Here is a 55,928-nt window from a genome sequence, read left to right as displayed (position 1 = left end):
TAGGCGTCCGCGAAGGCCGCCAGGGCGTCCTTGCCCGCCCGCCCCGCCAGGGCGGCCGAGACCCGGTCGGCGAGCTCCTCCAGGGCGAACAGGGCGATCCTGGTCCGGAGGTCCTGGGAGTTCTTCAGGTGCGAGTACAGGCTCGCGACCTTGACGTCGAACCGCCGGGCGAGCGCCGAGACGGTCACCTGCTCGAAACCGACCTCGTCGGCGAGCTCCGCACCCGCCCGGGTCAGGCGTTCCGGGGTGAGACCCACTCGAACCATAACGTGCCTCCTAGGCGACGAGACCAATTATGCATTTGCCTAATACCTTTAGGCAAATTAGCCTGCCGTTCATGAAGCCCCTGACCGAGCAAGAGATCCGTACCGCGTTCGTGAACTGCACCAAGGGAGAGGCCAAGCGCCTGTCCGTCCCCCGCGATCTGGCCGAGCGGCCCTGGGAGGACCTCGACTTCCTGGGCTGGCGGGACCCCCGGGCCCCCGACCGGGCCTACCTCGCCACCGCGCTGGACGGCCGTCCGGTCGCGGTCGCGCTGCGTTCCTCCGGCGCCGCCCCCTCCCAGGCGCGGCGCAGCATGTGCTCCCTGTGCCTGACCACCCACACGGGCGGTGTCTCCCTGATGGTGGCGCCGAAGGCCGGCAAGGCCGGGCAGCAGGGGAACTCCGTGGGCGCGTACATCTGCGACGACCTCGCCTGCTCGCTCTACCTGCGGGACAGGAAGGACGCGGGGCCGGGCGCCCGGCTCCACGAGTCGCTCACCCTGGAGGAGAAGATCCAGCGGACGATCACCAACCTCGCCGCGTTCGTCGCCAACATCACCGGCTGAACACCGCGGACACCCGGCCGCCCGCCCCGGCCTGCGGAAGGTCCGCTGGCCGGAAAGGCCCGCTGGCAGCGGGCGCCGCACCCCGTGAGAATGCTCCCCGGCCGGACGGGCCGGCCGGGGAGGGCGGCGTAGATGAACTATGGGCGCGAGAGGCCGCGGGGCGGCCGGACCGGGGTGCTGGCGCGTACGGCGGTGGCGCTGCTGCTCGCCTGCGCCGGGATCGGGGTGGCGCCCGTGGCGGCGCGGGCGACCGGCCCCACCGTGGCGGCCTGCGCCGCGGATCCGGGCGCGGCGGAACTGGCGGGCGACGCGGTGCCCGGCGGCCCGGTGTCCGGCGGCCCGGTGTCCGTGGACCGCGGTGACGGCCGGATCGGCCAGTTGCGGCTCTTCCGCGACGCCACGGCTACGGGGGGACCGCCCTTCGTCTGGTACCGCCAGCAGGACGCCCCGGACGGCGTGTACGGCCCGTGGCGGCGGGTGAGCGCGACGCCCGTGAGCCCGGGCGGCGGGCCCCTCGGCGCCTCCGAGAACCCGGCGGGCGAGCTGGAGCTGCTGTTCGCCTCCCGGGGCTCGCTGTGCCGTGCGGTGCTCAGCCGTACCAGCGAGGACTGGAGCACCCCGGTCCGTACCGCGCCGGTACGGCTGTCCGGGGGCGGGATCCAGCCGATCTCAGCGGGTCGGCCCTCCTTCACCGGGGCCAGGTTGGACGTCGGGCGGACCACCGGGCTCCTGGACGGGGACATCGTCCGGTTCACGGTCGCGGGCGGCCCGCCCAAGGCGTACGTCTGGGTCAAGCAGTGCGCTCCCCAGACCTCGGGCAGCGCCTGCGACGATGCCACCGGCCGCCAGTACCGCGTGTACCCGGACGGGACCTACCAGCTCTCGCCGAAGAAGCTCTACGCCCGGATCGACACGCCGGCCGGCTCCTTCGACTGCCGGACGGCTCCACCGGCCCGTCCGTGCACCCTGGCGCTCACCGACAACGAGGGGACCGTGCTCACCGGGGTCCCGCTGCGCTTCCGGCCGGACGGCCGCCCGGAAGCCCCGCCGACCCTGCGCGTGGACCCGGACGAGGCGCTCGTGGACGGCCGGACGGTGCGCGTGACGGGCAGGGGGTACGAGCCCCAGTACCACTCCCTGGTCATGGAGTGCGCCGCCGGCTCCGCCGACACCCTCGGCTGCCGGCCCCGCAGCAGGCCTCCGGCGACCACCGACGACGGGCGGCTCGACGAGCAGGTCGTCCTCTCGGCGACGTTCACCGGAATCGACGGCCGCGCCATCGACTGCCGCGTCAGGGGCGCCTGCGAGCTGGTGGCCTTCGGGACCCGGGTGCGCGGTCCCGACGCGGTCCGCCATCCGCTGCACTTCGCGCCGGCGGCCGGCTGAGCGGCCCGCCCAGCGCCGGAGGCGGCGCGGGGGTGCTCGTGTGCTCCGTACGAGTCTTCTTCGGTGCCCATTCGGCCCCACGAACCGAGTTCATGATCATCGGTCTGCCCGGAAATCGTTTTGATGCTGCCATCCGGCCGTAGGCGATCTGGGAGGGCCGCGTGACGACGATGCCATCGACACACCGTGGACGAGTTCGGCGACGGGGCAGGACGTGGAGCGTGGCCGGTGCGGTGGCCGGGGCGCTCTTCGTCGTCGCCGCCGCGCCGCAGTCCGACGACGGGCGGCGTGCCGCGGACGGGCCGGCCGGCTCCGTCGAGCTGCTGGTCGGCCGGGTCCTGGACAACGGGAGCCGGCGCTGTGCGGTGGAGGCGTTCCGCGCCGAGCTGTGCGGCGGGCTGGAACGGCAGCTGGTCCGGGCCACCGACCGCGGAGCCGGTTCCGTGGTGCGCGATCCCTCGTCCCGCGCCGCGGCCCGGGCGGCCGCGCACACGGTCGTGCTGCCCACCGATGCCGCCGGCCCGCTCGACATCACCCTCGCCGGGCCGGGACTGCTCACCTACGTCACCGTCCACGACGGTCACGGGCGTTACGTGGGCGGAGCACTGGGCGCCCGGGGACACCGCTGGGTCAACACCGAGCCGTTGCGGGCCGGTGAGGCCTACACGGTCCGGGTCGGCGCACAGGAGGCGGCGGGGACACCGGTAGGCGTGACGATGATGTTCCGGACCGCGCCCGCGGCGCGGGACGAGCGGCTGACCGCCGAGTTCGGGCCGAAACCGGGCACGTACGGGGCGGGACAGATCGTGACCGCCGCCCTGAGCCGTCCCGTACCCGCCGCGGACCGGGCCGCGCGGGCCCGGGTGGAGCGGGCACTGCAGGTCACCTCGGAGCCCGCGGTCGAAGGGGCCTGGCACTGGGTCGACGACTCGACGCTGCACTACCGGCCCCGTACGTACTGGCCCGCGCACGCCGAAGTACGCGTGCTCAGCGGACTGGACGGGGTCGAGGTCGGGGAACGGGAAGGGGAGCGGGAGTACGGCGGGCCCTCGGAGTCCCTGCGGTTCACCATCGGGGACCGGATCGAGGCGGTCACCGACGCCGCCGCGCACGAGATGACGGTACGGCGCAACGGCACGACCGTGCGGACCATCCCGGTGACCACCGGCAAGGCCGGCTTCCTGACGCGCAGTGGGGTCAAGGTCGTCCTGGGCAAGGAGTACAAGGTCCGGATGCGCGGGGACACCGTGGGCATCAAACGCGGTACGAGCGAGTTCTACGACCTGCCCGTCTTCTACGCGACCCGGGTGACGTGGAGCGGGGAGTACGTGCACGCCGCGCCCTGGTCGGTCGAGTCGCAGGGCGAGGAGAACGTCAGCCACGGCTGTACGGGCATGAGCACGGAGGACGCGGCCTGGTTCTTCGGCACGGTGCGCGAGGGCGACGTGGTGTCGGTGCTGAACAGCGGCGGCGAGCCGATGGCGCCGTTCGACAACGGGTTCGGCGACTGGAACCTGGACTGGCCGGCCTGGCTGGCCGGCAGTGCCCTGGGGGCCGACGCCGACTCCCCGCTCGCACCCGTCTCCTCCCACCCGTCGGCCCACGGACCCTCGAGGCTGCACCCGCTCACCTGAGGGGCGTCGGGGGCGCGGCGCGTGCCGGCCGGCGCGGCCCGCCCGGCGGCCGGTCCGCCCGCTTCGGTAACATCCGGGCCGTGCCCGCATCCTCCCCCGCCGCGACCGGCGTCGACGTCGTCCTCCTGACCATGAACGACCGGCCCGACGAGGAGGCGGCGGCCGTCCGGACGCTCCTGGCGCAGCAGGACGTCGAGATCCGCCTCGTCATCGTCGGCAACGGCTGCCGCCCCTCGCTCTCCGTCCCCGGTGCCACGGTCGTCACCCTCCCGGAGAACCTCGGCATCCCCGAGGGGCGCAACCGCGGCGCACTCGCGCTGCGGGACACGGGCAGCGAGTTCGTCTTCTTCCTCGACAACGACGCGTCCTTCCCCCGCCCCGACGTGCTGTCCCGGCTGGTGACCGAAGCCCGCCGCCACCCCCGGGCCCCGTACATCCAGCCGCGGCTCACCGGCCCCGACGACACCACGACACCACGCCGTTGGGTGCCCCGCCTGCGCGCCGGGGATCCGGCGCGGCCCGGCACCGTCGCCACCATGACCGAGGGCGTGGTCATGGTCCGCCGGGACGCCTTCGACGCGGCCGGCGGCTGGGCCGACTTCTTCCTGTACCACGAGGGCATCGACCTGGCGTACCGGCTGTGGGACCAGGGCCGCACCGGCTGGTACGCGGCTGACGTCCGGATGCATCACCCCGTCACCAGCCCCACCCGCCACGCGCTCTTCCACCGGCTGGCCGCCCGCAACCGCGTCTGGCTGGCCCATCGCAACCTCCCCGGCCCCCTGGTCCCCGTCTACCTCGGCATCTGGGCGGCCGTCACGGCCCTGCGCGGCCTGCGGGGCGGCGGCCGGCAGGAGTCCCTCCAGGGGTTCCGCGAGGGCTGGGCGACCCGTCGCGACCAGGTCCGCCGGCCCCTGCGCTGGCGCACGGTGGCCCGCCTCACCGCAGCCGGCCGGCCCCCGGTCCTCTGAGCCGGTCCCCGGTCGATCCCCTTGCCTTTCCCCTGCCGTTCCCCGGGACGGATGCCGGATCCGGCTACCCCGCGCGTCCGGTTCCCGGTCCCGGTCCCGGTCCGCCGCGGCGGGCCGCGTCGTACGCCGTGAGGGCGGCCGAGAGGCGGCCGGCGGCGGTGGGGTCGGTGGCGTCGTGGCCGGTGAGCAGGCGGATGCGGCCGAGGCGGTAGGTCAGGGTGTTGCGGTGGACGGTGAGCGCCTCGGCGGCCTCGCCCCGCCGGTAGCCGGCCGCGATGAACTCCCGGAGCGTGGCGATCAGATGCGGCTGGCCGTCGAGTGGCGCGAGGACGCGGGCCAGTGCGTCGCGGGCCGGGCCTGGCTGCACCAGCTGGTACTCGACGGCCAGGTCGGCCAGCCGGTAGAGGCCCGGCGCCCGCCCCAAGTCCTCGGCCAGGGACAGGACTTCGGAGGCCTCCGTCTGGGCCTGCGGGATCGATCCGTGGTCCTGCGCGATCGCGGCCGCCGCCGTGCAGCGCAGTTCGGCCGCCGTGTCGAGCCTGGCGAGCAGCTTCCGCGTCGCACCTCCCCCGCCCGGGCCGGGCGGTGCGAGCGGGACGAGCAGGACCCCGCCGTCCCCCTTGAAGGTGGCCAGCACCTCGGGGTCTCCGTCCAGTTCGGAGCGTACGGCGCGCAGGATGCGGGTGGTGGCGCCGCCGGGTGCCTCCGGGAGCCGCAGGACCACCACCTCGTACCGCTCGGCGAGCGTGCGCCCGTACCGCTCGGCCGCGCGCCGCGCCGGGCGGCCGGCGAGCAGGACCCCGGCGAGGTTCCGACCGTGCTCGCGCTGTTCCCAGTCGAGGTCGGCCTGTTCGCGGAGGTAGGCCTCGGCGACCTTGGGCATCACCTCGCCGAGGAACGCGAGCAGGCCCGTGACCAGCGCGTACGGATCGGCGGTGGGCTCGGGGCCGGCCGTGGCCAGCTCCCATGCCTGGCGGGCGCCGAGCGGGTAGACCCGTAGCACCGCTTCCAGCGGGACTCCGTCCCGGGCCCGTTCGGCGCCCCAGGCGACCGGCGTGGCCAGCTCCTGTTCGGTCGGCGGGCGGCCTTCGGCGGCGGTGGTGAGGAACAGCTTCAGCACGGCCTCGGTGTTCGCGACGAGGTCTCCGCCGAGGACGCTGTCGGGCAGCAGCCGGTAGGCGGGGATCTCTGCGGTCAGGCGGGCGGCGGTGGCCGCGGCGATCTCCGGGACCCGCGGCAGCAGGGAGGCGGCGAAGCCCGGCGGCGGACGCTCCGCGATCACGGTAGCGGCGGCGGACGCGGAGACCGCCGCGGCGCCGGCGGCCGACGCGGGGACCGCCACGGCACCCTCCGCACCCACCGGGCCCACCGGGCCCGCCGCGGAACCCTCCGCCGCGCCCTGCGCCACAGCCGCCGCCACACCCGTGTCGTCCATTCCCGCATTGTCACCGCGCACAAACGCGGGAGGAAGCATTCTGCGCGTACTGCCAGGGGACACGGGCGGCGCACCGGAGCATTCTGTGCAGTCCGACCAGGATCTCATCCCCCGTCAGGAGATGTCGTATGGCCCGCAGTTCCCGTGCGTCGCGCACCCGCACCCTGCTCACCAGGGCCGCCCTCCCGCTGGCCCTCGTGCTCGCCGCCGCCTTCCCGGCGCACGCCGCCACCGACGGCGTCGCGGGAGGCGGGATCAACGACTTCTCCTGCCGGCCGAGCGCCGCGCACCCCGAGCCCGTGGTGCTGCTCCACGGCACCTTCGCGACCTGGTACGAGGACCTCAACTTCCTCCAGGCCGACCTCGCCGCCCGCGGCTACTGCACCTTCGCCCTTACCTACGGGGCCTACGACGGCTTCCCGCTGGCCGGCGGTCTGAAGCCGGTGGCCGTCTCCAACGTGGAGATCAAGGAGTACGTGGAGAAGGTGCGCGGCGCGACCGGCGCGGCCCAGGTCTCGGTCGTCGGCCACTCCGAGGGCGGGCTCCAGGCCCTCTACCTCGCCAAGATGCAGGGCATCCAGCCGCACATCAAGGCGGTCGTGGCCATCGCTCCCCCGACCCACGGCACGAACGCCGCCGGCCTCCTCGACCTGGGGGACAAGCTGCTCGGGCGGGAGACCATGGAGAAGATCGTGACCACGGTCGGCATCCCGGTGCTCGCCGACGAGGTCCCCGGCGGTCCCGCCATCAAGGCGCTGAACGACGGTCCCGTGGCTCAGCCCGGGATCTCGTACACCGTCATCACCTCGCGCTACGACGAGCTGGTGACCCCGACGGAGACGGCCTTCGTCCGCGAGCCGGGGGTCAGGAACCAGTACGTGCAGGACCACTGCCCGCTGGACCCGGTGGGCCACATCGGCGAGGCCTACGACCTCAACGTCTGGCACCTGGTGCGCAACGCCCTCGACCCGCGCCGCGCCACCCCGATCCTGGTCTGCGCGGTCGGCTCGCCCGGCTAGGCCGTTCTTTCGATGTCGTCGGCCGAGCCCGCCGTACTACGGCAGCGGCGCGCCCCGGGCCGTCAGCCACAGGGAGTACCACTCCTCGTGGCCGAGGTCGGGGGCGCGCAGCGCGGCGTCGCGACAGGCCCGGATGCGCTCGGGGCGGCCGGTGCCGATGACGGGGGCGATCCGGGCGGGGTGGCGTTGCAGCCACCACAGCAGGATCGTCTCCGGCGTGGTGTCCTTGGCCTTGGCGAGCGTGCGCAGCAGTTCGGCGGTTTCGCGCTCCCCCGCGCTCGACTCCCGCCCGGTGAACCGGCCCTGGGCCAGTGCTCCGTAGGCCTGGAGGCGTACTCCGTTCGCCGTGCAGTACTCGACGGTGCCGGCCGGGAAGCCGACGGCGGCCGCGGCCGGGGTGTTCACGAGGACCCCGTCCTCGAGCCAGTCCCGCCGGTCCAGGCTCATCTCCAGCTGGTTGGCGACGAGCGGGAAGTCGAGGTGCCGCTGCAGGTGCGCGGTCTGCGCGGCGTTCATGTTGGAGACCCCGAACTCCCTCACGAGGCCCTGGCGCCGCAGCGAGGTGAGGGCCTCGGCGGTCTCCCGCGGGTCGGCCAGGGGGTCGGGCCGGTGCAGGAGCAGTACGTCTATGACGTCGGTGCGTAGCCGCGTCAGGCTCTCCTCCACGTGCCGGGTGATGGTGGCGCCCCGCAGGTCGTAGATCCCGGGCCGGTCCCCGTCGGCGAGGCGGATCCCGCACTTGGTCTGCAGCGTGATCCGTTCGCGCAGGCCGGGGGTGCGGGCCAGGACCTCGCCGAAGACGGCTTCCGCCTTTCCGTGCCGGTAGATGTCGGCGTGATCGAACATGGTGATGCCGCTGTCGAGGGCGGCCTCGATCGCCGCCTCGGCCTCGTCGATGTCCTCGGCCCGGTGGGGTCCGGGCTCCCAGCTGCCGCCGAGAGCCATGCAGCCGTAGATCAGCCGGGTGTCGCCTGCCGCTGGTGCCGTGTTCGCCATGCGCTCACCCTATGAGGCGGACGCCTTCCACAGCACCCGGTCGCCCTTCAGGAGCACCAGCTCTCCGGCCGGGCGCAGCAGCAGCCGTGCGCCCGGGTGGCCGGTGGTTCCGCTGGACCAGGCCGGGCGGCCGTCGGCGTTGCGCACGACCAGTTCGCCGTCCTGGGTGAGGACGGCGTCGTGACCGATTCCGCCGGTGGCGCTGTGCCACGTACGGCTGCCCTCGTCGTCGAACAGGACGAGGTCACCGGAGCTGTCCAGGGTCAGCCGGATCTTCCCCGCGTCGAGCACGTCACCGGGGCGCAGTACGGAGCCGGTGTGGAACTCGATGGAATCGTCGAGTTCCCCCTTGGCCAGGGCCTGCAGGACGGGAAGGGAGGGGCTGAAAGCGTAGACGGAGCCCTCGGTCCGCACGAACCGTCCGAAGTACAGGGTGTTGGCCCGGCTGCCGCCGCCTTCCGACGAGGGGGTCTCGAAGGCGATGGGCGAGTCGGGGCCGAGCACCGGGTCGGATCCGGTGCGCGGATTGCGGCCGGCCGGGAAGTCCGGGTCGTTGAGCCATTTGCGCATCACGAGTTCGAACTGCCCCACGAGGTCGGCCTGGTGGGAGACGAAGAGCAGTCCGCGGGAGTCCTCCGGACCGTGGCCCTCGCCCAGGTCGGGCTGGTAGACGGGGCCGTACGGGATTCCGCGCCGCATCAGGCGGCGCGCGTCGAGGTCGGCCTGTGCCACCGGCGGGCGGCCCGGGGCGAGGACGAGGCCGCTGCGGGGGTTCCCCTTGCGGATGTGCGCGAACAGCGGCATCCGCCAGCCCTGCGGGTCGTCGCTGTAGTCGAGCTTGGCGTCGGGGTGCTCGCCCGGATCGGGCAGTCGTTCCGCGGCCGGGCACAGGGCGACCGGCATCCCGCCCGGCCAGCGGCCCATCAGGCGGGCGCCGAGCCACTCCCGGCCGGCGTCGGCGGGTGCGGAGCCCTTGCGCTGGAGTTCGGCGAGGCGCAGGGCGACCTGCGTCCACCAGCCGGGCACGTCCTGCGCGAGGCGGCGGACCACCTGGAAGGCGCCGCCGGTGGCCCAGGCGGGCAGGCCCGTGGGGCGCTGTCCCACGCGTTCGTGCCCGACGACGAACTCCCCGGCGGGGATCAGCCGGGTCCCGGGTTTGCCGAGCACGCTGGTTCCGGTGGCCGCATCGGGCTCGTCGAAGCCCCGTACGCCGGGCTGGCTGATGCAGTCGAGGAAGCCGAAGTGCTCGTGCCCGCGCAGCTCGCCGGGGAGGGTGGCCCCGTCCTGCCGGAAGAGGACCGTCGCGCCGGCCGCGCCCGCGCCCTCGCGGTGTTCGGCGACGGCGGCGGCGAGGCGTTCGGGCTGGTCGGCGGCGAGGGTGAGGACCGCGTGGACGGCACGTCCGGGCTCCTCGGCACCGAACAGCCAGGACTGCGGGGCGCTGGTGCCGGTGTCTCCGAGCTGCTGCGCGCGGGCGGCGCCGCCCTGGGTGAAGGCCTCGGCGTTGGAGCCGGGCGGGGCGGTGGGGAAGGGCTCCTTGCCCGCGAACAGGCGGAGCCCCGGATGGGTCAGGCTGAGCCCGGTCCACAGGGTGGCCATGGACTCGGGGTCGATGCCGCCGCTGCGTCGGCGGGCCTTGCTGAAGGCCCGGTTGAAGCGGGCCACTTCCTCGGTGGTGGAGATCGAGGGCAGCAGCCGGCTCAGCCAGTGGCGGGCCTTGTCCGCGTCGCCGAAGTGGAGGAAGAGCAGGCAGGCGTGGTCCTTGCGGAATCCGGCGAGGATGTCGCCCTGGGACTGGCGGTCGGTGCGCAGCGGCAGGGCATCAGGTGTGGCGCCCGCCCGCGCGGGCTCCGCTGCCGCCGCCGGGGCCGGGGCGGCCCAGGCCGTCGGGGCGAGGCCCGCGGTCATGCCGGCGGCGGCGAGGGCCGCCGCCTGGACCACGGTCCTGCGGGCGGGTCCGGCGTGGGGGCAGCCAGGGGGCGGCGACGCGGCGAGGGCCATCGGCTTGCTCCAAGGGGGAAGAGGTGTACGGGAGACGGGAACTCGGGAGCGGGACGGGTTCAGCGCAGCGACGGCGCGGTGGGTGCTCCCGCGTCGAGCTTGATCCACTTGGCGACGCTGGGCACCCCCTTGGCGTCCAGGAGGAAGAGCATGTAGTAACCGGGCGGTGCGGAGGCGGCGTTCGGCGGGGCCTGCAGGGTGAGGGTGTCCCCGGCGCGCCCCTTGATCCGCAGATCCAGGTGGCGCTGACTGGTGTTGACCGCGTGCGTGGCCGTGGTGGGCGCCAGCAGTACGGCCCGTTTGACCTGGGCGGGGGTGCTCGTGGTGACCTGGAAGCGGCTGTCGTGGGCGAGCCCCTCGGTGGGCGCCTTGTCGAGCGCGGGGCGGGCGCCCTGGTGGAGGTAGGCGGGCTCGTAGATCTCGATGGTGCCGTTCATCCCGTCCTGGATGTCGGCGTCGTTGGCGAGCTGCTGGAGCTCGTCCCCGGTGACCATGACGCGGCCGTCGGGCAGGACGAGCGCATTGGAGTGGTAGCCGCGGGGCAGCCGCTGGGCGGGGCCGAGCTTCCAGTTCCCCTGTGCGTCGCGCATTTCGAACTGCCGGTACTTCAGGTCGGCGTTGGGGTTGAGGACGCCGTTGCCGTAGTCGCGGATGTCGTATCCGCCGCTCGCCGTGAGCAGGGTTCCGTTCGGCATCAGCAGGGTGTTGTCCTGGGTCCGGCCGAAGGCCCGGGGCTTGTCGATGCTCCAGCGGCCCTCGGACAGCTTGTACGTGTTCGGGTCGGTGCGGTCCCCGCCGATGATCAGGGCCGCGTTGGGTCCCTCGTAGCCGCCGGGCAGCGGCACGGCTCCCCCGTACAGCCGGGAGCTGCCGTCGGGGCGGGGCGGCAGATCGGTGCGGGACTCGTCGACGGGGTCGAAGGCCCACTGTTCGTCGTGGACCCGGCCGAGGCCGTAGACCAGGCCGTCGCGGAGCGAGAAGAGCTGCGGGTAGTCGCGGGTGAAGGGGGCCTTCGCCTTGAACAGTCCGGCCGGGACGTCCCGCGGGACGTCCTTCTTCTCCCGCGGCACGGGGTGCCCCAGGGCGGGGAAGCGCTCCACCAGCGGGGTGGGGGTGCCCCAGCCCAGCTCTGACTGGCCGGACATGATGAGCTGGCGGCCGTCGGCGGCGGTCACCACGGAGGGGTACCAGCGCCCGCTGGCCATGTCCTGGTTGCGGCTCCAGGTCTCGGTCCACGGGTCGAAGACGAGGGAGAGCTTGGCGCCGCTGCCGCCGTTGGCCCCGAGGTTCCCGCCGAAGACGCCGAGCATGCCGTTGGGCAGGAAGGCGTGACCGGAGCAGAAGAACGGCGCGGGGCGCGGCGCATGGGTGCCGTCGGGCATGTCGACCACCGGCGGGGTGACCTTGGTGAAGGCGCTCGCCCCGGTCCCCTTGGCCGGGTCCCAGAGGAAGGCGCGGCCGGCGTTCGTGGGGACGATGGTGTTGGTGGGGGCGGGTTCCTTCGTGGGGTTGGTCTCGATCCGCTCGAAGGAGAAGAGCAGCACCTTCCCGGTGGGCAGCAGCGCGATGTGCGCGGCGAAGTCCGGGGAGTCGAAGTACTCCTTGAATGCGCCGTACACCTCCGGGGCGAACTCCGCGTTCGCCTCGGCCTGGGACTCGGTCAGGGCCTTCAGCCGGGCGCGGCGCGTGGTGTCGGGGTAGTCGGCGGCGTCCCGCAGCGCGAGGCGGGTACGGGCGTGCTCCTCGGCGTGCTCCTCACCGAGGTTGCGGCGCTCGTCCGGGCTGATCTCGCGCCGCACCCGGTCCGGGGCGATGTGCGGTGCGCGCAGTGCGGCACCCGGATCGTACGGTGCTTCGTGCGCGGCGGCGGGGCACGCGGGGAGCAGGCTGAGGAGGGTGCCTGCGACCAGGGCGCGGGCGGCTCCGGGACGGGACATGGGAACCCTTACGTGAGGGGAAGGGGGGACGGACCGCGGGGGGGGGACGCCGAAGCGCGGGACGACGGTCCGGCCGGAGGGCAGTGCGCGGGGTACGGCCCTACGGGGTGCGGCGGTGCGGCGGTGCGGTACGGGGTGCGGTACGGGGGTGCGGCAGTTCGGGGGTGCTCAGATCCCGTGCGCGTTCACGAACGCCATCCGGCGCAGCGCCTCGTGGAAGGCGTCGGGATCGACGTGCACGCCCGACGCGTAGGCGTGGTTGAGCTGGAGGACCAGCCAGACGCCGTAACCGCAGATGCCGCCGAGGGCGGCGATGCCGAGGATCCCGCGCACGCCCCTGGGCCAGCCGATCAGGACGAGGAAGCCCACCGAGAGCACGGCCGCGCCGATCAGGGTGACCACCATGATCCTGGGCAGCCCGCCCTGGATGTCGGCCACCCGGACCCTGCGCTGCATCAGCAGCCGGGTGACCGCGTCCCGGGCGTCGTCCACGGCCTTCGGAGGGGTGTCCGCCGGAATCTTGGCGACCAGTTCGTAGAGCCCGTAGGCCATGGCCCAGGTCTCGTCGTCCGTCTCGCCGTCCACCATCTTCGGCCACTCGCGCTCGATGACCATGTGCGCGTACTTCGAGGAGTGTTCGCGCACCTCGCCCTTCGTCTGCACGGGCATCCGGTCGGCGGCGAGGTAGAGGTCTATCAGGGCGCCGGCTTCCGCGTAGTTGCCCTTGCGGGCGACCGCCAGGTCCTGGGCCGAGCTCACCATCAGGAACGCCAGGGTGAGGATGAAGAAGGAGAAGACCACTCCCGCGGCGGTGCCGACGGCCGGGCCCACGTCCGGCATGCCTCGGTTGCGTGCCACGTAGTGGCCCAGTTTCGCGGCGCCCATGGCGATGAGGGCGGCGCACAAGACGGAGAGAACGGCGGCGACAGCCATGGGGCCGGGGACTCCTCAGTGCGGGGGCCGACGGGCAGCACGCGCTGCCAGTGATCAACACACTCGGTGATCAACGCCGTGCGCGCGCGCCGGGGCAACCGATGGAGTGACGCGCCGCCGGCGGGCAGTCACCCGTACGCCACCCGCCCGGTCCTGCCGTCCCGTGCGCGCGGGCCCGCTCAGGGCGTACCGACGAGCTCCCGCCGGTAGCCGAGCCCGGGGCGGCCGTCCAGGACGACCTCCCCCACCACCGTGAAACCGGTCCGCCGGAGCACCGCCGCCGATGCCGCGTTGTCGAGCGTGGTGACCGCCCTGAGCGCGCGGAGCCCGTACTGCGCGGCGGCGAGCCGGCAGACCTCCCGCACGGCGGCCGTGGCCGTGCCGCGGCCCGCCGCGCGTTCGCCGATCCGGTAGCCGAGCTCGGCGGTGCCGTCCTCCACGTCCACCAGGTTGACGCGTCCGGCGAGCTCTCCGGCCTCGTCGAGCACCAGGTGGAAGTGGCAGGCGCCCTCGTCCTGTTCCGCGAGCAGCGCACGGTGCCGGTCGGCGAAGTACGCGAAGTACGCGTCCCCGCGGTCCCGTACGGACCGCGCGAAGTAGGCTCTGTTCTCCCGCTCGAAGGCCAGCAGGGCGTCTTCGTGATCGGCCCTGAGGCGCTCGAGCCGCAGCATCTCGGGTCGCGGCATGCCGGGCAGGATATCCGGGCTGTTCGGGCCGCTCCAAGGGGATTTTCGCGGCCCCCGGCGGGGAACATCGTGGCGGGGACGACACGTCCGCGAAGGCTCCCTGAAAGTTGCGGAGTTGTGCGAGCGTGGGAGGACGGGATCCCGTCCGGGGGGACGGGGCCGAAGATCCAAGGGGTGGGAATGAAGACAGGAACGGTGACCGCGGCCATCGCGGCGGCGCTGATCGTGACGGCGGGCGTGAGCGGATGTACGAGCGGCGCGTCAGCGGGCGGTTCCGTGGGCGATTCGGTGGGCGATTCGGTGGGCAAGAAGGCCGTCGACTCCGCTGAGACACTGGTCGCGGCGCTCACGAAGGCCTCGGACGAGGCCTCCAAGGCGGGCTCGGCCGACATCAGGATGAGCGTCACGATGCCCGGCACGGGCGGCAAGCCGACGCAGGTGAGCGGCGTCTACTCGTGGGGCAACGGCCTCGCCATGGAGGGCGAGATGTCGGCCAAGGACCTCCAGATGGAGGAGCTGGTCGCGGACGGCACGATCACCTACCGGATGGTCGGCGGGGCGTACTACTACGGCATCGATCCGGCGCCGAGCGGCCCCTTCAAGGGCAAGAGCTGGCTCAAGGTCGAAGCCTCGGCCATCCTCGGCGAGAAGGGCGCCGCCGGTCTGAACGCGGGCAACAACGACCCGACGGCCGGGCTGAAGTCGCTCAAGTGGGCCAGTAACGTCACCAAGGTCGGCACGGAGGACGTCAACGGCAAGAGCGCCGTGCACTACCGCGCCAACATTCCCCTGGACAAGCTGGGCGAAGCCAAGTCGGCGTTCGGCGCGATGGGCGGGGGCAGCGCCACCGAGCTCGTCTCGGACATCTGGGTGGACGACAAGGGCATGCCCGCGCGGCTGAACCAGACCTTCGGCGAGGTCGCCGTCAACGTGGACTTCGTCTCCTTCGGCGTCGCGAAGGAGATCTCCGCTCCGCCGGCCGCCGACACGGCCGACATGACCGAGCTCATCAAGAACGGCGGCGCGGGCCAGGGCTGACCGGCACGACGCCCGGCCCCGGGAGGGTCTGCCCCGCTCCGTACGACCGCCGCCACGGCCGTACGGAGCGGGGCGCGGCCGTCAGCGGTCCTGCGAGAGCCCGTACAGCTCGGCGAAGGTGCCGCCCAGGGCGGTCAGTTCGGCGAAGGTGCCGGTCTCGATGACCCGGCCCTTGCCCAGGACGACGATGCGGTCGGCCAGTCGGCAGTTCTCCATGCGGTGGGTGACGATCAGGGTGATCCGCTCGTCCTTCGTCTCCCGCAGGCCGGTGAAGATCTGGTGCTCGCCGCGCGCGTCCATGGCCGAGGTCGGCTCGTCCATGATCAGGAGGCGTGGCCGCCGGTGGAAGGCGCGGGCGCACGCCAGGCGCTGCCACTGGCCGCCCGAGGGTTCGTGACCGCCCCACAGGGAGCGGGCCAGCAGCGTGTCCAGGGCCTTCGGGTAACCCCGTACGGCCTCGCTCATGCCGACCGCGTCGAGCGCTTCCCACACCGCGTCCTCACCGCGCGCGTCGGGCCGGCCGAGGGTGATGTTCTCGCGCGCCGTGAAGGGCCAGTGCGCGAAGGACTGGGCGACCAGGCCGACGTGGTTCCACAGGGTCCACTGGTCGTGCGCGCGCGTCGGGACTCCGTCCCAGTACGCCTCCCCCTCACCCGGGACCGTGAGGCCGGTCAGCAGCCGGATGAGGGTGGACTTCCCGGCGCCGTTCTCGCCGACGACGGCGATGATCTCGCCGCGCGACAGCGTCAGGCTGACCGGGCCCAGTGCCGGGGTGTCCTTGCCCGGGTAGGTGTACGAGACGTCCTCCAGGCTGATCCGCTCCGGCGGCCGGGCCGCCACGGTGCCCCGGGTGACGGCCAGTTCGCGGGCCTGGTCCAGGAAGAGGCGGTAGTCCTCCAGGTAGAGGGAGTGCTGGAACATGGCGGCGCCGTAGACCACCAGGCTGGACAGGGCGGAGGCGGAGGTCCGCATGGCGACGATCGCGGTGCCCGCCGCCGCCAGGGCCATGGAGCCGCCGAGGACGAGCACGGCGAGCGCGGCCCACGTGCCGAGCTGGAAGAGGCCGCCGAGGGCCGCGGCGAGCAGTGAGATCCGCAGGTGGCGGGGGGCCGAGCCGACGAGGTTGGCGTCGATGCGGGCGCAGACGGCGGCGTACCAGGCCTGCGCGTAGGGGCGCATGGAGTTGCAGCGCAGCTCGTCGCCGAGCTTGTGCGTGGTGAGGTACCAGCGCATCATGCCGCGGATGTTGCGGGAGGCGATCGTCTCGTTGTGCAGGGCGTGGTCGAGCCGGGCGGCGATGACCGCGCCCATGCCGCGCGGCACCACGGACAGCAGGAGCAGCGGCATCAGGACGGGGTGGACGACGGCCAGCACGCCGGCCACGGCGACGAGGTTGACCAGGCCGTTGATGAAGGCCATCGCGTCCTTGACGAGCATGGAGGAGCGGGCCGCGCCGATCTCGGCCGCCTCCGAGCGGTCGGAGAAGCCGGGCTGGTCGTAGGCGGAGACGTCTACCGCCATGTGGGCGTCGACCATCTCCAGGTCGGCCGTCGTGGCCAGCCGCGGGGTGAGCCGGCGCGCGGCGTTCCCGGCGGCGATCTGGGCCGTGGTGCCGGCTCCGGCCGCGATCGCCGCGACGGCCAGCGGCCAGGCGGCGGCGCCGATGCGTTCGTCCGCCGCGCCACCGGCCAGGAGCGGGCCCATCGCGTCGGCGACCGCGGCGAGGGTGGCCGCCGTGCAGGCCCCGGCGAGGATCTGGCCGGTCAGCAGCCAGGTCGCGCAGGCCGGGTCGATCCGCCAGGCCATCCGGGCGGTCTGGGCGAGCGCGGCGGGCAGGCGCGCGGCCATCCCGCGCAGCGAGAGGTGTTCCATCGCCTCGTTGTGCGCGCCCCAGGCGAACGAGAACTCGGGCGGGTCCGCGGGAGCGGTACCGCCCGGTGCGCCCGGCACCGCCGGTCCGCCCGGTCCGCCCGGTGCGCCCGGTGCGCCTGGTTCCGCTGGTTTCGTCCGCGCCCTCTGTGCCGTCTTCTCCGTCATGTGCGGCTCCTTCGCCTCGTCGTCGGACAGCAGCGGTTCCCGCCGGACGGACCCGCTCCGCGGCATGGCGGAGCGGGGCCGCGATGCGTCCCGGGGAACCGTTGGAGGTGGGAGTACATCCGAGCGCGGAGAGCGGAGTAACGAGAACCGGCCTTCGTGGCCGACCGGTGGGAACGGGCGGGCGGGGCACCCGGGTCGGGCTTCCGGTGCCCGCCCGGGGGAGAGAACGGCCGGATACCGACGGGGCGCTGGGGAAATGCCTTGCACGCTCCCCGCTCACGCCGGAACGCTGGCTATCGGGTGAAGTTCCCCGGAGTTTCGCCCTTCCGTCCCACGACGCGGACCGGACGCCGCCCGCACACGTACAGACTGCTCGCGGACGAGCGGGAGCCCGGCTCCCACCAGCGGAAACAGGAGCCCTGATGGAAGAGTTCGGCCGGCGCCGGTTCCTGGCCCGGGCCGCGGGAGCCGCCGGGGCGGTCGGCGTCAAGACGCTCACCGGCACCGCGGCGGCGGCCACCGGGGCGGCGGGCGACGCCGCGAGCGCCGCGGGGTACGTCGACGTTCAGCTGCTGCACATCACCGATCTGCACGGCTACCTCGCCGCTCCCCCGGCCCGGGACTCCCGCATCACCGGCGCGGGCGGCCGCACGTACGCCGTCGGCGGGGTCGCCTACATGGCCACCCATCTGGCGCGGTTGCGGGCCGGGCGGGCCAACTCGTTCTTCTTCGCGCCGGGGGACCTCTTCTCCGGCTGGGAGTTCCCCGCGTTCACCCTCGCCGACGAGCCGACCATCGAGGCCCTGAACCGGCTCGGGCTGGACTTCGCGACCGCCGGCAACCACGAGTTCGACCGCACGCCCGGATTCCTGCGCCGGCACATGGAAGAGGGGCTCTCCTACGAGGGTGCGGGGCTGACCAACACGTTCCCGGATTCGAGCGGCGCGCCCTTCCACGGGGCCGGTTTCCGGTACTACAGCGCCAACGCCGTGTCCGGGACGGGCGGGGAGACGGTGCTCCCCCCGTACAACATCGAGTGGGTGGACGCGCCGGACGGGCGCCGGCTGCCGATCGGCTTCATCCATCTCACGGCCGTGGGGACCGAGTTCCTCGGGAACTCCTTCCAGCCCGGCCTCACCACCCTCGACGGGCTGACCGCCGCCAACCTCTGCGCCGCACGCCTCAAGGCGCTGGGAGTGGGCGCCATCGTGCTCAGCATGCACGACGGAGCGGTGGCGGGCGAGGACTTCGACTCCGGGAGCGAGCCCAGCGGTCCGGCGTACGAGCTGGCGCTGCGCGCGTCCCCCGACATCGACGCGATCGTGACCGGGCACTGGCACCGCGCCTTCAACATGATGCTCCCGGACCCCGCCGGCCGGCCGAGGCCCTTCGTCGAGGCGGGCTGCCACGGGCAGATCATCGGCGAGATCACCCTGCGGCTCGACCCCGGCACCGGCACGGTCGTCCGCGCGCTCACCAGCTCCGTCAACCACCCCAACACCCGGGACGTGGACCCCGATCCGGTGCTCGCGGAAGCAGTGGGCTACTGGACGGGGTACGCGCAGCGGCGCGGGGCGACCGTCATCGCACGCCAGCGGGCCTCCTTCAGCCGCCGCCTGACCCCGGCCGGGGAGTCCACCATGGGCAACCTCGTCGCCGACTGGGCGCTGTGGGCCGCGGGTCAGGCACCCGATTCCTTCGACACCAGCACCCGCCCCGCCCACCCGGGCGCGGACCTGGCGCTCATCGCCCTCGCCCCGCGCGCCGGGCGCAGCGTCATCAACACCGACTTGCTCGCAGGCGCCGTCCCGGACGGCCCGGTCACCTTCCAGCGGGCCTGGACCGCCGTCGGCTACGGGTGCCCGCTGATCAGCGCCGAGGTGAGCGGAAGCCGGCTCCACGACGCCCTGGAACAGCAGTGGGCGCTGGACGGCTCCGGGGTGCTGACGTACGCGCCGCTCGCCGTGTCGGACAACGTCCGCTACTCCTTCGACGCGGCGGGCGCCGTCGGGGACCGGGTCGCGCCGGGCGACGTCCTCATCGGCGGGGTACCGCTGCGGCCGGAGGCCACGTACCGGGTGGTGACCACCTCGTACACGCTCACCGGGCAGGACGGCTACCCGGCCCTGGGCCAGTACCGGGAGCCGGCCCGCCACCGGCGGGACTCGGACAGCTTCCCGGCGTACGTCTCGGCCCTCGGCACCCTGACGGCCGTTTCCACGGGCCGGGTGCGCGCGAAGGCGGCGCCGCTCCTCGCTCCGGGCCGGGAGGGCCTGCTCCTGACTCCGGCCGATCCGGTGCCGGGGCTGCCGGCGCCCGTCGCGGCGGAGGAGGCGGCGGCGCGGGACGCGGGGCGCCGGCCGGTCTGCTGACCCGGCGGCGCCGGGGAACGGGCGTCAGGGGCCCAGCGGGAGCGTGGCGACCAGGCGGGCGCCCTTCGGGGAGTCCCGGACGGTGAGCGTGCCGCCGAGTCGCAGGGCGATGTCGCGGGCGATGGCCAGGCCCAGGCCGGTGCCGCCCTCGTCGCGGGCCCGGGCGTCGTCGAGCCGGGTGAAGCGCTCGAAGACCCGTTCCCGGTCGGCGGGGGCGATGCCCGCTCCGTCGTCGGTGACCTCCAGTACGGCCTCGTCGCGGGCCGCGTCCACGCGCAGGACGACCGATACCCGCCCCTCGGCGTGCCGCCCGGCGTTGTCGAGCAGGTTGGTGACGAGCCGCGACAGCCAGATGGTGCTGCCGCGCACCGCCACCCCGGGCGCGATGTCCGCCCGCACGGGAACCCGGGCGCCCGGGCGCGCCCGGGCCGCCTCCCGGACCACCTCCGTGAGGTCGACGACCACGGCGGGCGGCGGCTCCGAGGTGTCGAGCCGGGCGAGGAGGAGCAGGTCGGCCGCCAGGTCCTGGAGCCGTACGGTGTCCTCCAGCGCGCCGCTGACCAGTTCGCCCCACAGGGCGGGATCGGGGTGGGCCTGCGCGACCTCCAGCTGGGTGCGCAGCACGGTGATGGGGCTGCGCAGTTCGTGGGAGGCGTCCGCGATGAAGCGGCGCTGCCGGATGCCGGCGGCCTCCAGCCGGTCCAGCGTGGCGTTCATCGTGACGGCGAGGCGGGCCACCTCGTCCCGGGTCTGCGGGACGGGCACCCGGCGGTGCAGTTCGCGGTCCCCGATCTCGGCGACCTCGGCCCTGATCGCCTCGACGGGGCGCAGCGCCCAGCCCGTGACCCGCCAGGTGATCACCGCCACGACCAGGACGAGCAGCGGGACCACCACGGCCAGGACCGCCATCATGGTCTCGTCGGCGGCGTCGGCGTCCCGGAGCGAGGTCCCGGCGTAGACGGTGACCAGCCCCTTCGGGGTGAGGGTGGTGACCTGGACCACGCGCTGGCGGTGTTCCTGGCGGACCCGGCCGCCCTTCCAGGTGTCCCGTACGGTGCCGGGCGCGACGGGGGGTTCGGGGACGAGGGCGGGCCGGCCGGTGAGGTCGGGGCTGGCCGCCAGCACGCGGCCCTGCGCGTCGACGACCTGGAAGAAGTCCGTCCCCCGGCCGGGAAGGGGCACGGGGTCCAGCCGGCCGGTGGCCGCCAGTGCGGCGACCTTGACGGCCTGCCGTTCGGCATCGGCCTGGGCGCTCCTCGTCAGGTTGCTCTCCAGCGCCCCGAGCAGGGCGAAGGAGGCCAGGCCGAGAGCGAGCGCCACCACGGCGGAGGCACCGAGGGTGGCCTGGGCACGGACGGACCTCGGGCGCAGCCGGGCCGCGGCCGCGCGCAGCCGAGGCGCGGCCGCGCGCCACCGGGCCGCGGCCCCGATCGGCCGGTACGCCGGCTCGCGCGGCCCGGTGGGGGCGCGGCCCGGGGCCGGGGGCCGGGCGGAGCTGGCCGGGACTTCGCGGGGGCGGTCCCGGTCCCCGTGGGGCTCAGCCACCGTCGGCCGCCAGCCGGTAGCCGGCGCCCCGGACGGTCTCCACGGCGGCCCGCCCGAACGGCGCGTCTATCTTCCGGCGCAGGGCGCTGACGTGGACCTCGACGACGTTGAGGTCGCCCTCGTAAGCGGCGTCCCAGACGTTTTCGAGGATCTCCCGCTTGGGCACCACCTCGCCGGCCCGGCGCGCCAGGTGGACCAGGACGGCGAACTCGCGCGAGGTCAGCCGGGCTTCGACGCCGCCGCGCGTACAGCGCCGGCGGGCCGGGTCGACGACGAGGTCGCCGAACTCCATGACCTGCGGGCTGCGGCGGCCGGTGCGCCGGATCAGGGCGCGCAGGCGGGCGACGAGGACCACGTAGGAGAAGGGCTTGGAGAGGAAGTCGTCGGCCCCGGTGTCCAGGGCCTCGGCCTCGTCGTACTCGCCGTCCTTGGCGGTGAGCATGAGGATGCCGGACTCGCAGCCGGCCGCGCGCAGCCGGGCGCAGACCCGGTAACCGTTGAGGCCGGGCAGCATGATGTCGAGCACGATGGCGTCGTAGTCGTGCTCTCCGGCCATCCACAGGCCTTGCGGGCCATCGTGGGCCGTGTCCACAGTGAAGCCTTCGGCCCGCAGACCTCGTTGCAGGGCGGCGGCCAGCCGCCGCTCGTCCTCGACCACCAGTACGCGCATGGGGCAAGGTTCTCAGGTCTCGCCGCCGGCTTGCTGAAGGGTTCTTCAGCTCGCTTCAGCGAAGCTTCAGCATCCTGCTCGCAGGATCGGCCGAGCCGGGCGCGTCGCCCGGAGAACGCGAGGAGCATCCAGATGACTGAGTCCACTCCCCAGCCTCCCGAGCACCCCCCGGTGATCCCGGGCGAGGGCGGTTCCGGCCCGGCCGGCAAGGCGTCCGGGCGCGGCGCCCGGTTCGTCCGGTTCACCCGTGCGGGCCGGGCCCGCTGGGTGGCCCTCGGGCTGGTCGTGGTGGCGGTCGGCGGCGCGGGGGTCGCCGCCGTGGCGGTGGCGGAGCACGACCACGGGCGCGTGCGGGCGGAGCGGGTCTGGGACCGGTTCGACGGCGAGCGCCGGGCGGGCGGCCCCGGGCAGGACGGCCCGATGGCGGCGCCGGCGCGGCCCGGCCTGAAGGGGGAGAAGGGGCACCCGGGCGCTGTGCCGAAGCCCGGCAGACCCGGGAAGCCCGAACTGGAGGAGGGGACGGTCGTGGACCGGCCCGACCGGGCGCCCGTACCGCTTCCGGCGCTGCCCGCCGCGCAGGCCCTGGAGAAGGCGGAGGCCGCCGTGCCCGGGGGCAAGGCCGAGGCCCTGCGGGTGGTCGCCCAGGACGGCGGCGGGAGCGCTTGGCGGGTGGTGGTCCTCGGCACCGACGGTGTCCGTCACGTGGTGACCCTGGCCGGCGGCGACGGCGCGGTCACGAGCAACACGGTCGCGGGGAAGGGCGCCGGGGCGGAGCACTGACCGTGCGCCGGGCGGGTGCGACGGCCCGGCCCGTCGTGGGGGCGGCCCGGCCCGTCGTGGGGGCGGGCCGGGCCGTCGCGTCGGTACGGGCCCGGGCGCTCGGCGGGCGCGGCGGGCCCGGGCACTCGCGGCCGTACGACCCCGGGCGCTCGCCGCGGTACGGGCCCGGGCGCTCGCCGCGGCGGTCAGGAGGGGAGGTCCAGCAGCCGGGCCGCCATCTCCCGCATCTCGATCTTGCGGATCTTGCCGGTCACCGTCATGGGGAACTCCTCCACGACGTGGACGTAGCGCGGGATCTTGAAGTGGGCCAGCCGCCCCTCGCAGTACGCCCGCACGGCCGCCGCCGTCAGCGGCTCCGCGCCCTCGCGCATCCGTACCCAGGCCATGAGCTCCTCCCCGTACTTCGGGTCGGGCACGCCGATCACCTGCACGTCCAGGACGTCGGGGTGTGCGTGCAGGAACTCCTCGATCTCACGCGGGTAGAGGTTCTCGCCGCCCCGGATCACCATGTCCTTGATGCGGCCGGTGATGCTCAGGTATCCGTCGTCGTCCATGACGGCGAGGTCTCCGGTGTGCATCCAGCGGGCCGCGTCGACTGCCTCGGCGGTGCGCTCGGGCTGGTCCCAGTAGCCGAGCATCACCGAGTAGCCCCGGGTGCACAGCTCGCCCGGCTCGCCGCGCGGTACGGTCCGGCCGGTGGCCGGGTCCACCACCTTGACCTCCAGGTGCGGTCCGACGCGGCCCACGGTCGAGACGCGGCGCTCGACGGAGTCGTCCGCGCGGGTCTGGGTGGAGACCGGCGAGGTCTCCGTCATTCCGTAGCAGATGGACACCTCGCGCATCCCCATCCGGTCGATGACCTCCTTCATCACCTCGACCGGGCAGGGCGAGCCCGCCATGATGCCCGTGCGCAGGCTGGAGAGGTCGTAGCGCTCGAAGTCCGGGTGGGCCAGCTCGGCGATGAACATGGTGGGGACGCCGTAGAGCGAGGTGCAGGACTCCGCCTCGACGGCGGCCAGGGTGGCGGCCGGTTCGAAGGCGGGGGCTGGGATGACCATGGCCGCGCCGTGACTGGTACAGGCGAGGTTTCCCATGACCATGCCGAAGCAGTGGTAGAAGGGCACCGGGATGCAGACCCGGTCGAGCTCGGTGTACCGGCACAACTCGCCCACGAAGAAGGCGTTGTTGAGGATGTTGTGGTGCGAGAGCGTCGCGCCCTTGGGGAAGCCGGTGGTCCCCGAGGTGTACTGGATGTTCACCGGGTCGTCCGGGCTCAGCGCGGCCTGGGCGCGCAGGAGTTCGGCCCGGTCCCCGTGCCGCCCGCGCTCCAGCAGGGAGTTCCAGAGCTCTCCGTCCAGCAGGGCCACGAACTCCAGCGCCGCGCAGCGCGGCCCGACCTCCTCGATCATGGCCGCGTAGTCGGAGGTCCTGAACCGGTCCGCGGCGACCAGCAGCCGGATCCCGGACTGCCGCAGGACGTACTCCAGCTCGTGGGAGCGGTACGCCGGGTTCACGGTGACCAGGATCGCCCCGATCCTGGCGGTGGCGTACTGCACCAGGGTCCACTCGGCGCGGTTGGGAGCCCAGATGCCGACCCGGTCCCCCCTGACGATCCCGAGGTCCAGCAGCCCCAGCGCGAGGGCGTCGACGTCGGCGGCGAACTCCCTGTACGTCCACCGGCGCCCCGAGGCCATGTCGACGAGGGCGTCCCGGCCGGGGAACCTGCGCACGGTGCGGTCCAGGTTCTCCCCGATGGTGTCGCCCAGCAGCGGCACCCCGCTCGCTCCGGACGCGTAGCTCGGCTCGACGGACGGCACATGGACCCCCAGGGCTCGGATGCGGGCGCCGGGGCTCCTTCGCACCGGCGCCTCCTCATGATCCTCCGGCCGGGGGCCCGGGACCAGACCCCGCCCGGCCCCGATCACGCCCGACACCGATCACGCCCGGCCCCGGTCGCGCCCGACACCTATCGCGCCCGGCCACCCGCCCCGCCCCGGCGGGCCGTTCCCGCCCTACGCGGGGAGGGCGAGCAGCACCAGCGGGCTGGTGGTCGGCTGGGCCGATCCCCCGGCGGGCTCCAGGGTCAGGCCCACCGCCGTGGCCCTGTGCAGGTCGCCCTCCAGTACCGCCGCCCCGTCCCCGGTGAGGAAGCCGGCCGGGCGCATCGTGCCGTGGTCGGCCAGCCACAGCTGGTACGTCCTTCCCGCGCCCGGGGCCGGAAGCCGGTCGGTGAGGAACACGGCCCGGTCGCGGGCCGTGGAGGTGATCACGGTCGCGGCGGCCCCGCCGGTGGTGCGGCCGTGGACGCTGCGGGCGTCCGGAGCGGTGACCACGGCCCGCAGTTCCTGGCTCCGTGCCTCGGCCTGCCGGGCCTCCTGGCGGGCCCGGTCGGCCTGCCCGCTCTGGTGGAGCGCGGCGCCGCCGAAGAGGGCCGCCCCCGCGAGGGAGGCGGCGACCACGAAGGCGCCGGCCTTGCGCGGGAGCCGGTCCAGGAAACCGGCCGCGCGGCGGACGCCGACCCTCGGGGGCAGCTGGCGGACGGTCTCGATCCGGGCGAGGACGGCGTCCTTCATCTGCGGCGGGGGCACGAGGGCGACGGCGGCGGCCAGTCGGCCGGCCGTGGCGGAGAACTCCGCGACGTCCCCGGAGCACGGCCGGCAGCCGGCCAAGTGCCTGGAGAAGGCCTCGTGTTCGGCCGGGCCGAGCGCGTCCATGACGTAGGCCGCGGTGAGGGTGTGCAGTTCGTCGTCGTGCTTCACGTGGTCACCCCCATGCAGTCGCGCAGGCGGATCAGTCCGTCGCGCATCCGGGTCTTGATCGTGGGAAGAGGGGTCTGGAGGGTCTCGGCGACCTCCCGGTAGGTCAGCCCCCGGTAGTAGGCGAGGGTGACGGCCTGGCGCTGGAGTTCCGTCAGCCCGCGCAGGCAGCGTTTGACCTGGTCTCGTTCCAGCCGGCTCTCCACCTGCTCGCTCACCTCGTCGAAGGGCCGGTCCTGTCCGCGTACCCCCGCGTCGTACTCACGGGTGGCCGAGGCCTGGGCGGAGCGGACCCGGTCGACCGCCCGGCGGTGGGCGATCGTGGCCACCCAGGCCATGACGCTCCCCTGGTCGGGGCGGAAGCGGGCGGCCTGGCGCCACACGTCGATCATCACCTCCTGTGCCACCTCCTCCGACTGCGCACGGTCGCGCACCACCTTGACCGCGATGCCGAAGACGGTTCCCGCCACGGCGTCGTACAACGCGGAGAAGGCGTTCTGGTCCCCCTGTGCGACGCGCGCCATCAGCTCCGCCAGTTCTGCCCCGACCGCTCCGGCACCGCTGCCGGGGCCCGGGCCCGTTCCGGGGAAGCGCAGTTCCTCAGGGCTCACCTGAGCGGCCCCCGTGCGGCGTCGGGCCCGGGCGGGCGCGCCGGGGCCGAGAGCGGTCCTTCTCGCCGGTCCATCCATCGCATGAACGATCCTTCGTGGCAGGCGTACCCGGCCCCCGTCCGCCGAGGTCCGGTCCGCGCCGGGTCATTGCTGTCTCACCTTCTCTTCGGAGCCGGGGCCCGTACGGATTGCCCCGCGCACACACGAAAAGACATCCGTTCGGGGGAACCGGGCCCCGGGACCAAACCGCACCGGGGGGCCGGGGCGAATGAGGGCTGCGGATCCGCTCCAGGGCCCGTACGGCAGGCACCGGAGGCGATCCCCCGGAGCCCGTCGCCGCACATGCAGCAAGGAGACCTGTCGTGTCGCGTGTTCTCAAGAGTGCCGTACTCGCCCTCGCCTCGGGCGCCCTCCTCGTCGGCGGGGCCTCCATGGCCGCGGCCGACGCCGGCGCCCAGGGTGTCGCCGCCCACTCCCCCGGAGTCGGCTCGGGCAACGTGATCCAGATCCCGATCCACATCCCGGTCAACGCGTGCGGCAACTCGCTCGGCGCCATCGGCCTGCTGAACCCGGCGTACGGCAACACCTGCGTCAACGCCTGACCGGCTGCCGGGCGTCAGACTCCGGCCCGCCGCCGGCAACGGGGCGGCGCGGGCCGGCAGGTCCTCCGGGCGGGCGGGGAGTGCGTCGCCACTCCTGAGCGCCGCCCGGGCCCGGAGGACCCGCACGGGCGGCGGCTGTCGGCGCCGCCGCCCGTGCGCGCGGGGGCCGTACGGGCCGAAGCCGTAGGGGCCGAAGCCGTACGGACCCTGCCCCGGGGGTGCGGGGCCCGTCCGGGGGGGGGCAACCCGCTGACGGAACTTCACGTGATCGGACGACCGGCCCATCCGACGGGGGTCCCGCACCGAATGAGGTTCGTGAGCATCAACCGAAGGACAGTCGAACGCGGCGCCCTCGCCGCGGCGAGCGGCCTGCTGGCCGGGTACGCCGCACTGGCCACCGCCGAGCTGACCGCCTCACTGGTCCGGCCGCAGGCGGGGCCGGTCACGGTCATCGGCGAGTCGGCCATCGACCGCACTCCGCCGGCGCTCAAGGACTTCGCCATCCGCACCTTCGGCCAGAACGACAAGCTGGTCCTCCAGCTCGGCATCCTCGCCACGGTCGGCCTCCTGGCGGCCCTGCTCGGGGTGCTGGCCCTGCGCCGGCGCCGCACGGGTGCGGCGGGCGTACTGGCCTTCGGCGCCCTCGGTGCCGCGGCGGCGCTCAGCCGTCCCGACACGGCGGGCGCTGGCGACGTACTGCCCTCGCTGGTCGGGGCCGTGACCGGCGCGCTGGTGCTGTACCTGCTGGTGGGGAAGGTGAACGGGCCCGCAGCCCAGCCCTCCGGCGCGGACCGGACCGGCAACGCCGCAGCGGACAGCGGTGCGGACAGCGGTGCGGACACCGGCAGGGACGGCGATCGGGACTTCACCGGCAGCAGCGGCGGGAGCGCCGCCTGGAACCGGCGCGGCTTCCTCTTCGCGGCCGGGGCCACCGCCCTCCTCTCCACCGGGGCCGGCGCCCTCGGCCGGGCCCTGACCGGCCGCCGCGGCCGGGGTGCCGCCGCCTCCCGTGCCGCCGTACGGCTGCCGTCCCCCGCCTCGGCGGCCGCGCCCATCCCGGCCGGGGCGGGCCTGCGGATCCCCGGCATCAGCGGCTTCACCACTCCGAACGAGGACTTCTACCGTGTCGACACCGCTCTCGTGGTCCCCAAGGTGGACGCGGACACCTGGCGTCTGCGCATCCACGGCAAGGGCGTCTCCCGCCCGCGCTCCTACTCCTTCGCCGAGCTCCTCCAACGCCCCCTGATCGAGCGGGACATCACCCTGACCTGCGTATCGAACGAGGTGGGCGGACCGTACGCGGGCTCCGCGCGCTGGCTCGGCGTCCGCCTGGCGGACCTCCTGCGGGAGGCGGGCGTCAGAGCTCCCTCGCGCGGCGGGCCGGCCGATCAGCTGATCGCCCGCTCGGTGGACGCGATGACCCTGGGCACCCCCGTCGAGGAGGTCATGGACGGCCGGGACGCGATGCTCGCGGTCGCCATGAACGGGGAGCCGCTCCCCTTCGAGCACGGCTTTCCCGTCCGGATGGTCGTCCCCGGCCTCTACGGCTACGTATCCGCCTGCAAGTGGATCCGGGACATTGAACTCACCACCTTCGACGCCTACGACCCGTACTGGGTGAAGCGCGGCTGGGCCCGCCGGGCGCCCATCAAGACCCAGGCCCGCATCGACACTCCGAAGCCGTTCGCCCGGACCCCGGCCGGGACCGTGATGGTGGCCGGGGTGGCATGGGCCCAGCACCGCGGCATCGAGCGGGTCGAGGTCCGCGTCGACGACGGGGCGTGGCAGGAGGCCTCCCTCGCCGCGCAGGCCACCACCGACACCTGGCGCCAGTGGTCCTTCCCCTGGAAACCCACGCCCGGCGGCCACCACCTGACCGTCCGCGCCACGGACGGCACCGGCGAGGTCCAGACCGAGCGGCGCACCCGCACCATCCCGGACGGCGCGAGCGGCCGGCACAGCGTCTTCGTCACCGCGGGCTGAGCGAACCGGCGCCGGAATCGGCGCCGGAACCGGAACCGGAACCGGACCAGTTCGCCCCCTCCTCTTTCCACCTTTCCGCTTTGCACCCAACCCGTTCCCTGGAGAACACCATGAGCACCCTTCGTTTCCGCCGTACCGCCCTCGCCGCCGCCGCGGCCGCCGTACTGCCCTTCGCACTGACCGCATGTTCCGACTCCGGCAAGGACGCGGCCGCCGGTCCGGCCGCGGAAGCGAGCGCGGACGCCTCGTCCCCGGCCGTGGGCGCCGCGGCGCCGATGACGATGGACGGCCCCTTCGGCCCGGCGTGCGCCGGTGTCCCGAAGGAGGGCGCCGGCAGCTTCGACGGCATGGCCAAGGACCCGGTCGCGACCGCCGCGTCCAACAACCCCGCGCTGTCCACCCTGGTGACCGCCGTCAAGAAGGCCGGGCTCGTCGACACCCTGAACAACGCCAAGGACATCACGGTGTTCGCGCCGACCAACGAGGCCTTCGCCAAGATCCCGAAGGCCGACCTCGACAAGGTCCTCGCCGACAAGGCCACGCTGACCAAGATCCTCACCTACCACGTGGTCGGCCAGAAGCTGACGCCGATGCAGCTCCAGAACGGCTCGTTCGCCACGCTGGAGACCGGGAAGGTGACCACCTCCGGCTCGGGCGATTCGTACGAGGTCAACGGCACCTCCAAGGTGGTCTGCGGCAACGTCCCGACCGCCAACGCGACCGTGTACATCGTGGACACCGTCCTGATGCCGAAGTAGCGGTGGCTCGCGGGCGGTGACCCGCCGGTTCACCGCTCGTTGTAGAGACGGTCAGCGAAGTGGCCCCGGAAGTCCCGGACCCGTTCTCAGGGTCCGGGACTTCATGCTGTCGCCCTGCTCGTCAATTGTTCGGCTCATGTGACAGCGGATTGGACAAGTGGCCGATGTTGCGAACACGATGGCCCCGCAAGTCCGCGGCTGCGCAGGGGGGGCAAACCGCTCGTGTTGTGACGTCCCTCCTCTGCGGACCGTCGTCCCCGTCACACCCCTGGAGAGACTCCGCCATGAGCTTCGGCGACCCGAACAACCCCTACGGCCAGCAGCAGCCCCCGCAGGGTCAGCCCGGCTACCCGCAGCAGGCGCCGCAGGGCGTCCCCCCGCAGTACGGCTACCCGCAGCAGCCCATGGGCGTCCCCCCGCAGCAGCCGTACGGTGCCTACCCGCCGGCCGGGATGCCGGGCGCAATGCCGGGCATGCCGCCGCTGGCGCACTGGGGCCTGCGCGCTGCCGCGTACCTCCTCGACATCCTGATCATCGCGGGCCCGCTGTTCCTCCTGAACATCGTGGCCGCCGGAGAGAGCGAGCCCTCCATGGGCGTCGCGATCTTCAGCCTGATCACCGTCCTCTACGCCATCGGCATGGGCTTCTTCCAGCTGTACAAGGAGGGCTCGACCGGTCAGACGATCGGCAAGAAGGTCCTCGGGATCAGCCTGCGCCGCGAGGCCGACGGCAACGTCCTCGGCTTCGGCATGGCCTTCGTCCGCAAGCTGGCGCACTTCCTCGACGGCATCGCCTGCTACATCGGCTGGCTGTGGCCGCTGTGGGACGCGAAGAAGCAGACCTTCGCCGACAAGGTGTGCAGCACCGTCGTCATCGTCGTCCCCAAGGGCTGATCTGCCCTGACACAGGGGCCCGTCCGGATTCCGGGCGGGCCCCTGCGCGTTCGCTACTGCTTCGGGAGGGTGCAGCCGGCGCGGGTGAGGTCGATCGCGTTACCGGGGCCCACGCAGGGGACGATGATGTAGGTCTGCTCGGCGTAGTTGATGCCCTGGCGGACCGTCACCGCGCCGTTCTGGTCCACCTCGCACGGGTTGTTCAGCGTGCACCTCCCGCCGTCCTCGTTGCCCGTGTTGTTCACGGCCACGACCTTGCCCGTCGCCGTGTCGATCACCGGGGAGCCGGAGGTGCCGCCGATGGTGTTGCACGCCGAGGTGTAGCGCAGGGAGTCCTTCCAGGTCCACTCGCCCTCCTTGAGGCGGTAGGCGAACCCGTCGACGTTGCAGCTGTACGTGCGCTTCCAGTACCCGGACACCACCTTGATGGCCGTGCCCTGCACCGGGTGGGCGTCGTTCAGGGTGAGGGCGTTGATGCCGTACTGGCTGCTGATCTGGGCGTAGGTCTTGGTCAGCTGGTAGATCGAGATGTCGGTGTCGGTCATCGTGGCGTACGAGATCTTGCTCGCGCGCAGCGTCGCGACCTTGGAGCCCGACGCGTTGAGCAGCGAGAAGGAGCGGCTGGACGCCTTGTCCTTGATGACCTGCCCGGCCGCCGGCATGCCGGACTCCAGACAGTGGCCGTTGGACAGGACGAGCGCGGGGTCGGACGGCAGCGAGTTCGGCACGCGGACCACGGAGCCCGAGCAGTTGCTCAGCGCGACCGTGCCGGCGAAGTTGACCGCGACGGCCCGGGTGGCCGTGTCCCGGGGTGCCTGGGCCACGGCCGGTGCGGCCACCGCTCCGGTGAGGAGCAGGGCGAACGCGGCGCCGGCGAGAGGCTTGTTCATGTGGGGGTTCCCCTCTGGTGACAACGCAACCGAAGATCCTCCGGTTGTCATGCGCATTGTTAGGACCACAAGCCCAACTCACAAGAGGGTCAGTGCAGTTGCCCGCCGATGACGGAACGGCCTTAATCAGGCTTGCGAGCGCGGCCCGCCGGCCGGTAGCCGGTGCGGAGTCCGGCGCCATTCCCGCCCGATCCCTTGACGGCCCCGGGGGCGGGGAGCACAGTGACCACCGGTACGGCTTGAGAGCGCTCTCAAGCGCTGCTCCGAAGAAGGGACCGGACCACCTACCCCCGCATCGCCCATCCCCATCCCCATCCCCATCCCCATCCGCACACCCACCCCCATCCCCCACATCCCCCCACACCCCCGAGAGGGCATCCATGCGTCCGACATCAGGCAGAGGACGGCAGTCGGTCAGACGGGCCGTCATCGCCGCGCTGAGCAGCGTGGCGGTGGCCGCCGCGACCGCCGCCGTCGTCACCCTTCCCGCCAACGCCGCCGCGCCGCCGGTCCCGTCGGGCTGGTCCCAGGTCTTCCTGGACGAGTTCAACGGGGCCGCCGGCTCCGGGGTGAACACCGCCGACTGGCAGTACACCACCGGCACGAGCTACCCCGGCGGCCCGGCGGGCTTCGGCACCGGCGAGGTCGAGACCATGACCGCCGACACCGCCAACGTCTCCCTCGACGGCGCGGGCAACCTGCGCATCACCCCGCGCCGCGACGCCGCGGGCAACTGGACCTCCGGCCGCGTCGAGACCAAGCGCTCCGACTTCCAGCCCCCGCCGGGCGGAAAGCTGCGCACGGAAGCCCGCATCCAGATGCCCGAGGTGACGGGCGCCGCGGCCAAGGGCTACTGGCCGGCGTTCTGGATGCTGGGGGCGCCCTACCGCGGCAACTGGTGGAACTGGCCCGGCATCGGCGAGCTCGACATCATGGAGAACGTCCAGGGCATCAACAACGAGTGGGCCACGATGCACTGCGGCACGAGCCCCGGCGGCCCGTGCAACGAGACGACCGGCATCGGCGGCCAGCGCGTCTGCACCGGCACCACCTGCCAGGGCGGCTTCCACACCTACGCGGTGGAGTGGGACCGGTCCACCGCCGTGGAGGAGATGCGCTTCTCCCTCGACGGGGTCAACTTCCACACGGTACGGGCCGATCAGGTGGACGCCACGACCTGGGCCAACGCGACGAACCACGGCTACTTCATCATCCTGAACGTGGCCATGGGCGGGGCGTTCCCGGACGCCTTCGGCGGCGGACCCGACGCGGGGACCCAGCCGGGCCACCCGATGGTGGTCGACTACGTCTCCGTACTGCGGTCCACGGGCGGCACGAGCTCCCCGCCGACCACTCCCCCGAGCACACCGCCGACCACTCCGCCCACGACCCCGCCCACCACCCCTCCGACGACGCCTCCCACCACCCCGCCGCCCGGCAACCGCGACGCGTACTCCGCCATCCAGGCCGAGTCCTACGACAGCCAGTCCGGGACGTCCAGGGAGACCACCACCGACACCGGCGGCGGCCAGGACCTCACCACCATCGGCAACGGCGACTGGGCCCAGTACAAGGGCGTCGACTTCGGCACCGGCGCCGCGACCCAGTTCTACGGCCGCGTCGCCGGCGGCGCGGCAGGCGGCGTGAGCGGGCTCGTGGAAGTCCGGCTCGACAGCCGGACGAACGCGCCGGTCGGCAGCTTCGCGGTGGCGGGTACCGGCGGCTGGCAGAGCTGGAGGACCGTACCGGCCAACATCACCGGCGTCACGGGCAGGCACGACGTGTACCTGACCTTCACCAGTGGCCAGCCGGCCGACTACGTGAACCTCAACTGGTTCGACTTCGGACACTGAGCACCGCATCGGCGCGGGCGCAGGACCCGGAGGTTCCGCGGGGTCTCCCACCGGGACCGGACCGGTACTACCTGCGTCCGCGCCCGGCGTGGCGGATAGAGTCGGGCCAACCGGTATGAGGGGAGCAGGAATGATCGATGAGGGACCGGAACCGCCCGGAAGCGAGGCCGGAGAGGTCGCGTCCGACCCGGAAGCGGACCTGCTCGGCCGGCGGATCGAGTACCTCTTCAGCTACGTGCAGCCACTGGGAAGGCGGTTCACGCTCCAGGAGGTGGTCGACGGGATCAAGAAGGCCGCCGGTCCCAACGACGGGAAGCTGTCGGTCGGTCGTCTGTGGGCCCTCGCCAAGGGCAAGGCACCCAACCCGACCGTGGGAACGCTCCGCGTGCTGGGCGAGTTCTTCGGCGTACCGCTCGCGTACTTCATCGACGACGAGGTCGAGGCCCGGGTGTCGGCCCAGCTCGCGCTGATCGCGGCGATGCGCGCGAACGACGTGCGCTCGGTGGCGCTGCGGGCGGCGGCGGTGGCAACGATGTCCACGCAGGGGATCGAGGCGGTCCGTTCCCTCATCGAGCAGGGGGACGCCGCCGACGCGGGCCGGCCGTAACGTTCCACCAGTCCGCCGGTGGGCCTGTCCGTCCCCATCCTGAGCTGCGGGTTCCCGCGAATTCCCGATGGGTTCGCTGTGTAGAGTCGGACGGGGAAGATCGAACGGCCGTGCGGATCCGCACGGCCGGATGCGCGGCGAGAGGGCGTTGGGGGAGCATGAACCGCCATGACTGGCGCGCGCTGAAGGCGAAGTACCGGACTCTGATCGGGCGCTTCTCCCTCTCCCACCCCTTCGAAGTCGAAGAGCTCTGCGCGGCGATCGCCGCGGAGCGGGGCCGGCCGCTGCGACTCCTTCCGATGCCCGCCGTCATGCCCGCGGGAGCGGGAGTCTGCGGCATGTGGGTGTCGTTCGCCGCCGCCGACCACGTCTACTACAACGTGGTGACGAGCCGTCCCCACCAGACGCACATCATCCTGCACGAGCTCGCCCACATCCTGCTCGACCACCGCGAATCCACCGCCCCCGAGCCCGCGATGCTCGAGCAGCTCTTCCCGGACCTGGACCCGGCCATGGCCGCCCGGCTGCTGGGGCGCACCCGGACGCAGGCGACGACGCGGCAGGAGCAGGAGGCCGAACTGCTCGCCTCGGTGATGTGGCAGCACTTCAGCGTGGCACCCGCCGCCCTGGCAACGGCTCCCCCCGATACGGCCGACACCCTCAACCGGGTGATCGGCGCCTTGTCCCGCCGTACCGCACCGAGGTCGCTTTGAGGCTCTTCGATTTCGTCGTCGTACCGCCCCTGTGGCTGTTCGTCTGCTTCAAGGCCCCGGGGCTCCGCTCGGCGCCCCGGCAGGACCGCGTCATGTGGACGATGTGGATGATCTGGGCCGTCGCGTTCGGCATCGGCGTTCCGGCCGTGCGCCGGGTCATCGACGCGGCGGTGGGACTGCCGAGCTTCACGAACCTGCCGGTCCACATGCTGTCGCTGTGCGCGATGGGAGCGCTCTTCGAGTTCATCCGCGAGGCGACCGGGACCCGCGGTCACCGCAGGGCGGCCCTGCGCTGGATCCTGCTGGGCCTCGCGCAGGCGGGGCTGGTCGTCGCCTTCTTCGCGAGCCCGCTTCCGGACGGGGAGACCGATCTCGTGACGGTGACCCGGTCGCCGACCATCACGGTCTACTGGCTGATCTTCCTCGGCTACATCCTGTACGGGGTGACGAGCGCGATCCGCCTGTGCTGGAGGTACGGACGGCACGCCTCCCCCGGACCGTCCCGGACCTCGATGCAGTTGCTGGGGCTGGCCTGCTGCTCCGGGCTGCTGTACGTCGTCCACCGGCTGGTCAACCTCGTGGCCGCGTTCGGCGGCCGGGAGCTTCCCGGCGGCACTGGGGTGGTCGCATCACGCAGACCCTGCTGGCCTGCACCTTGCTGCTGCTCGTCGCGAGCGTCTGCTGGCCGTTCCTCGCCGAGGGCGCGAAGCGCGTCCGGCTGCGCAGGCAGGTGCGGGCCATCCGCCCCCTCTGGCAGCTGCTCACGCAGTCCACGCCCGAGGTCGTCCTCCCGCTCCCCGGGGGCCTGCGCAAGGACGCCGAACTGGTCCGGTACCGCTACGTGATCGAAATCCGGGACAGCGCCCTCGCGTTGTCCGGTCACGTCTCGGAACACCAGCGCGAGGCCGTCCGGTCCGCCCTGGCCGACGCGGGACCGGGCGGCACCGAGCGCGAGGCGACGGCCGAGGCGGCCGTACTGCTCCACGCCGCACGGGCCGAACGCGCCGGTGAGCCGCCCCGGTTCCCCGAACGGGCCGTGGTGCGGGAGGGCGGCGACCTGGACGCCGAGGCCGAGTGGCTGCGGAAGGTCGCCGTGGCGCTCCGGTCGCCGGCGACCCGGGCGGCCGCCGAGGCGCTGCGGGTGGATGCGGAGCCTGTTGGGGCTGTTGGGGCTGCCGGACCTACTGGGCTTGCCGGACCTGCTGGTGCCCCCAGGCCTGCTGATGCTCCCCGCCCTGTTGGGCCTGTTGGGTCTGCCGGGATTCACGGGCCTGTTGGGCCTGCCCGGCCTGTTGGGCCTGCCCGGCCTGTTGGACCTCCCGGACCTCACGACCCTGCCGCGCCTGTGGCGCCGACCGCTCCCGACTCCGGGGGCTGACCCCGGCACCGGGAGGGCCGGGTGCCGTCCTCGGCGTCGGCCGGACGCGTGCTCCCGTATCTCCGGGAGCGCTCTCCGCCCTCCCGGCGCCCCGGGTTACGCTGCTGGTCCGGCAGGGCCCGCAAAAACCGGGCCCGGACCGTCCCCGGACCCGCACAGAGGAGCGCCCCGTGGCCGAACAGCTTCCCGCCGACCGGCCCACGCTGGAGGCCGTGGCGGCGCACGCCGGGGTGTCCCGGGCCACCGCGTCCCGGGTCGTCAACGGCGGTGACGGGGTCCGGCCGCATCTGGTCGACAAGGTCCGCGCGGCCATCGTGGAGCTCGGCTACGTGCCCAACCACGCGGCGCGCACCCTGGTGACCCGGCGCACCGGCGCGGTCGCCGTGATCATCGCCGAGCCGGAGATCCGGATCTTCTCCGACCCGTTCTTCTCCCGCCAGGTCCGCGGCATCAGCAAGGAACTGACCGCGCACGACACACAGCTGGTGCTGCTGCTGGTCGAGGACCGCGGGGACTACGACCGGATCGAGCGCTATCTGGCGGGCGGCCACGTCGACGGCGCGCTCGCCTTCTCGCTGCACACGGACGACCCGCTGCCCGCGATCACCCGGCGCATCGGCATGCCGACCGTCTACGGCGGCCGGCCCGGCTGGACGGGGCAGGGCGGTGGAGCCGGGGAGTCCGGTCCGGTGGCGTACGTGGACGCCGACAACCGCGGGGGCGCGCGCGAGGCCGTACGGTACCTGCTGTCCCGGGGGCGACGGCAGATCGCGCACATCGCCGGTCCGCTGGACCAGACTTCGGCGATGGACCGGCTCGACGGGTACCGCGACGTACTGCTCGACGCCGATCCCGCGCTCATCGCCGAGGGGGACTTCACCGCGGCCGGCGGGGCCCGGGCGATGGGCGAGCTGCTGGAGCGCTGCCCCGATCTCGACGCGGTGTTCGCCGCGAACGACCTGATGGCGACGGGCGCGCTGGGCGTACTGCGCGAGCGGGGCCGGTCCGTGCCCGGGGACGTGGCGCTGGTCGGCTTCGACGACGCCGAGCTCGTGGCGGAGAGCACCGATCCGCCGCTGACCACCGTGCGCCAGGACATCGAAGGCATGGGCCGCCTGATGGCCCGGCTGCTGCTGCGCTCCCTGGACAAGACGCATGCCGCGCTCGGAGTACCGGCCTCGGTGATCACCCCGACCTCACTGGTACGCCGCGGCTCGGCCTAGGCGGCATAGGCGGCCTGGGTCGTCCAGGCCCCAACTCGCCGTCTCCTCCCGGTGAACGGGGAGATTCCCGGCTGTCCGGCGCACGGCTCTTGACGGGGTGCCGCTGTGGGGTGCACGCTCCAGTCGCGTTCTGAGAGCGCTCTCAAATCCCTCTCGGAACCCATGCATCCGCCAAACCGAGGAGGCCGCACCATGTCCAACCCCCGAGCCGCCCGGAGAACCACGCTCCGCCTCGGTGCCGTGGCCCTGACCGGGGCCCTCCTGACCGCCTGCGGATCCGGGTCCGACGCCAACTCCCCGGAGGGCTCGGGTGGGCAGGTCACGCTCACCGTCGACCTGTTCGGCGCCTTCGGCTACCAGGAGGCCGGGCTCTACGCCGAGTACGAGCGGCTCCACCCGAACGTCAAGATCAAGCAGACGGACACCGAGGACGAGCAGGATTACTGGAAGTCCCTCCAGACCCGGCTCGCCGGCGGCGGCGGGCTGGCCGACGTCCAGGCCCTCGAGATGGGGCGGATAGCCTCGGTGACGCAGAAGCAGGCCGACAAGTTCGCGGACCTCAAGGAGTACGGAGCGGCCGCCCTCCAGGGCGAGTTCGCCGAGGCCAAGTGGGCGGCCGCGACGACCGGGGACGGCAAGGTGCTCGGTCTGGGCACCGATGTCGGTCCCGAGGCCATGTGCTACCGCACCGACCTCTTCAAAGCGGCGGGTCTGCCCACCGACCGCACGGAACTGGCCACCGCGTGGGCGACCTGGGACGGCTATCTGGAGCTCGGCCGGCAGTACAAGACCAAGGCGCCGGCCGGCAGCTCCTGGCTGGACAGCGTCAACAGCCTGAACGCCGTCATGGTCGGCCAGGCGAAGGAGCGCTACTACGACGCCTCGGGCGCCCTGATCTACGAGAACAGCCCCGCGGTGAAGTCCGCCTGGGACGCCTCGGTCAAGGCCTCCGCGGACGGGCTCAGCGCCAAGCTGGACCAGTGGTCCCCACCGTGGAACCAGGCCTTCTCCTCCGGCTCCTTCGCCACCATGCCCTGCCCCGCCTGGATGCTCGGCTACATCAAGGGGCAGGCCGGGGACGCGGGCAAGGGCAAATGGGACGTGGCGAAGCTGCCCGGCGGCGCGGGCAACTGGGGCGGCTCCTACCTCGCGGTCCCCCGGGCCGCCCGGCACAAGAAGGAGGCCTACGAGCTGGTGAAGTGGCTGACCGCGCCCGAACAGCAGACCGTGCTCTTCCGCAAGCAGGGCAACTTCCCCTCCGCCGTCAAGGCCATCGAGCAGATCGCGGACGCCAGGGACCCCTACTTCTCGGACGCCCCGATCGGGCAGATCTTCGGCGACGCCGCCGAAAAGTCCCCGGTCCAGGTGCTGGGGGTGCACGACAAGGACGTCGCCGACCAGATCACCAACGCGCTGAGCGAGGTGGAGCGCAAGGGCACGCCGCCGGAGACGGCATGGTCGAACGCGAAGAAGGCCGTCAAGAACGCCCTGGGCTGAGCCACCGTGACCCGTACCGGCCGCAGGGCCATCGCCCCGTACGCCTTCGTCGCCCCCTTCTTCACCCTCTTCGCCGCCTTCGGGCTGTTCCCGCTCCTCTATACGGCGTACGTCTCCGTCTACCGCGTCGAGCTCCAGAGTCCCGGCGAAATGGAGTGGCGCGGGCCGGACAACTACACCGCCCTGTTCACCGATCCGTTCTTCTGGACGGCCCTGCGCAACACCTTCACCATCGGCGTGCTCTCCACGCTGCCGCAGCTGCTGATCGCCCTGGGACTGGCCCACGTCCTCAACTACCGTCTGCGGGCCAGGACCTTCTTCCGCACCGCGCTGCTGCTGCCGTACGCGACCTCCGTGGCCGCGGCGTCGCTGATCTTCGCGCAGCTCTTCGGCCGGGACTTCGGTCTCGTCAACACCCTGCTGGGGCTGGTCGGTTTCGACCCGGTGGACTGGCAAACCGGGACGGCGGCCTCGCAGATCGCCGTGTCGTCCATCGTGGTGTGGCGCTGGACCGGCTACAACACGCTGATCTATCTGGCGGGCATGCAGTCCATCCCCGGCGAGCTGTACGAGGCGGCCGAGGTAGACGGGGCTTCCAGATGGCGGCAGTTCCTCCACGTGACGCTGCCCGGCCTGCGTCCCACCATCGTGTTCACGGTGGTGGTCTCCACCATCGGCGCCACCCAGCTCTTCGGGGAGCCGCTGCTCTTCGAGGGCTCCGTTTCCGGGGGCATCTCCCACCAGTACCAGACGCTCGGCCTGTACATGTACGAGCAGGGCTGGGGCTTCTTCCACCTGGGCCGGGCGGCGGCCATCGCCTGGGTGATGTTCCTGCTGATCGTGGCGCTGGTCGGGGTCAACGCCCTCTTCGCGCGCCGCCGTTCCCCCAAGGAGGCCGGCCGATGAGTTCCTCCCCCGCAGCCCGGCGCGGTGGCCGGCTGACCTACGCGGTGCTGGTCTGCGCGGTGGCGCTGTCGGCGTTCCCGCTGTACTGGACCCTGGTCGCGGCCAGCCGCTCCAATGCCGATCTGGCGCGGCCGGTGCCCGCGCTGCTCCCCGGACCCAGGCTCCTGGTCAACCTCCAGGCGGTCCTGGAGGAGGCGGACATCGGCAAGGCCCTCCTCAACTCCCTGATCGTGTCCGGTGCGATCACCGTCGGCACGGTGCTGTGCTCCACGCTCGCCGGTTTCGCCTTCGCCAAGCTGCGATTCCGGGGGCGCGGCGCACTGCTGAGCACCGTCGTCGCGTCGATGATGATCCCGCCGCAGCTGGGGGTGATCCCGCTGTTCATGCTGATCGTGAAGCTGCACTGGGTGAACCAGCTCCAGGCCGTCGTACTGCCCGGGCTGGTCTCCGCCTTCGGCGTGTTCTTCATGCGGCAGTTCCTCGCGCAGTCGCTGCCGGACGAGCTGATCGAGGCGGCCCGGGTCGACGGGGCCTCGTACGCCCGCGTCTTCTGGTCGATCGTGGTGCCGGTGGCCCGGCCGGCCATGGCCGTGCTCGGTCTGCTGACCTTCATGACGGCCTGGAACGACTTCTTCTGGCCGGTGGTCGCGCTGTCCTCACAGGAGCCGACCGTGCAGGTGGCGCTGCGGCAGCTGGGCGGCGGATACGTCCACGACCAGTCCGTGATCATGGCGGGCACCCTGCTCGGCACCCTGCCGGTGCTGCTGGTCTTCGGTCTGCTGGGCCGTCAGATCGTGGGCGGCATCATGCAGGGCGCGGTCAAGGGCTGAGACCCCTCGCGCCTCCGCACCGTTTCTCCTCCCACCTCTTCCTCCTACCTCCTCCTCCCCCGACGCCTTCCCCCCAGGAGTCCCTCCATGACCACTGTCGACGCGCCCCCCGCTCCGGGGGCCGCGCTCCGCTTTCCCCCCGGGTTCCGGTGGGGCACGGCAACGGCCGCCTATCAGATCGAGGGCGCCGCCGCGCTGGACGGACGGACGCCCTCGATCTGGGACACCTTCAGCCGGATCCCGGGCAAGGTCCTGGGCGGCGACACCGGTGACACGGCCGCCGACCACTACCACCGGATGGCCGAGGACGTGGGCCTGATGCGGCGGCTCGGCATGAGCGACTACCGATTCTCGGTGGCCTGGCCGCGGGTGCAGCCCACCGGGCGGGGCCCCGCCGAGCGGCGCGGGCTCGACTTCTACCGGCGGCTGGTGGACACGCTGCTGGAGGCGGGGATCCGGCCGGTGGCCACGCTCTACCACTGGGACCTGCCCCAGGAACTGGAGGACGCCGGCGGCTGGCCGCACCGTGACACCGCCGAGCGGTTCGCCGAGTACGCGGGCCACGTCGCGGGGGCGCTCGGAGACCGGGTGGCGAGCTGGACCACGCTCAACGAACCGTGGTGCGCGGCCTTCCTCGGCTACGCCTCGGGTGTGCACGCGCCCGGCCGCACGGAGCCCGAGGCCGCGTTGCGGGCCGCTCACCATCTCAACCTGGCCCACGGGCTGGGCGTACGGGCGCTGCGCGCGGCCCTGCCCCGGTCGGCGGAGGTCTCGCTGACGCTCAACGCGCACGTGGTGCGGCCGCTGACGGACGCGGCCGCCGATGTGGACGCGGCGCGGCGGATCGACGCGGTAGGCAACCGGATCTTCCTCGATCCGGTGTTCCACGGGCGGCTTCCGGCCGATCTCGTCCGCGATACCGCCGCGCTCACGGACTGGTCCTTCGTCCGGGACGGCGATCTGGCCGTGACGGCCGAGCCGATCGACTGGCTGGGCCTGAACTACTACTCCCCCACGGTGGTCGCGGCCGCCGGCCCGGGCACCCCGGACGGGGAGCCGGAGCCGTCCCCCTGGCCGGGGGCCGGGGGCCGCGTACGGTTCCTGCCCGCGCCGGGGCCCCGTACGGCGATGGACTGGCCCGTGGATCCGGGCGGGCTGTACGAGCTGCTGACGCGGCTGCGCGACGAGCTGCCCGGGGTGCCGCTGCTGATCACGGAGAACGGCGCGGCGTACGGGGACCACGCCGATCCGGAGGGGGCGGTGCACGATCCGGAGCGGATCGCCTATCTGCGGGGGCATCTGGCGGCCGTGCACCGGGCGATCGCCGACGGGGCGGACGTGCGCGGATACTTCGTGTGGTCGCTCCTGGACAACTTCGAGTGGGCGTACGGCTACAGCAAGCGGTTCGGTATCGTCCACGTCGACTTCGCGACGCAGCGGCGCACACCGAAGGACAGTGCGCGCTGGTACGCGGAGGTCATCGCCCGGGGCGGACTCGCGCCGTGAGGTTCAGGGCAGCAGGTCCAGGTACCGGGCGTCGACGCGGCCGGAGCCGACGCCGAGGTCCAGGGTGCGCGCGGCGCCGGGGTCGGAGAGTGCGGGTGCGAGGTCGATGCGGCCCGAGCCGGTCCGGGTGGTGACCCGGAAGGCGGTGGCCTCGGGCACGGTGAGGGCGAGGCGGCCGTCTCCGATGTCGGCGGTCACCTCCCCGGGCGGGGCGAGGAAGTCGACGGCGGCCCGGCCCGATCCGACGGCGAGCCCGAACTCGGGCGAGGTGAGGGCCGTGGCAACCAGCCTGCCGGAGCCCACGCGGGCCCGGACCGCACCGCGTATCGCGCTGAGGCGGACCTGCCCGGAGTCGACCCTGACGTCCACTGCGCCGCCGAGGCCGCTGATGTCGACGCGGCCGGAGTCCGCGGTGACCGTGACCGGGAGACCGGCGGGAACGGTGACCCCGAGCTGGACGGAACAGGAGAGCGCGGCGCCCAGGACGGAGTCGTCATCGGGACAGTGCGGGGTGAGGGTGAGGGTGCCGTCCTGCCAGCTCTCCACGATGACGGGCTTCCTGCGCGACCAGGCGATCTCGGCGCGGTAGCCGACCTGCTGGTCCCCGCGCGGGCGGACCGTGATGTTCGTGTCGGCTCCCGTGATGTGCAGGGCGGTCACCGGGTGTCCCGCGCTGCCGCCGCGCAGGGTGCCCGTGCGGGTGGCCCCGTACGCTCCGGCCTGCAAGGCGGCGGGCAGGACCACGAAGACCGCGCCGAGGAGGGCGGCGAGGATCCAGGCGAGCCGGTGCCGGGGGCGGCCGGGCGTCCCGGCCGCGGGCGGTGTCACGGGGTGCCGTCCAGGAAGCGCAGGACCGCGAGGACCCGGCGGTGGTCGCCGTCGGCGACGGGCAGGTCGAGTTTGGCGAAGATGTTGTTGATGTGTTTGGCCACGGCGCTCTCGCTCACGACGAGTTCTGTGGCGATCCCGGTGTTGGAGCGGCCTTCCGCCATCAGGGCCAGCACCTCGCGCTCGCGCGGGGTGAGGCGTTCGAGCGGGTCGGGGCCGCCACCGCGGCGCAGCAGGAGCTGCGCCACGACCTGCGGGTCCAGCGCGGTGCCGCCGGCGGCGACCCGGCGCAGGGCCTCGATGAACTCCTCCACGTCGGCGACGCGTTGTTTGAGGAGGTAGCCGATGCCGGAGCTGCTCGGGGCGGCCAGCAGGTCCGCGGCGTAGCGCTCCTCGACGAACTGGGAGAGGAGCAGGACGGCGGTGTCGGGGCTCTGCTGCCGGATCATGAGGGCGGCGCGGACGCCTTCGTCGGTGAATCCGGGTGGCATCCGGACGTCGACGAGGGCGAGTTGGGGCCGGTGCTCGTCGACGGCGGCCAGGAGGGTTTCGGCGTCGCCGGTTTCGGCGGCCACCTCGAATCCCGCCATTTCGAGGACTTTGACCAGTCCGATGCGCAGCAGGACGGAGTCCTCGGCGATCACGGCCCGCACGGCAGCTCCACAGTCACGGTGGTCGGACCCCCGAGGGGGCTGTTGATCATGATGTTTCCGTCGACTGACCCTACTCGTTTGCGCAGGCCGGTCAGTCCGGTGCCGCCGGCCGGGTCGGCTCCGCCCACTCCGTCGTCGTTGACGGTGAGGCGCAGTACGTCGGCGGCGGTGCGGGTCACGAGGACCGAACAGCGGCTGGCGCGGGCGTGTTTGGCGACGTTGGCGAGGGCTTCGGAGACGACGAAGTAGGCGACGGCCTCCACCGTGGGGCCCGGGCGGACGGGGAGGTCCACGGTCAGCTCGACGGGCAGCGGGGCGCGGGCGGCGATGCCGGAGAGCGCGGCGTCGAGCCCCCGGTCCTCCAGGACGGCCGGGTGCAGGCCCCGCACGAGGCTGCTCAGTTCCTCTATCGCCTCCTTCGCCTCCCGGTGGGCCTCGTCGATGACGGCCTTGGCCTCGGACGGCAGTCCGGGGAGGGTGGCGCGGGCTATGCCCAGGTTCATGGCGAGGGCGACCAGCCGCTGCTGGGCTCCGTCGTGCAGGTCCCGCTCGATCCGGCGGCGTTCGAGATCGGCGGCGTCCAGGACGCCGGCCCGGCTCTCGGCGAGGTCCTCGACGCGTCGTTCCAGTTCGCGGGCCCGGTTGGGGCCCAGGAGCGCGAGGGCCGCGCCGGAGTCGAGCCGGCCCAGGAGGGCCGCGAACCAGGGTGCGGCCAGCAGGAGGAGGCCCCCGACCGTGGTCAGCAGGTCGTACTGCCGGGTCCAGCCGGGTCCGCTGGCCTCGGGCAGGGCCCAGGACCACGCGTAGACGGTGGCGCAGACGGCGCCGGCGGTCCAGGTGAGGACGAGCACGCCGCCGCCGAGGGCGGCTAGCGGGCTGACCAGGAAGTGGTAGCCGTACTGGCGCCACGTCGCTTCGGAGCGCAGCCGCTCGGTCAGTCCGCGGACGCTGCGCGGGGAGTGCTCACGGACCACGGGCGGTATGTCGATGCCGAGCAGCGACCAGCAGCGGCTGCGCTGCAGGGCGGTGAGGAGCGGGGAGAGGGCCACGACGAGGAGCAGGGGCACAGGGCTGTGCCCGGGGGCCGTGAGGAGGATGAGGAAGCCGAGCGCGAGCGGCAGGGCGGGCGGGATCGCCGCCGCCGTGAAGGCGGTGTTGCGCCAGGCCCATGCGGACCAGGGCGCGTGCGCCATGGCCCAGCCGAATGCACGCCTCAGCGCGCCGGAACTTTCCATGTGAGTACGGTAATCGCCCTGGCCAGGGCGTTGCACTCCCCCTGGTATCCGCTTCGAGGTGTAGCTGGCACCACCCCCGATTCGGACAGTGGGGCTACTGATTCCGGCGGCCCGGCGGCCGAGTCTTGTGGTGTGCCCGGCGGACGGACCGCGGGGCGGAAGGAGATCCGCAGCCATGGCCCTCGTCGCACCGCAGTTTCGTCCCCGTTCCGCTGCCCGCACCGCCACGCGGCTGCCGACGGTGCTCACCGGCGCGGGTCTGGCGCTGGTGCCGTGGGTGCTCGTGCTGGCCAGGACACTGCCGCAGAGCACCGAAGTGTCGAACTGGGCGACGGCATGGATAGGCCTGGACCTGATACTGGCGGCGGGGCTGACGGGGACGGGGCTGATGCTGCGCCGGCAGGACCCTCGGGTGGTTCCGCTGGCCGCGGCGACGGCGGCGCTGCTGGTGATGGACGCCTGGTTCGACGTCACGACCTCGGCGGGGAGCGAGCAGGCGCTGGCTCTGCTCCTGGCGGCCGGGGCCGAGCTGCCGCTTGCGGTGGCCTGCGCGGCGGTGGCGGTGCGCCATGCGTGATGCGGGGTGGGTGGGGGTGCGGGGCGCCGGACACGGTGGCGGGCCCCGTACCAGGTGGGTACGGGGCCCGAGGCCTGCCGGTCGCGCGGCGATCCTCGTACGGTCAGCCAGTACGGGAACCGCTCGGACGCTCCCAGCGGTAGAACTCCTGGGCCATGGCGTCCTTGGGGCTTCGCCAGGTCTCCGGGTTGTGCGGGCTGACGAAGGCGGTGAGCCGGTCACTGAGGTCCCGGAACTCCGGGTGGCCGGTCACCTCGGCGATGGCCGGGCCCGGGGGCCGGTCCGACTCGATGAAGTGCATGTACACGTCGCCGAACTGGAAGAGGCTGCGACGGGTCACCCCGACGAGGTGCGGCAGCTCGCCCGCGTCCGAGGCCGCGAAGAGCTCGGCGATGTCGGGGGCGGACTGGGGCGCCATACGGGCGACGATGAGAGCGCGGTGCATCCGGTGTGCTGCCTTTCGTCTCAGACGCGGCTGACCGCGGGCGTGCGGCTCTCGCGTTCGCGCTGTTCGATCTTGTCCCGGATCAGTTCCAGCTGGATCTTGGAGTTGCGGTTGATGTTCGCGGTCATCCAGGCGTCGTCGACGGGTGCCTGCGGCTTCATCGCGAAGTCCTGGGTCCACACCATCCTGGTGCCGCCGGGCACTTCGAAGTACTGCCAGTGGATGTCCATGTGCTCGAACGGGCCGGTCTCGACGCGCCGGGCGCGCACGGTACGGGTGACGGGGTCGGGGGTGCGCTCGGAGACCCAGCTCCACACCGTGCCGTTCTCGTCGGGGTGCATCGTCAGGCGGAAGCGGGTGGTGGGCCCGTCCTCCTCCAGGATCTCCAGCGAGGCGTACTCGCTGAACAGCCCGGGCCAGCTCGGGAGATGGTTGGTCATCTCCCAGACCGTGTCCATGGGCGCCTTGACGGTGATTTCGTTCTCCGTGTGTCCTGCCATGTCAAGCTCCGGTCATGAGGCTGGTGTTGACGAGTTCGAGGAACTCTTTGGGCGTCTTGCAGCGGTCCGCGTCGGTGGGCAGGGCCCGGCCGCGCTGGTTCTCCAGCAGCCCGACGATGCCGAGCAGGCCCAGCGAGTCGAGGCCGTAGTCGTCGAACAGGGACTCCGGTCGGTTCTTCATGTCGGCCGGGTCGACGGTGATGCCGGCCCCGGACTTCATCAGGGCTGCCAGCTCCTCGACGGTCAGTCGTTCGGACATGAGCGGCTCCTTCTGTCTCTAGGAGGGGGTACGGATGACGAGCGCGGCGTTGGAGCCCATGAGGCCCCGGCTCAGCACGAGCGCGGTGCGCAGCTCCGCCGGGCGGGCGCTGCCGGTCACCACGTCGAGGTCGTGGCACACGTCGAAGACGTTCGGCGTGGGCGGGACGATGCCGTGCTCCAGGGCGAGGACCGCGGCGGCGGTGTCCAGGGCGGGGGCGGCACAATAGGCCCGGCCCGTCCCGGTCTTGGGTGCCGTGACCGGTACCGTGCGCCCGTGGGATCCGAGGGCGGAGACGATCGCGGCCGCCTCGGCCCGGTCGGCCTCCGGGGTTCCGAGCGCGTCGGCGAAGACCACGTCGACCTCTTCGGGGGCGCAGCCCGCGTCCCGCAGGGCTCCCCGGATCGCGTGGGCCAGGCCCTCGCCGGTCTCGCCCGCCGTCTCGGCGTGGTGCGGGCCGGTGAAGGTGGCCGCGTGCCCGGCCAGGACGGCCCGGATGGACGCGCCGCGGTGCCGGGCCGCTTCCTCGTCCTCCACCAGGAACATCGCGCCGCCCTCGGCGGGTACGTAGCCGCAGGCCTTGTCGGTGAACGGCCGGTAGGCGCGCTCCGGGTCCTCGTGCGTGCTCAGCGCCTCGTAGCCGAGCTGGCAGACGATGGAGTAGGGGGCCAGCGGTGCCTCGGTGGCTCCCACGAGCATGGCCCGGCTGCCCTGGCGGATCGCCCGGGCGGCGTGCGCGAAGGCGTCGAGTCCGCCGGCCTCGTCTGCGGCCACCACTCCGCAGGGGCCCTTGAGGCCCCGGCGGATGGAGATCTGACCGGTGCTGGCGGCGTAGAACCAGGCGATCGACTGGTACGGGCCGACATAGCGCGGTCCCTGTCCCCAGAGGTGTTGCAGCTCGCGCTGCCCGAACTCACCGCCGCCGGAGCCGGCCGCGGTGACCACACCGACCGAGAAGGGGTCGTCCTCGTAGTCGGCCCGGCCGAGCCGGCCGTCCTCCAGGGCGAGGTCGGCCGCTGCGAGGGCGTGGTGGGTGTAGCGGTCGGTCTGTACGAGATAGCGCTCCTCGATCATCGAGGCCGCGTCGAAGCCCCGTACCTCACCGGCGACGCGCAGCGGGAGGTGTTCGCAGCCCTCCCGGGTGACCCGGCCGAGGACGGTGGTGCCCGACTGGGTCGCCTTCCAGAAGGCGCCGGCTCCGATGCCATTGGGGGCGACGACTCCGATGCCCGTGATGACGGTACGGCCGCTCATGAGGCCACCTCCTCCTTGGGCCGGGTCATCACGACCGCGGACTGGAAGCCGCCGAAGCCGCTGCCCACGGAGAGCACGCTGTGCAGCTTGCGCTCGCGGGCGACGCGCGGGACGTAGTCCAGGTCGCATTCCGGGTCGGGGGTCTCGTAGTTGGCCGTCGGCGGTACGACCTGGTGGGTCATCGCCAGGACGCAGGCGGCCAGTTCGATCGCCCCGATGGCGCCGAGGGAGTGCCCCACCATGGATTTGATGGAGGTCATCGGCGTCTTGTAGGCGTGGTCTCCCAGGACCCGCTTCACCGCCGCGGTCTCGTGACGGTCGTTCTGCTTGGTCCCGGAGCCGTGCGCGTTGACGTAGTCGATCTCGTCGGCGCCGATCCGGGCCTGGGCGAGGGCGGTCTCTATGGCGCGGGCCATTTCCAGGCCCTCGGCGGTCAGCCCGGTCATGTGGTGGGCGTTGCCGAAGGTGGCGTAGCCGCCGATCTCGCAGTAGACGGTCGCACCGCGGGCGCGGGCGTGTTCCAGCTCTTCCAGGATCAGGACGGCGCCGCCCTCACCGAGGACGAAGCCGTCACGGTCGGCGTCGAAGGGCCGGGACGCGTGGGCGGGGTCGTCGTTGTTCGGCGAGGTGGCCTTGATGGCGTCGAAGCAGGCCACGGTGATCGGTGAGACGGGTGAGTCGGAGGCGCCGGCGATGCAGACGTCCATCCGGCCCTCCGCGATGGAGTGGACGGCGTATCCGATGGCGTCGAGTCCGGAGGTGCAGCCGGTGGAGACGGTCTGGACCGGGCCGCGTGCTCCCGTCTTCTCCGCCACGGCGGAGGCCAGGGTGGCCGGGGTGAACGCCCGGTGCAGGTGGCGCCCGGAGAGCCGGTGGTCCACGTCCCACCAGGCGCCGGACTGGCTGACGGCCACGTAGTCGTGCTCCAGGCGGGTGGTGCCGCCCACGGCCGTGCCGAGGGAGACTCCGGTGCGCCAGGCTTCGTCGGTGGTGAGGTCGAGACCCGCGTCGCGCAGCGCCTCGGCGGCGGCGACCAGGGCGAACTGGATGTACCGGTCCGCCCGGGCCGCTTCCTCGGCGCCGAGTCCGTGCTCGGCGGGATCGAAGTCGACCTCCGCGGCTATCCGGGAGCGGAAGCCGGTCGGGTCGAAGAGGGTGATCCCGCGCGTGGCCGTACGGCCGTTGGAGAGCAGGTCCCAGAAGGCGGAGGCTCCGATGCCGCCGGGGGCGACGACGCCGACCCCGGTCACGGCCACCCGTCGGCTGGTCACGAGACCACTCCCGCGCGGTCCGGCGGCCGCTCCCAGGCGGAGCCCTCCGGGTGGACGGCTTCCTCGGTGTCCACGTGTCCCAGTTTCGGGTCCGGGGCCAGCGGTCCGAGGTGGAAGACCATCCGGGCCTCGGTGTCCCCGACGTTGCGGAACCGGTGGCGCACGTTGAGGGGAACGAGGAGTCCCTGGTCGGTGCGGAGCGGGTGGGCCTCGCCGTCGAGGTCGACCTCCAGCGTCCCGCTGACCACGTACACGAACTCCTCGGAGTACGGGTGGTAGTGCTCCGCGATGTGCTCGCCCGGCGCCATGACGGCCAGGCCCATGAAGCCGCTGGTGCAGCCCACCGAGGTCGGTGTGAGGACGGCCCTCAGGTCGCCGCCGCGCCTGGTGTTGGGCTGCGTCTCACTGAGGTCCACGATGTGCGGTGGGCTTTGTCTGGTCATGACGGGGGTTCCTCCTGGCGGTGCGGAGCCTGGACGGGGCTGTTGGGTGGGGGGTCCTGGGGGGGCCTGGGCCCGGCGGGCCCGGGGCCCGGGGCCCGGGGGCGGTGCCGCGGGTCAGCTCTCGGCGGGGGCCCGGCGGTCGGTGATCAGGCTCATGGTGTGGCGGACGGCGGACTCGGCGGTCCCGTCCGCGGACGGGACCATCAGCCGGGCGAGGACGGCCGCCTTGCGCGGTCCGCGGACGCCGAAGGCTGTCTCCAGTCCGGCGTCGTGCGGGCTGCGCACGTCGATGAGGCGTACGACGATGTCGTCGCGCTGGAAGATGCTGCTGCTCACGGTCGCGGGGTCCCAACGGTGGGCCGCTTCCTCGTCCTGCCGGGCCAGGAACCGGGCCAGTGCCGGTCCGCACCCCGGCTTGGCCGGGTAGAACAGCGCGTGACGCCGTACGTCGGAGCGGTCCGCGCCGTCGGGCTCGCGCGCGGCGACGTGGTGGACGGCGGGGAGCGCGGCCCGCATGAAGAACATCCGGGCGGACTCGGGGTCGCCGAGGTCGCGGTCCTGCTCCAGGTAGGGGTTGATGGCTTCTTCGACGGCTCGTACCTCGGGCTGTTCGGAGACGTGCCGCAGGGCGGCCATCAGGTCGCCGCGGACCTCCACCGTACGCACGACCCGGTTGCCGTGCATGAACAGCGTGGTCCGGCAGAGCCGGGTGTGGCCGTCCACGTTCGCGGCCGGGGAGGCGTAGCTGGAGAGGAGCGCCGCGACGTCCTTCTCGCTGCCGGGCTTGACGGTGAAGGTCAGGGCGTGGCGCACGATGCCGGCGCCGAGCCGGGGGGATTCCTGCAGTCGCGCGCCGACGGAGCGCCGGTCGTCCTGGTAGCCGCGGCCGGTCTCGCGCAGGACGGTGTACTTGAGCGGGCGCATCGCGCGGGCGCAGGCGCCGAGCGGGCGCACCTGCTCGGCGTGGTGCTCGCTGTTGACCCATGCGAGGTACTGCGGGGCGCTCTCCCACTCGCTGGTGATGAGCCACTGCGAGGGGTTCTCGAAGGACTGGCAGAGCTGGTCGCTGATGTGGCCGGGTTCCGACGCGATGTCGTGGCGCAGCTGCTCGTAGGCCTCGAAGAATCGCTGCTGGGCCCCTTCGTGGAGGTCCATCAGCAGGACGACGCGGAGCATGGAGCCGTCGAAGGCGGACTGTGACACCCGTTCGGACAGGGTGGTCGTCATCTGCTCACTCCTTCGTGAGGGCCCTTCGTGAGGGCTGGGAGTTCCATCGCGTACGGACCCTCGTCCGTCGTGGCCGTGGCCGCCCCGGACCGGCGGCCGCCACGGGGGACGGCAGGCCGGCGCGTCTTCGGGGGACCGCTGTCGCTCATCGTCATCCGGGTGGGGACGTACCGCTACATCTCCGGATCAAGCGGGTGACAAGCGGCGAATCTCCTGGGCTTGGCTGCCGATCGGGGGCATAGAGAGACCACTCCCCCACACAGAAATCTGGAGCTCGCAGCTGATGGAAGACACCGCAGATGTTCGCGTACCGGTTCTCGTCGTGGGCGGCTCCCTCGTGGGCTTGTCCACCTCGCTGTTCCTGAGCCGCCACGGCATCAGGCACCTGGTCGTCGAGAAGCACGCCGGCACCTCCGACCACCCGCGCGGGCGGGGCATCAATGCCCGGACCATGGAGCTGTTCCGGGTGGCCGGGGCGGAGGGCGCCATCCGGCAGGCGGCGTCCGCGCTGGAGAACAACATGGGCATCCTGCAGACGCAGTCGCTGCTCGGTGACGACCACAAGTGGCTGGTCAAAGCCATCGACCCGGCCGGCGCGCTGAGCAAGTTCAGCCCGAGCAGCTGGTGCGTGTGCAGTCAGAACAACATCGAGCCGATCCTCGCCGCGCAGAGCCGCGCCCAGGGCGCCGACGTGCGGTTCTCCACCGAGCTGATGAGCTTCGACCAGGACGCGACCGGGGTGAACGCCCTGGTCAAGGACCGGGAGACGGGCGAGCACATCACCGTGCGCGCCGACTTCCTGATCGCGGCGGACGGTCCGCGCAGCCCCGTGCGCGAGCAGCTGCGCATCCCCCAGACGGGCAGCGGCGAGCTGTTCCACAACGTCAGCGTCACCTTCCGCTCGCGGCGGCTCGTCGAGGTGCTGGGCGACCTGCGGTTCATCGTCTGCTATCTGATGAAGCCGGGGGCCGACGGGGCGCTGCTGCCGGTGGACAACGACACCCAGTGGGTGTTCCACCTGCCGTGGCACCCGGACCGGGGCGAGACCCTGGAGGACTTCACCGAGGAGCGGTGCGTCGAGCAGATCCGGGCCGCGGTCGGCGTACCGGACCTGGACGTGGAGGTCGGCGGCAAGGCTCCCTGGCACGCGGCCGAGCGGGTCGCCGAGCGGTACTCGTCCGGGCGGGTGTTCCTGGCCGGCGACGCGGCCCACGAGATGTCCCCCACCGGCGCGTTCGGCTCCAACACCGGCATCCAGGACGCGCACAACCTGGCCTGGAAGATCGCGGCGGTCCTCGACGGGTCGGCGGGCATCGGGCTGCTGGAGACCTACGAGGCCGAGCGGCTGCCGGTGGCCCTGGCGACGGCCGAGCGCGCCTCGGCCCGTTCGGCGGAGCACAGCCACCCGGGGTACGCGCCGCCGCCGACCATGGGCGGCGGACCGGGCAGCGGGGTCCTGACGACGGCGATGGCGTACGCGTACCCGCGCGGGGCGTTCGTCGGCGGCTCACCGGACCGCCCGGTCATCCCGGAGGGGATGCGCATGAAGGGCGACGTGGGCACGCGGGCCCCGCACATGTGGCTGACGCGGGCCGACGGCGAGCGGGTCTCCACGCTGGACCTGTACGAGCGCTCGTTCGTGCTGCTCTGCGGCGCGGGCTCGCCCTGGCAGGAGGCGGGGCGGCGGGTGGCCGAGCGGCTGTCGGTGAAGCTCGACACGTATGCGATCGGGTCCGCTTCCGGGGTCGACCTGATCCAGGAGCCGGGCGCCGACTGGGCCGCGGTGCACGAGCTGCCGGAGACGGGTGCGCTGCTGGTGCGTCCGGACGGGTTCGTGGCGTGGCGCTCCGAGGGCGCGGCCGCCGATCCCGGGGCCGCGCTGTCCGAAGCGGTGTCGGCGGTGCTGCGCCGGGCCTGACCGGCCGGCGCACCGGATGGTCCCCCTGCCGCCGGCCCGTAAGCGGGCCGGGGGCAGGGGCGTTCGTGGGCGGCGGACCGCCTCAGGCGCAGGCCCAGCAGCCCGCCCAGCAACCGGAGCCGTGGTGCGCGGAGCGCGGGCGGCGCGCGGTCCTGGGGGGAGCCTGCCCTCCTCCGGCACCGCTGCGGCGTGCGAAGCAGGCGACGACCACCGCGATGGCGGCGAGTTCCTCGGGGGCGGCCACGCCCTTCTCCACTCGGAGCAGGCTGGCTATCGGGGCTATCGGAGCGTCCTTCAGCATCGGCTCGGCCTCTCGCACAGGCGGATAGCAGGACCCCCCACGCGGAATCACCAGGGACTCCGGACGCACCCGACGCTAGTGGCGCGCAACACGCCCGGCATGCCGGGGAAATGGACGACGGCCCAGGTCAGGGACGCGCAGCCCGGGCGGTGACGGGGCTGCCGAGGCGAGCGGCCGTTGAGCCGTCCGGGTGGTGGGCCGCCGGAAATCCCGGTGCGGCGGGACTGCGGGGCGGCCTAGGCTGGCGGGATGAGCACCCGTACCTTCCGCATCACCGTCCGGGGGTCCTTCGACGGCCTCACCGACGAGCAGCGCGCCGCGCTCCTCGTGGACGCCGCGCAGCACGACATGCTGAGCGCGAGGTTCACTCCCGAGGGGAACCTCACGTACGACCTGGCCGCCCGGCCCTTCTTCACCTTCCGCTTCCTGGCGGAGGGGGAGGCCGAGGAGGACATCCTGGACGCGACGGCCCACGCGGAGTTGGCGGCGGAGAGCTGGCTGACGGAGCGCGGGTACGGGTTCAAGCGGATCACCTCGCAGGCCCAGGACCTCACGCTGGCACCCCTGAGCAAGCGCCAGCGGCAGGCGGCCGCGCGCGGGGACTCCTGACGGGATCCCGAGCAGGTTCCCGGGCGGGGACTGCTGAGGGGATTCCCGGGGAGCAGCGACGCGGCGGGCCGCCTGTCCGTGGGGTGTCCGAGCCGGTTCAGCGGGCCGGGCACTTCTTCCAGGAGAAGTGGTAGATGCTGTTGATGCTGCCGTCCGTGGAGTCGAGCGCCATGTAGCTGGTCTTCGTCGTGTCCGAGGTGCCGACCTCGGCACGTAGCTCGGTGTTGATGTTGAAGTTCCGCTGTTCGCCGCAGGGGGCGAAGACCAGGGCCTCGATGCCCGTGGTGTCGGAGGCCTGCCAGTTGTCGTCGAGCTTGCCGCGGAACGTGTGGGTGCGGTAGTCGGTCTGCTTCATGCCCTGGAAGTAGTAGCTGGCCTTCTGGGTCCCGACCGCGCCCGGCTGAAGGCTGCCGAAGCCCCGGTAGTCGACCTGGGCCACCGCGTAGGTGAATCCCTGCGGGACGTGCACGAGCAGGGAGAGCAGACAGTTCTTGCGGCCGTCGGTCGGGGCACTGTTGCCGCCCGCCATGGCCAGGTACTCGCTGTAGGTGACGGTGAAGGCCGAGTTGTCCTCGGCCACGGCGACGGCGGCGCTGCCCGGCCGGCAGCCCGATCCGTTGACCGTGGCCACGTCGACGGTCACCTTGTCCGAGGGGGCGGCGAGGGTGCCGGGGCCGGCGGCGGCTCCGGCGGCGGAGGCGGGCAGGAGCGCCAGGAGGCTGCCCGTCAGGGCGGCGGCGCCGAGCGCGGTGCGCAGTGTTTTGATCACCGGGCCATGGAAGCGGTCAGCGGGGACCCGGTCCGTGACCGGGTGCGCGGCATCACTCCGATGGCCGGGCCCATTCACTGCAGAAACGTTCGATCACCGCGAACGGGACGGCCGAATGGCTCACGGGCCGGACGTGGACCGCGTCACGCCGGGGATATATGCGGGCATTTCCTACTATGAGCGCCTCGCGGGAACCGCCTGCGCCGAGGAGTCCCATGCGCCGCCTGCAACGGTCCGTCGTGTCGTCCGCCGCCGCGATCGTCTCCGCCCTGGTCCTCGCGGCCACGCCCGCCGCCGCAACCCCCGGGCACGACGCCGAGGGCGCGGCCGAGGCCGCCGAGAGCGCCGTCGTCGGAGCGGACCACGCGCGGACGCACGCCGAGCTGCGCCGCGCTGCCGCGGGCGCCGGGGAGTATCCGCAGTCGCGGCGCACCGGGAGCCTGGCCTCGCTCGCCGCCTCGCAGCGCGAGGCCAACTCCGCTTTCGACCCGGCGCTCTCCGGACGGTTCACCGACTACTTCCCCTCCCCCGACTTCGGCGTGCACGTCGCCCAGCTGCCCACCGGCAAGGTGCTGCTCTTCTCCTTCTCCCGGGTGGAGACGGACCCGACGAAGGAGACCGGTCCCACGGACCGGATCGGCCCGACGAACGCGGGCCGCGCCTACCTGTGGGACCCGGCGAAGGGGACCGGCGCCCGGGCGTTCAAGAAGGTCACCCCGCCCGTCGTCCTGATGCCCGACGGCACGCACGCACCGCGGCCGGCGCCGTTCTTCTGCGCCGGGCACTCCTTCCTCCCCAACGGGATGCTGGGGGTGTTCGGGGGCAACACGGGCGGCAAGGGCGGCAGCGGCGCGAAGCTGTCCTTCGTCTTCGACCCCTGGACCGAGGGCTGGTACCGCAACCGCGACATGGCGGTGGGCCGCTGGTACCCCTCGGTGGTGACGGGCGCGGACGGCCGGCAGATCATCATGTCCGGCCAGTCCGAGCGCGGCACCGGGACGCCCACCCCGGTGGTGGAGCGGTTCCCCGCGCTCGGGCAGCCGGTGCCCTGGCGGCCGTTCGACATCCCGCTGGACATCTCCTCGCAGCGGCTGCGGTCGGACGCGCCGTTCCGCAACGACTACCCGCACCTGTTCTCGCTGCGGGACGGCATGATCTACGGCCTGGGCCGCGACGCCGACCAGCAGTGGCTCTTCGACCCGCGCACGGAGACCCGTACCGACCTGCCCAGACGGCCCGCCGACTTCCGGGGCTACGGCTCCGCCGTGCCGCTCCCGGCGGGGTTCAGGGGCCCGGACTCCGTCCTGGTGCTCGGCGGGGACCCGCTCGACCCGAACACCTACCGGCTGTCGGACGGCGCCTGGACCACACAGGAGCCGCGCGCCTTCGGCCGGACCCAGGACGACACGCTGATCCTGCCGGACGGCACGCTGCTGACGGTCAACGGGGCGATGAGCACCCGGGATTACGGATTCGGGCCGTTCAACCCGAAGGCCGACCTGAAGTTCCGGCAGACCGAACTGCGGGGTGCGGACGGGCGGTGGCGGCTGGGACCGGCCCAGCGGCTCCCCCGGGGCTACCACTCCAATGCCCTGGTGCTGCCCGACGGCCGGGTCATGGTCACCGGGGACGAGCTGCAGCAGATCGCGAACGACCCGGACATCAAGGACGGCATGGACGGCTCGATCGAGCTCTACGAGCCCCCGTACCTGCACCGGGGCTCCCGGCCATCGCTCGACCGGGTCCCGGCGGGCGAGCTCGCCCACGACGCGGAGTTCTCGGTCGAGAGCTCGGCGGCCGCCGAGGTGCGGCGCGCCGTCCTGCTGGCGCCGACCACCGTCACGCACGCGGTGAACACCAGCCAGCGCCATCTGGAGCTGCGGATGACCGGCGTCCGCGGCCGAACGATCGGGCTGCGGGCGCCGGCCACCTCGGCCGACGCCCCGCCCGGTCACTACATGCTGTTCCTCCTCGACGGGAAGGGCGTGCCCAGCGCCGCGAGGTGGGTCAAACTCGGCAAGCGGTGAACCGCCGCACCGTCAACCGCCGTTGATCACGAACTGCGATCCGGGTTCGACCAGGACGTTCCCGTCGGCCGAGCCCGTGATGGTGACGTTCGACAGGGTGGCGCTGCCGCGCGCCCCGCCGTGGGCACGGATGCCGGCCCCGTTGTTGGACTTCTCGATGTGCACGTTGGTGACCTTCACGTCGGGCATGGTGCCGCCGCCCGTCTTGAACTGGATCCCGTCGTACGTCGAGTCGTAGATGTCGGTGTCGCGGATGGTGACGCCCGGGATGGGCAGGTTGGCCGCGAAGAGGGTGATCGCCCCGAACTCCTGGGCCTCGCCCCAGAAGGCGCCGCCC

The 55,928-nt window shown here is 73.0% G+C and carries 52 protein-coding genes and 1 pseudogene (2 of these 53 cut by a window edge); 26 read left to right on the top strand and 27 right to left on the bottom strand.

Translation table 11 applies throughout. The features are described 5' to 3' along the window. Positions 1-266, bottom strand: the 5' portion of a protein-coding gene (locus OG904_RS32080) for a TetR/AcrR family transcriptional regulator (protein WP_405497040.1). The gene continues 316 nt to the left of window position 1, outside the view; the window shows 266 of its 582 coding nt (coding positions 1-266); the start codon lies at positions 264-266; the stop codon falls past the left edge of the window. A 71-nt stretch (positions 267-337) separates the two neighbouring features. Here OG904_RS32080 and OG904_RS32075 point away from each other — a divergent pair, with 71 nt between their 5' ends. The 4 genes from OG904_RS32075 to OG904_RS32060 all read left to right on the top strand — a co-directional run bounded on the left by OG904_RS32075 (position 338) and on the right by OG904_RS32060 (position 4,820). Beyond that, complete coding sequence (locus tag OG904_RS32075) at positions 338-829, top strand: FBP domain-containing protein (RefSeq protein ID WP_405497038.1); 492 nt, start codon at positions 338-340, stop codon at positions 827-829. Between the two features lie 132 nt (positions 830-961). Continuing rightward, positions 962-2,215 carry a neocarzinostatin apoprotein domain-containing protein gene (locus tag OG904_RS32070; protein ID WP_405497036.1) on the top strand — a complete coding sequence of 418 codons (1,254 nt, stop codon included), beginning with the start codon at positions 962-964 and terminating at the stop codon, positions 2,213-2,215. Between the two features lie 221 nt (positions 2,216-2,436). Next, on the top strand, positions 2,437-3,849 hold the full coding sequence (locus tag OG904_RS32065) for an Ig-like domain-containing protein (protein WP_405497034.1): 1,413 nt from the start codon (positions 2,437-2,439) through the stop codon (positions 3,847-3,849). Between the two features lie 80 nt (positions 3,850-3,929). After that, a complete protein-coding gene (locus OG904_RS32060) occupies positions 3,930-4,820 on the top strand; it encodes a glycosyltransferase family 2 protein (RefSeq protein WP_405497032.1) in 891 nt (296 codons plus the stop codon). Positions 4,821-4,884: 64 nt separating this feature from the next. Here OG904_RS32060 and OG904_RS32055 read toward each other — a convergent pair whose 3' ends face one another. Further along, on the bottom strand, positions 4,885-6,255 hold the full coding sequence (locus OG904_RS32055) for a PucR family transcriptional regulator (protein ID WP_405497030.1): 1,371 nt from the start codon (positions 6,253-6,255) through the stop codon (positions 4,885-4,887). 128 nt (positions 6,256-6,383) lie between these two features. Between OG904_RS32055 and OG904_RS32050 the strand changes: the two genes are divergently transcribed. Beyond that, positions 6,384-7,274 carry an esterase/lipase family protein gene (locus OG904_RS32050; protein WP_405497028.1) on the top strand — a complete coding sequence of 297 codons (891 nt, stop codon included), beginning with the start codon at positions 6,384-6,386 and terminating at the stop codon, positions 7,272-7,274. A 36-nt stretch (positions 7,275-7,310) separates the two neighbouring features. Here the strand turns inward: OG904_RS32050 and OG904_RS32045 are convergent, their stop codons facing one another. From OG904_RS32045 to OG904_RS32025, 5 genes are all read right to left on the bottom strand, one after another. Next, entirely contained in the window at positions 7,311-8,270 is a 960-nt protein-coding gene (locus OG904_RS32045) for an aldo/keto reductase family oxidoreductase (protein ID WP_405497026.1), read from the bottom strand. A gap of 9 nt (positions 8,271-8,279) precedes the next feature. Next, positions 8,280-10,271, bottom strand: a complete 1,992-nt coding sequence (locus tag OG904_RS32040; protein ID WP_405497024.1) for a peroxidase — start codon at positions 10,269-10,271, stop codon at positions 8,280-8,282. A 59-nt stretch (positions 10,272-10,330) separates the two neighbouring features. Then, complete coding sequence (locus OG904_RS32035) at positions 10,331-12,208, bottom strand: galactose oxidase-like domain-containing protein (protein WP_405497022.1); 1,878 nt, start codon at positions 12,206-12,208, stop codon at positions 10,331-10,333. A 168-nt stretch (positions 12,209-12,376) separates the two neighbouring features. Next, on the bottom strand, positions 12,377-13,141 hold the full coding sequence (locus OG904_RS32030) for a hypothetical protein (protein ID WP_405497020.1): 765 nt from the start codon (positions 13,139-13,141) through the stop codon (positions 12,377-12,379). Between the two features lie 179 nt (positions 13,142-13,320). After that, positions 13,321-13,812 carry a GNAT family N-acetyltransferase gene (locus tag OG904_RS32025; RefSeq protein WP_405498381.1) on the bottom strand — a complete coding sequence of 164 codons (492 nt, stop codon included), beginning with the start codon at positions 13,810-13,812 and terminating at the stop codon, positions 13,321-13,323. Positions 13,813-14,007: 195 nt separating this feature from the next. Here OG904_RS32025 and OG904_RS32020 point away from each other — a divergent pair, with 195 nt between their 5' ends. After that, the gene (locus OG904_RS32020) at positions 14,008-14,865 is read left to right on the top strand and encodes a hypothetical protein (protein WP_405497018.1); all 858 of its coding nucleotides are present in this window, start codon (positions 14,008-14,010) and stop codon (positions 14,863-14,865) included. An 81-nt stretch (positions 14,866-14,946) separates the two neighbouring features. Here the strand turns inward: OG904_RS32020 and OG904_RS32015 are convergent, their stop codons facing one another. Next, positions 14,947-16,902: an ATP-binding cassette domain-containing protein gene (locus OG904_RS32015; RefSeq protein ID WP_405497016.1), complete on the bottom strand. Its 1,956-nt coding sequence runs from the start codon at positions 16,900-16,902 to the stop codon at positions 14,947-14,949. Positions 16,903-17,324: 422 nt separating this feature from the next. Here OG904_RS32015 and OG904_RS32010 point away from each other — a divergent pair, with 422 nt between their 5' ends. Beyond that, on the top strand, positions 17,325-19,274 hold the full coding sequence (locus tag OG904_RS32010) for a bifunctional metallophosphatase/5'-nucleotidase (RefSeq protein ID WP_405497014.1): 1,950 nt from the start codon (positions 17,325-17,327) through the stop codon (positions 19,272-19,274). Between the two features lie 24 nt (positions 19,275-19,298). Here OG904_RS32010 and OG904_RS32005 read toward each other — a convergent pair whose 3' ends face one another. Further along, positions 19,299-20,645: a sensor histidine kinase gene (locus OG904_RS32005; protein WP_405498379.1), complete on the bottom strand. Its 1,347-nt coding sequence runs from the start codon at positions 20,643-20,645 to the stop codon at positions 19,299-19,301. A gap of 166 nt (positions 20,646-20,811) precedes the next feature. Then, complete coding sequence (locus OG904_RS32000) at positions 20,812-21,489, bottom strand: response regulator transcription factor (RefSeq protein WP_405497012.1); 678 nt, start codon at positions 21,487-21,489, stop codon at positions 20,812-20,814. A gap of 132 nt (positions 21,490-21,621) precedes the next feature. Here OG904_RS32000 and OG904_RS31995 point away from each other — a divergent pair, with 132 nt between their 5' ends. Then, complete coding sequence (locus OG904_RS31995; protein ID WP_405497010.1) at positions 21,622-22,269, top strand: PepSY domain-containing protein; 648 nt, start codon at positions 21,622-21,624, stop codon at positions 22,267-22,269. 185 nt (positions 22,270-22,454) lie between these two features. On the opposite strand, the gene OG904_RS31990 is transcribed toward OG904_RS31995, so the two are convergent. The 3 genes from OG904_RS31990 to sigK form a co-directional block, all read right to left on the bottom strand. Further along, positions 22,455-24,086: an AMP-binding protein gene (locus OG904_RS31990; RefSeq protein WP_405498377.1), complete on the bottom strand. Its 1,632-nt coding sequence runs from the start codon at positions 24,084-24,086 to the stop codon at positions 22,455-22,457. Positions 24,087-24,281: 195 nt separating this feature from the next. Beyond that, on the bottom strand, positions 24,282-25,028 hold the full coding sequence (locus OG904_RS31985) for an anti-sigma factor domain-containing protein (protein ID WP_405497008.1): 747 nt from the start codon (positions 25,026-25,028) through the stop codon (positions 24,282-24,284). After that, positions 25,025-25,621 carry an ECF RNA polymerase sigma factor SigK gene (gene sigK, locus OG904_RS31980; protein WP_405498375.1) on the bottom strand — a complete coding sequence of 199 codons (597 nt, stop codon included), beginning with the start codon at positions 25,619-25,621 and terminating at the stop codon, positions 25,025-25,027. The genes OG904_RS31985 and sigK overlap by 4 nt, the downstream gene beginning before the upstream one ends. Before the next feature lie 377 nt (positions 25,622-25,998). On the opposite strand from sigK, the gene OG904_RS31975 reads away from it, so the two are divergent. The 4 genes from OG904_RS31975 (at position 25,999) to OG904_RS31960 (ending at position 29,872) form a co-directional block, all read left to right on the top strand. After that, positions 25,999-26,238 carry a chaplin gene (locus OG904_RS31975; RefSeq protein WP_405497006.1) on the top strand — a complete coding sequence of 80 codons (240 nt, stop codon included), beginning with the start codon at positions 25,999-26,001 and terminating at the stop codon, positions 26,236-26,238. 306 nt (positions 26,239-26,544) lie between these two features. Further along, a complete protein-coding gene (locus tag OG904_RS31970; protein WP_405497004.1) occupies positions 26,545-28,221 on the top strand; it encodes a molybdopterin-dependent oxidoreductase in 1,677 nt (558 codons plus the stop codon). A gap of 110 nt (positions 28,222-28,331) precedes the next feature. Then, the gene (locus OG904_RS31965; RefSeq protein WP_405497002.1) at positions 28,332-28,979 is read left to right on the top strand and encodes a fasciclin domain-containing protein; all 648 of its coding nucleotides are present in this window, start codon (positions 28,332-28,334) and stop codon (positions 28,977-28,979) included. 284 nt (positions 28,980-29,263) lie between these two features. After that, positions 29,264-29,872: an RDD family protein gene (locus OG904_RS31960; protein WP_405497000.1), complete on the top strand. Its 609-nt coding sequence runs from the start codon at positions 29,264-29,266 to the stop codon at positions 29,870-29,872. Between the two features lie 53 nt (positions 29,873-29,925). Here the strand turns inward: OG904_RS31960 and OG904_RS31955 are convergent, their stop codons facing one another. Then, positions 29,926-30,762, bottom strand: coding sequence for a serine protease (locus tag OG904_RS31955; RefSeq protein WP_405496998.1), 837 nt, complete (start codon positions 30,760-30,762; stop codon positions 29,926-29,928). Positions 30,763-31,142: 380 nt separating this feature from the next. Here OG904_RS31955 and OG904_RS31950 point away from each other — a divergent pair, with 380 nt between their 5' ends. The 10 genes and pseudogenes from OG904_RS31950 (at position 31,143) to OG904_RS31905 (ending at position 41,275) form a co-directional block, all read left to right on the top strand. Continuing rightward, complete coding sequence (locus tag OG904_RS31950) at positions 31,143-32,615, top strand: glycoside hydrolase family 16 protein (RefSeq protein ID WP_405496996.1); 1,473 nt, start codon at positions 31,143-31,145, stop codon at positions 32,613-32,615. Positions 32,616-32,745: 130 nt separating this feature from the next. After that, positions 32,746-33,222 carry a hypothetical protein gene (locus tag OG904_RS31945; protein ID WP_405496994.1) on the top strand — a complete coding sequence of 159 codons (477 nt, stop codon included), beginning with the start codon at positions 32,746-32,748 and terminating at the stop codon, positions 33,220-33,222. A 158-nt stretch (positions 33,223-33,380) separates the two neighbouring features. After that, a complete protein-coding gene (locus tag OG904_RS31940) occupies positions 33,381-33,935 on the top strand; it encodes a hypothetical protein (protein ID WP_405496992.1) in 555 nt (184 codons plus the stop codon). Then, positions 33,818-34,528 (top strand): annotated as a pseudogene (locus tag OG904_RS31935) (MAB_1171c family putative transporter); the annotation flags it as partial. The gene OG904_RS31940 and the pseudogene OG904_RS31935, both read left to right, overlap by 118 nt. Positions 34,529-34,590: 62 nt before the next feature. Next, on the top strand, positions 34,591-35,313 hold the full coding sequence (locus OG904_RS31930; RefSeq protein ID WP_405496990.1) for a DUF6545 domain-containing protein: 723 nt from the start codon (positions 34,591-34,593) through the stop codon (positions 35,311-35,313). A gap of 170 nt (positions 35,314-35,483) precedes the next feature. Continuing rightward, positions 35,484-36,536 (top strand): LacI family DNA-binding transcriptional regulator, encoded by a 1,053-nt coding sequence (locus OG904_RS31925; protein ID WP_405496988.1) that lies wholly within the window; start codon positions 35,484-35,486, stop codon positions 36,534-36,536. A gap of 192 nt (positions 36,537-36,728) precedes the next feature. Continuing rightward, positions 36,729-38,033, top strand: a complete 1,305-nt coding sequence (locus OG904_RS31920) for an ABC transporter substrate-binding protein (protein WP_405496986.1) — start codon at positions 36,729-36,731, stop codon at positions 38,031-38,033. Between the two features lie 6 nt (positions 38,034-38,039). Next, positions 38,040-38,939 (top strand): carbohydrate ABC transporter permease, encoded by a 900-nt coding sequence (locus OG904_RS31915; protein WP_405496984.1) that lies wholly within the window; start codon positions 38,040-38,042, stop codon positions 38,937-38,939. Further along, complete coding sequence (locus OG904_RS31910) at positions 38,936-39,769, top strand: carbohydrate ABC transporter permease (RefSeq protein WP_405496982.1); 834 nt, start codon at positions 38,936-38,938, stop codon at positions 39,767-39,769. The genes OG904_RS31915 and OG904_RS31910 overlap by 4 nt, the downstream gene beginning before the upstream one ends. Positions 39,770-39,856: 87 nt before the next feature. Beyond that, positions 39,857-41,275: a GH1 family beta-glucosidase gene (locus tag OG904_RS31905; protein WP_405496980.1), complete on the top strand. Its 1,419-nt coding sequence runs from the start codon at positions 39,857-39,859 to the stop codon at positions 41,273-41,275. A gap of 3 nt (positions 41,276-41,278) precedes the next feature. Here OG904_RS31905 and OG904_RS31900 read toward each other — a convergent pair whose 3' ends face one another. Genes OG904_RS31900 through OG904_RS31890 form a run of 3 tightly spaced genes read right to left on the bottom strand, consistent with a single transcriptional unit; the run spans position 41,279 to position 43,991 of the window. Further along, complete coding sequence (locus OG904_RS31900) at positions 41,279-42,103, bottom strand: hypothetical protein (RefSeq protein ID WP_405496978.1); 825 nt, start codon at positions 42,101-42,103, stop codon at positions 41,279-41,281. Then, positions 42,100-42,756 (bottom strand): response regulator, encoded by a 657-nt coding sequence (locus tag OG904_RS31895; RefSeq protein WP_405496976.1) that lies wholly within the window; start codon positions 42,754-42,756, stop codon positions 42,100-42,102. Before OG904_RS31895 ends, OG904_RS31900 begins: the two co-directional genes overlap by 4 nt. Further along, entirely contained in the window at positions 42,744-43,991 is a 1,248-nt protein-coding gene (locus OG904_RS31890) for a histidine kinase (protein WP_405496974.1), read from the bottom strand. The genes OG904_RS31895 and OG904_RS31890 overlap by 13 nt, the downstream gene beginning before the upstream one ends. Before the next feature lie 175 nt (positions 43,992-44,166). Between OG904_RS31890 and OG904_RS31885 the strand changes: the two genes are divergently transcribed. After that, positions 44,167-44,568: a hypothetical protein gene (locus tag OG904_RS31885; protein ID WP_405496973.1), complete on the top strand. Its 402-nt coding sequence runs from the start codon at positions 44,167-44,169 to the stop codon at positions 44,566-44,568. A 103-nt stretch (positions 44,569-44,671) separates the two neighbouring features. Here the strand turns inward: OG904_RS31885 and OG904_RS31880 are convergent, their stop codons facing one another. From OG904_RS31880 to OG904_RS31850, 7 genes are all read right to left on the bottom strand, one after another. Beyond that, the gene (locus OG904_RS31880; RefSeq protein WP_405496971.1) at positions 44,672-45,013 is read right to left on the bottom strand and encodes a TcmI family type II polyketide cyclase; all 342 of its coding nucleotides are present in this window, start codon (positions 45,011-45,013) and stop codon (positions 44,672-44,674) included. 20 nt (positions 45,014-45,033) lie between these two features. Further along, positions 45,034-45,513 (bottom strand): SRPBCC family protein, encoded by a 480-nt coding sequence (locus tag OG904_RS31875; protein ID WP_405496969.1) that lies wholly within the window; start codon positions 45,511-45,513, stop codon positions 45,034-45,036. Between the two features lies 1 nt (position 45,514). Next, a complete protein-coding gene (locus OG904_RS31870; protein ID WP_328296704.1) occupies positions 45,515-45,772 on the bottom strand; it encodes a phosphopantetheine-binding protein in 258 nt (85 codons plus the stop codon). 18 nt (positions 45,773-45,790) lie between these two features. Beyond that, a complete protein-coding gene (locus tag OG904_RS31865; protein ID WP_405496966.1) occupies positions 45,791-47,026 on the bottom strand; it encodes a ketosynthase chain-length factor in 1,236 nt (411 codons plus the stop codon). Further along, entirely contained in the window at positions 47,023-48,297 is a 1,275-nt protein-coding gene (locus OG904_RS31860) for a beta-ketoacyl-[acyl-carrier-protein] synthase family protein (protein WP_405496964.1), read from the bottom strand. The genes OG904_RS31865 and OG904_RS31860 overlap by 4 nt, the downstream gene beginning before the upstream one ends. Continuing rightward, positions 48,294-48,740: a cupin domain-containing protein gene (locus tag OG904_RS31855; RefSeq protein WP_405496962.1), complete on the bottom strand. Its 447-nt coding sequence runs from the start codon at positions 48,738-48,740 to the stop codon at positions 48,294-48,296. The genes OG904_RS31860 and OG904_RS31855 overlap by 4 nt, the downstream gene beginning before the upstream one ends. Before the next feature lie 114 nt (positions 48,741-48,854). After that, positions 48,855-49,967, bottom strand: a complete 1,113-nt coding sequence (locus tag OG904_RS31850; protein ID WP_405496960.1) for a SchA/CurD-like domain-containing protein — start codon at positions 49,965-49,967, stop codon at positions 48,855-48,857. A 283-nt stretch (positions 49,968-50,250) separates the two neighbouring features. On the opposite strand from OG904_RS31850, the gene OG904_RS31845 reads away from it, so the two are divergent. Further along, positions 50,251-51,885 (top strand): FAD-dependent oxidoreductase, encoded by a 1,635-nt coding sequence (locus OG904_RS31845; protein ID WP_405496958.1) that lies wholly within the window; start codon positions 50,251-50,253, stop codon positions 51,883-51,885. 82 nt (positions 51,886-51,967) lie between these two features. Here OG904_RS31845 and OG904_RS31840 read toward each other — a convergent pair whose 3' ends face one another. Beyond that, positions 51,968-52,204, bottom strand: coding sequence for an acyl-CoA carboxylase epsilon subunit (locus tag OG904_RS31840; RefSeq protein WP_405496956.1), 237 nt, complete (start codon positions 52,202-52,204; stop codon positions 51,968-51,970). A gap of 231 nt (positions 52,205-52,435) precedes the next feature. On the opposite strand from OG904_RS31840, the gene OG904_RS31835 reads away from it, so the two are divergent. Then, positions 52,436-52,795, top strand: a complete 360-nt coding sequence (locus OG904_RS31835) for a DUF6204 family protein (RefSeq protein ID WP_405496954.1) — start codon at positions 52,436-52,438, stop codon at positions 52,793-52,795. Between the two features lie 97 nt (positions 52,796-52,892). Here the strand turns inward: OG904_RS31835 and OG904_RS31830 are convergent, their stop codons facing one another. After that, the gene (locus tag OG904_RS31830; protein WP_405496952.1) at positions 52,893-53,564 is read right to left on the bottom strand and encodes a DUF4360 domain-containing protein; all 672 of its coding nucleotides are present in this window, start codon (positions 53,562-53,564) and stop codon (positions 52,893-52,895) included. A 215-nt stretch (positions 53,565-53,779) separates the two neighbouring features. On the opposite strand from OG904_RS31830, the gene OG904_RS31825 reads away from it, so the two are divergent. Beyond that, the gene (locus OG904_RS31825) at positions 53,780-55,591 is read left to right on the top strand and encodes a galactose oxidase-like domain-containing protein (protein ID WP_405496950.1); all 1,812 of its coding nucleotides are present in this window, start codon (positions 53,780-53,782) and stop codon (positions 55,589-55,591) included. Positions 55,592-55,603: 12 nt separating this feature from the next. Here the strand turns inward: OG904_RS31825 and OG904_RS31820 are convergent, their stop codons facing one another. Next, on the bottom strand, positions 55,604-55,928 hold the 3' end of the coding sequence (locus tag OG904_RS31820) for a CARDB domain-containing protein (RefSeq protein WP_405496948.1). It continues 3,071 nt past the right edge of the window; the window shows 325 of its 3,396 coding nt (coding positions 3,072-3,396); its start codon lies off the right edge, out of view; it ends in the stop codon at positions 55,604-55,606.

Source organism: Streptomyces sp. NBC_00096 (assembly GCF_045041305.1).
Taxonomy (GTDB): Bacteria; Actinomycetota; Actinomycetes; order Streptomycetales; family Streptomycetaceae; genus Streptomyces.
The sequence above is the reverse complement of the archived record's forward strand: the minus strand, read 5'-3'. Positions and strand labels throughout refer to the sequence as shown.

What these genes read in the sequence shown, in the direction of transcription:
- OG904_RS31855 (WP_405496962.1), bottom strand. Translation starts at nt 48,740, where the DNA reads ATGACCAGACAAAGCCCACCGCACATCGTGGACCTCAGTGAGACGCAG.
- OG904_RS31970 (WP_405497004.1), top strand. Translation starts at nt 26,545, where the DNA reads ATGAGGTTCGTGAGCATCAACCGAAGGACAGTCGAACGCGGCGCCCTC.
- OG904_RS31960 (WP_405497000.1), top strand. Translation starts at nt 29,264, where the DNA reads ATGAGCTTCGGCGACCCGAACAACCCCTACGGCCAGCAGCAGCCCCCG.
- OG904_RS31850 (WP_405496960.1), bottom strand. Translation starts at nt 49,967, where the DNA reads ATGACGACCACCCTGTCCGAACGGGTGTCACAGTCCGCCTTCGACGGC.
- OG904_RS31870 (WP_328296704.1), bottom strand. Translation starts at nt 45,772, where the DNA reads ATGTCCGAACGACTGACCGTCGAGGAGCTGGCAGCCCTGATGAAGTCC.
- OG904_RS32015 (WP_405497016.1), bottom strand. Translation starts at nt 16,902, where the DNA reads ATGACGGAGAAGACGGCACAGAGGGCGCGGACGAAACCAGCGGAACCA.
- OG904_RS32045 (WP_405497026.1), bottom strand. Translation starts at nt 8,270, where the DNA reads ATGGCGAACACGGCACCAGCGGCAGGCGACACCCGGCTGATCTACGGC.
- OG904_RS32070 (WP_405497036.1), top strand. Translation starts at nt 962, where the DNA reads ATGAACTATGGGCGCGAGAGGCCGCGGGGCGGCCGGACCGGGGTGCTG.
- OG904_RS31920 (WP_405496986.1), top strand. Translation starts at nt 36,729, where the DNA reads ATGTCCAACCCCCGAGCCGCCCGGAGAACCACGCTCCGCCTCGGTGCC.
- OG904_RS32075 (WP_405497038.1), top strand. Translation starts at nt 338, where the DNA reads ATGAAGCCCCTGACCGAGCAAGAGATCCGTACCGCGTTCGTGAACTGC.
- OG904_RS32040 (WP_405497024.1), bottom strand. Translation starts at nt 10,271, where the DNA reads ATGGCCCTCGCCGCGTCGCCGCCCCCTGGCTGCCCCCACGCCGGACCC.
- OG904_RS31940 (WP_405496992.1), top strand. Translation starts at nt 33,381, where the DNA reads ATGAACCGCCATGACTGGCGCGCGCTGAAGGCGAAGTACCGGACTCTG.
- OG904_RS31950 (WP_405496996.1), top strand. Translation starts at nt 31,143, where the DNA reads ATGCGTCCGACATCAGGCAGAGGACGGCAGTCGGTCAGACGGGCCGTC.
- OG904_RS32025 (WP_405498381.1), bottom strand. Translation starts at nt 13,812, where the DNA reads ATGCTGCGGCTCGAGCGCCTCAGGGCCGATCACGAAGACGCCCTGCTG.
- OG904_RS31890 (WP_405496974.1), bottom strand. Translation starts at nt 43,991, where the DNA reads ATGGAAAGTTCCGGCGCGCTGAGGCGTGCATTCGGCTGGGCCATGGCG.
- OG904_RS31875 (WP_405496969.1), bottom strand. Translation starts at nt 45,513, where the DNA reads ATGGCAGGACACACGGAGAACGAAATCACCGTCAAGGCGCCCATGGAC.
- OG904_RS31845 (WP_405496958.1), top strand. Translation starts at nt 50,251, where the DNA reads ATGGAAGACACCGCAGATGTTCGCGTACCGGTTCTCGTCGTGGGCGGC.
- OG904_RS31835 (WP_405496954.1), top strand. Translation starts at nt 52,436, where the DNA reads ATGAGCACCCGTACCTTCCGCATCACCGTCCGGGGGTCCTTCGACGGC.
- OG904_RS31965 (WP_405497002.1), top strand. Translation starts at nt 28,332, where the DNA reads ATGAGCACCCTTCGTTTCCGCCGTACCGCCCTCGCCGCCGCCGCGGCC.
- OG904_RS31880 (WP_405496971.1), bottom strand. Translation starts at nt 45,013, where the DNA reads ATGCACCGCGCTCTCATCGTCGCCCGTATGGCGCCCCAGTCCGCCCCC.
- OG904_RS32020 (WP_405497018.1), top strand. Translation starts at nt 14,008, where the DNA reads ATGAAGACAGGAACGGTGACCGCGGCCATCGCGGCGGCGCTGATCGTG.
- OG904_RS32010 (WP_405497014.1), top strand. Translation starts at nt 17,325, where the DNA reads ATGGAAGAGTTCGGCCGGCGCCGGTTCCTGGCCCGGGCCGCGGGAGCC.
- OG904_RS31945 (WP_405496994.1), top strand. Translation starts at nt 32,746, where the DNA reads ATGATCGATGAGGGACCGGAACCGCCCGGAAGCGAGGCCGGAGAGGTC.
- OG904_RS32035 (WP_405497022.1), bottom strand. Translation starts at nt 12,208, where the DNA reads ATGTCCCGTCCCGGAGCCGCCCGCGCCCTGGTCGCAGGCACCCTCCTC.
- OG904_RS32050 (WP_405497028.1), top strand. Translation starts at nt 6,384, where the DNA reads ATGGCCCGCAGTTCCCGTGCGTCGCGCACCCGCACCCTGCTCACCAGG.
- OG904_RS31885 (WP_405496973.1), top strand. Translation starts at nt 44,167, where the DNA reads ATGGCCCTCGTCGCACCGCAGTTTCGTCCCCGTTCCGCTGCCCGCACC.
- OG904_RS31995 (WP_405497010.1), top strand. Translation starts at nt 21,622, where the DNA reads ATGACTGAGTCCACTCCCCAGCCTCCCGAGCACCCCCCGGTGATCCCG.
- OG904_RS32030 (WP_405497020.1), bottom strand. Translation starts at nt 13,141, where the DNA reads ATGGCTGTCGCCGCCGTTCTCTCCGTCTTGTGCGCCGCCCTCATCGCC.
- OG904_RS31905 (WP_405496980.1), top strand. Translation starts at nt 39,857, where the DNA reads ATGACCACTGTCGACGCGCCCCCCGCTCCGGGGGCCGCGCTCCGCTTT.
- OG904_RS32000 (WP_405497012.1), bottom strand. Translation starts at nt 21,489, where the DNA reads ATGCGCGTACTGGTGGTCGAGGACGAGCGGCGGCTGGCCGCCGCCCTG.
- OG904_RS31825 (WP_405496950.1), top strand. Translation starts at nt 53,780, where the DNA reads ATGCGCCGCCTGCAACGGTCCGTCGTGTCGTCCGCCGCCGCGATCGTC.
- OG904_RS32055 (WP_405497030.1), bottom strand. Translation starts at nt 6,255, where the DNA reads ATGGACGACACGGGTGTGGCGGCGGCTGTGGCGCAGGGCGCGGCGGAG.
- OG904_RS31865 (WP_405496966.1), bottom strand. Translation starts at nt 47,026, where the DNA reads ATGAGCGGCCGTACCGTCATCACGGGCATCGGAGTCGTCGCCCCCAAT.
- OG904_RS31955 (WP_405496998.1), bottom strand. Translation starts at nt 30,762, where the DNA reads ATGAACAAGCCTCTCGCCGGCGCCGCGTTCGCCCTGCTCCTCACCGGA.
- OG904_RS31910 (WP_405496982.1), top strand. Translation starts at nt 38,936, where the DNA reads ATGAGTTCCTCCCCCGCAGCCCGGCGCGGTGGCCGGCTGACCTACGCG.